Origin of the sequence: Aquimarina aggregata, assembly GCF_001632745.1 — a bacterium.
GTDB classification, from domain to species: domain Bacteria; phylum Bacteroidota; class Bacteroidia; order Flavobacteriales; family Flavobacteriaceae; genus Aquimarina; species Aquimarina aggregata.
Map to the genome: position 1 here is coordinate 230,685 of NZ_LQRT01000001.1, position 57,671 is coordinate 288,355.

At 31.8% G+C, this 57,671-nt stretch carries 48 protein-coding genes and 12 tRNA genes (2 of these 60 cut by a window edge); 10 read left to right on the forward strand and 50 right to left on the reverse strand.

The genetic code is table 11. The features are described from left to right. The 12 genes from AWE51_RS00915 to AWE51_RS00970 all read right to left on the reverse strand — a co-directional run. A protein-coding gene (locus tag AWE51_RS00915; protein ID WP_082832261.1) for an alkene reductase crosses the window boundary here: on the reverse strand, nucleotides 1–372 show its 5' end (the start). 696 nt of this gene lie to the left of the window's left edge; the window shows 372 of its 1,068 coding nt (coding positions 1–372); it begins with the start codon at nucleotides 370–372; its stop codon lies off the left edge, out of view. A 117-nt stretch (nucleotides 373–489) separates the two neighbouring features. Beyond that, nucleotides 490–714, reverse strand: a complete 225-nt coding sequence (locus AWE51_RS00920) for a tautomerase family protein (protein ID WP_066308180.1) — start codon at nucleotides 712–714, stop codon at nucleotides 490–492. 132 nt (nucleotides 715–846) lie between these two features. After that, nucleotides 847–1,611, reverse strand: a complete 765-nt coding sequence (locus tag AWE51_RS00925) for a DUF6503 family protein (protein ID WP_066308182.1) — start codon at nucleotides 1,609–1,611, stop codon at nucleotides 847–849. Between the two features lie 48 nt (nucleotides 1,612–1,659). Further along, the gene (locus AWE51_RS00930) at nucleotides 1,660–1,956 is read right to left on the reverse strand and encodes a putative quinol monooxygenase (protein ID WP_066308184.1); all 297 of its coding nucleotides are present in this window, start codon (nucleotides 1,954–1,956) and stop codon (nucleotides 1,660–1,662) included. 146 nt (nucleotides 1,957–2,102) lie between these two features. Next, the gene (locus AWE51_RS00935) at nucleotides 2,103–2,594 is read right to left on the reverse strand and encodes a YybH family protein (RefSeq protein ID WP_066308187.1); all 492 of its coding nucleotides are present in this window, start codon (nucleotides 2,592–2,594) and stop codon (nucleotides 2,103–2,105) included. Between the two features lie 77 nt (nucleotides 2,595–2,671). After that, nucleotides 2,672–3,205, reverse strand: coding sequence for an NAD(P)H-dependent oxidoreductase (locus AWE51_RS00940; protein WP_066308190.1), 534 nt, complete (start codon nucleotides 3,203–3,205; stop codon nucleotides 2,672–2,674). 133 nt (nucleotides 3,206–3,338) lie between these two features. Then, the gene (locus AWE51_RS00945) at nucleotides 3,339–4,181 is read right to left on the reverse strand and encodes a helix-turn-helix domain-containing protein (RefSeq protein ID WP_066308195.1); all 843 of its coding nucleotides are present in this window, start codon (nucleotides 4,179–4,181) and stop codon (nucleotides 3,339–3,341) included. Nucleotides 4,182–4,296: 115 nt separating this feature from the next. Further along, a complete protein-coding gene (locus AWE51_RS00950; protein ID WP_066308198.1) occupies nucleotides 4,297–4,926 on the reverse strand; it encodes an NAD(P)H-dependent oxidoreductase in 630 nt (209 codons plus the stop codon). Nucleotides 4,927–4,994: 68 nt separating this feature from the next. Then, nucleotides 4,995–5,420 carry a nuclear transport factor 2 family protein gene (locus AWE51_RS00955; protein ID WP_066308199.1) on the reverse strand — a complete coding sequence of 142 codons (426 nt, stop codon included), beginning with the start codon at nucleotides 5,418–5,420 and terminating at the stop codon, nucleotides 4,995–4,997. 22 nt (nucleotides 5,421–5,442) lie between these two features. Further along, nucleotides 5,443–6,474 (reverse strand): NADH:flavin oxidoreductase, encoded by a 1,032-nt coding sequence (locus tag AWE51_RS00960; protein WP_066308534.1) that lies wholly within the window; start codon nucleotides 6,472–6,474, stop codon nucleotides 5,443–5,445. 112 nt (nucleotides 6,475–6,586) lie between these two features. After that, nucleotides 6,587–7,141, reverse strand: coding sequence for a peroxiredoxin family protein (locus AWE51_RS00965; RefSeq protein WP_066308202.1), 555 nt, complete (start codon nucleotides 7,139–7,141; stop codon nucleotides 6,587–6,589). A 235-nt stretch (nucleotides 7,142–7,376) separates the two neighbouring features. After that, nucleotides 7,377–7,781, reverse strand: a complete 405-nt coding sequence (locus AWE51_RS00970; protein ID WP_066308203.1) for a nuclear transport factor 2 family protein — start codon at nucleotides 7,779–7,781, stop codon at nucleotides 7,377–7,379. A gap of 431 nt (nucleotides 7,782–8,212) precedes the next feature. Here AWE51_RS00970 and AWE51_RS00975 point away from each other — a divergent pair, with 431 nt between their 5' ends. Then, a complete protein-coding gene (locus AWE51_RS00975; protein WP_066308207.1) occupies nucleotides 8,213–8,965 on the forward strand; it encodes an SDR family oxidoreductase in 753 nt (250 codons plus the stop codon). Between the two features lie 287 nt (nucleotides 8,966–9,252). Here AWE51_RS00975 and AWE51_RS00980 read toward each other — a convergent pair whose 3' ends face one another. The 24 genes from AWE51_RS00980 to AWE51_RS01080 all read right to left on the reverse strand — a co-directional run bounded on the left by AWE51_RS00980 (nucleotide 9,253) and on the right by AWE51_RS01080 (nucleotide 26,534). Then, nucleotides 9,253–10,065 (reverse strand): hypothetical protein, encoded by an 813-nt coding sequence (locus tag AWE51_RS00980; protein ID WP_066308209.1) that lies wholly within the window; start codon nucleotides 10,063–10,065, stop codon nucleotides 9,253–9,255. 185 nt (nucleotides 10,066–10,250) lie between these two features. Next, nucleotides 10,251–10,718 (reverse strand): hypothetical protein, encoded by a 468-nt coding sequence (locus tag AWE51_RS00985; RefSeq protein ID WP_066308211.1) that lies wholly within the window; start codon nucleotides 10,716–10,718, stop codon nucleotides 10,251–10,253. Continuing rightward, on the reverse strand, nucleotides 10,715–11,221 hold the full coding sequence (locus AWE51_RS00990) for a hypothetical protein (RefSeq protein WP_066308214.1): 507 nt from the start codon (nucleotides 11,219–11,221) through the stop codon (nucleotides 10,715–10,717). Before AWE51_RS00990 ends, AWE51_RS00985 begins: the two co-directional genes overlap by 4 nt. A 417-nt stretch (nucleotides 11,222–11,638) precedes the next feature. Next, nucleotides 11,639–12,739 (reverse strand): slipin family protein, encoded by a 1,101-nt coding sequence (locus AWE51_RS00995; RefSeq protein ID WP_066308216.1) that lies wholly within the window; start codon nucleotides 12,737–12,739, stop codon nucleotides 11,639–11,641. A gap of 428 nt (nucleotides 12,740–13,167) precedes the next feature. Next, a tRNA-Lys gene (locus AWE51_RS26315) sits at nucleotides 13,168–13,267 on the reverse strand. Nucleotides 13,268–13,906: 639 nt separating this feature from the next. Next, entirely contained in the window at nucleotides 13,907–14,083 is a 177-nt protein-coding gene (locus AWE51_RS26930; RefSeq protein WP_158597748.1) for a hypothetical protein, read from the reverse strand. Nucleotides 14,084–14,177: 94 nt separating this feature from the next. Then, nucleotides 14,178–14,251, reverse strand: a tRNA-His gene (locus AWE51_RS01000). Between the two features lie 6 nt (nucleotides 14,252–14,257). After that, nucleotides 14,258–14,328, reverse strand: a tRNA-Gln gene (locus tag AWE51_RS01005). A 5-nt stretch (nucleotides 14,329–14,333) separates the two neighbouring features. Next, nucleotides 14,334–14,404: transfer RNA gene (locus tag AWE51_RS01010), tRNA-Arg, on the reverse strand. A gap of 85 nt (nucleotides 14,405–14,489) precedes the next feature. After that, nucleotides 14,490–14,563: transfer RNA gene (locus AWE51_RS01015), tRNA-Leu, on the reverse strand. Between the two features lie 135 nt (nucleotides 14,564–14,698). Next, a tRNA-Glu gene (locus tag AWE51_RS01020) sits at nucleotides 14,699–14,763 on the reverse strand. Nucleotides 14,764–14,769: 6 nt separating this feature from the next. Next, nucleotides 14,770–14,841: transfer RNA gene (locus AWE51_RS01025), tRNA-Pro, on the reverse strand. Nucleotides 14,842–14,851: 10 nt separating this feature from the next. Next, nucleotides 14,852–14,924, reverse strand: a tRNA-Asp gene (locus AWE51_RS01030). Between the two features lie 5 nt (nucleotides 14,925–14,929). Continuing rightward, nucleotides 14,930–15,012 (reverse strand) — tRNA-Tyr (locus AWE51_RS01035). 101 nt (nucleotides 15,013–15,113) lie between these two features. Then, nucleotides 15,114–15,186, reverse strand: a tRNA-Cys gene (locus AWE51_RS01040). 386 nt (nucleotides 15,187–15,572) lie between these two features. After that, nucleotides 15,573–15,646 (reverse strand) — tRNA-Lys (locus AWE51_RS01045). Between the two features lie 788 nt (nucleotides 15,647–16,434). Next, a complete protein-coding gene (locus AWE51_RS01050; RefSeq protein ID WP_066308219.1) occupies nucleotides 16,435–18,858 on the reverse strand; it encodes a DUF3160 domain-containing protein in 2,424 nt (807 codons plus the stop codon). 32 nt (nucleotides 18,859–18,890) lie between these two features. Then, nucleotides 18,891–20,291: a CapA family protein gene (locus AWE51_RS01055; protein WP_232517321.1), complete on the reverse strand. Its 1,401-nt coding sequence runs from the start codon at nucleotides 20,289–20,291 to the stop codon at nucleotides 18,891–18,893. A 365-nt stretch (nucleotides 20,292–20,656) separates the two neighbouring features. Next, entirely contained in the window at nucleotides 20,657–20,794 is a 138-nt protein-coding gene (locus AWE51_RS26320) for a hypothetical protein (protein WP_157765993.1), read from the reverse strand. Nucleotides 20,795–20,969: 175 nt separating this feature from the next. Continuing rightward, nucleotides 20,970–21,833 (reverse strand): helix-turn-helix domain-containing protein, encoded by an 864-nt coding sequence (locus AWE51_RS01060; RefSeq protein WP_066308224.1) that lies wholly within the window; start codon nucleotides 21,831–21,833, stop codon nucleotides 20,970–20,972. Nucleotides 21,834–21,906: 73 nt separating this feature from the next. Beyond that, on the reverse strand, nucleotides 21,907–22,626 hold the full coding sequence (locus tag AWE51_RS26825) for a putative quinol monooxygenase (protein WP_198403782.1): 720 nt from the start codon (nucleotides 22,624–22,626) through the stop codon (nucleotides 21,907–21,909). Between the two features lie 318 nt (nucleotides 22,627–22,944). Beyond that, on the reverse strand, nucleotides 22,945–24,786 hold the full coding sequence (locus AWE51_RS01070) for a tetratricopeptide repeat protein (protein WP_066308227.1): 1,842 nt from the start codon (nucleotides 24,784–24,786) through the stop codon (nucleotides 22,945–22,947). A gap of 161 nt (nucleotides 24,787–24,947) precedes the next feature. Next, nucleotides 24,948–25,838 carry a hypothetical protein gene (locus AWE51_RS26000; protein WP_082832263.1) on the reverse strand — a complete coding sequence of 297 codons (891 nt, stop codon included), beginning with the start codon at nucleotides 25,836–25,838 and terminating at the stop codon, nucleotides 24,948–24,950. An 81-nt stretch (nucleotides 25,839–25,919) separates the two neighbouring features. Continuing rightward, complete coding sequence (locus AWE51_RS01080) at nucleotides 25,920–26,534, reverse strand: Crp/Fnr family transcriptional regulator (RefSeq protein ID WP_198403783.1); 615 nt, start codon at nucleotides 26,532–26,534, stop codon at nucleotides 25,920–25,922. Between the two features lie 174 nt (nucleotides 26,535–26,708). On the opposite strand from AWE51_RS01080, the gene AWE51_RS27205 reads away from it, so the two are divergent. The 7 genes from AWE51_RS27205 to AWE51_RS01110 all read left to right on the forward strand — a co-directional run bounded on the left by AWE51_RS27205 (nucleotide 26,709) and on the right by AWE51_RS01110 (nucleotide 39,379). After that, entirely contained in the window at nucleotides 26,709–26,957 is a 249-nt protein-coding gene (locus AWE51_RS27205; RefSeq protein ID WP_394332225.1) for a transposase, read from the forward strand. 276 nt (nucleotides 26,958–27,233) lie between these two features. Continuing rightward, nucleotides 27,234–28,211 (forward strand): lipocalin-like domain-containing protein, encoded by a 978-nt coding sequence (locus AWE51_RS01085; RefSeq protein ID WP_066308232.1) that lies wholly within the window; start codon nucleotides 27,234–27,236, stop codon nucleotides 28,209–28,211. Between the two features lie 1,152 nt (nucleotides 28,212–29,363). Beyond that, nucleotides 29,364–30,314, forward strand: a complete 951-nt coding sequence (locus AWE51_RS01090; protein ID WP_066308234.1) for an AAA family ATPase — start codon at nucleotides 29,364–29,366, stop codon at nucleotides 30,312–30,314. Between the two features lie 8 nt (nucleotides 30,315–30,322). Then, entirely contained in the window at nucleotides 30,323–32,806 is a 2,484-nt protein-coding gene (locus AWE51_RS01095) for a S8 family peptidase (protein WP_066308236.1), read from the forward strand. A gap of 32 nt (nucleotides 32,807–32,838) precedes the next feature. Continuing rightward, nucleotides 32,839–35,598 (forward strand): response regulator, encoded by a 2,760-nt coding sequence (locus AWE51_RS01100; protein WP_066308238.1) that lies wholly within the window; start codon nucleotides 32,839–32,841, stop codon nucleotides 35,596–35,598. Nucleotides 35,599–35,778: 180 nt separating this feature from the next. Beyond that, nucleotides 35,779–38,571, forward strand: a complete 2,793-nt coding sequence (locus AWE51_RS01105) for a hypothetical protein (protein WP_066308240.1) — start codon at nucleotides 35,779–35,781, stop codon at nucleotides 38,569–38,571. 7 nt (nucleotides 38,572–38,578) lie between these two features. Further along, entirely contained in the window at nucleotides 38,579–39,379 is an 801-nt protein-coding gene (locus tag AWE51_RS01110; RefSeq protein ID WP_066308242.1) for a hypothetical protein, read from the forward strand. A gap of 537 nt (nucleotides 39,380–39,916) precedes the next feature. Here the strand turns inward: AWE51_RS01110 and AWE51_RS01115 are convergent. The 5 genes from AWE51_RS01115 to AWE51_RS01130 form a co-directional block, all read right to left on the reverse strand. After that, nucleotides 39,917–39,989, reverse strand: a tRNA-Met gene (locus tag AWE51_RS01115). A gap of 168 nt (nucleotides 39,990–40,157) precedes the next feature. Then, a complete protein-coding gene (locus AWE51_RS26010) occupies nucleotides 40,158–40,340 on the reverse strand; it encodes a CPXCG motif-containing cysteine-rich protein (protein WP_082832265.1) in 183 nt (60 codons plus the stop codon). Between the two features lie 71 nt (nucleotides 40,341–40,411). Continuing rightward, nucleotides 40,412–41,773, reverse strand: a complete 1,362-nt coding sequence (locus tag AWE51_RS01120; RefSeq protein WP_066308244.1) for a TolC family protein — start codon at nucleotides 41,771–41,773, stop codon at nucleotides 40,412–40,414. Beyond that, nucleotides 41,757–44,984, reverse strand: coding sequence for an efflux RND transporter permease subunit (locus tag AWE51_RS01125; RefSeq protein WP_066308246.1), 3,228 nt, complete (start codon nucleotides 44,982–44,984; stop codon nucleotides 41,757–41,759). Before AWE51_RS01125 ends, AWE51_RS01120 begins: the two co-directional genes overlap by 17 nt. Nucleotides 44,985–44,987: 3 nt before the next feature. Continuing rightward, complete coding sequence (locus AWE51_RS01130; RefSeq protein WP_066308248.1) at nucleotides 44,988–46,154, reverse strand: efflux RND transporter periplasmic adaptor subunit; 1,167 nt, start codon at nucleotides 46,152–46,154, stop codon at nucleotides 44,988–44,990. 499 nt (nucleotides 46,155–46,653) lie between these two features. Between AWE51_RS01130 and AWE51_RS26325 the strand changes: the two genes are divergently transcribed. After that, nucleotides 46,654–46,809: a hypothetical protein gene (locus tag AWE51_RS26325; protein WP_157765994.1), complete on the forward strand. Its 156-nt coding sequence runs from the start codon at nucleotides 46,654–46,656 to the stop codon at nucleotides 46,807–46,809. Between the two features lie 140 nt (nucleotides 46,810–46,949). Here AWE51_RS26325 and AWE51_RS01135 read toward each other — a convergent pair whose 3' ends face one another. Together AWE51_RS01135 and abc-f are read right to left on the reverse strand one after the other, a co-directional pair. After that, nucleotides 46,950–47,405: a MarR family winged helix-turn-helix transcriptional regulator gene (locus AWE51_RS01135; RefSeq protein ID WP_066308250.1), complete on the reverse strand. Its 456-nt coding sequence runs from the start codon at nucleotides 47,403–47,405 to the stop codon at nucleotides 46,950–46,952. 222 nt (nucleotides 47,406–47,627) lie between these two features. Next, entirely contained in the window at nucleotides 47,628–49,550 is a 1,923-nt protein-coding gene (gene abc-f, locus AWE51_RS01140) for a ribosomal protection-like ABC-F family protein (RefSeq protein WP_066308540.1), read from the reverse strand. Nucleotides 49,551–49,608: 58 nt separating this feature from the next. On the opposite strand from abc-f, the gene AWE51_RS01145 reads away from it, so the two are divergent. Further along, a complete protein-coding gene (locus AWE51_RS01145; RefSeq protein WP_066308253.1) occupies nucleotides 49,609–49,995 on the forward strand; it encodes a DUF983 domain-containing protein in 387 nt (128 codons plus the stop codon). Between the two features lie 31 nt (nucleotides 49,996–50,026). On the opposite strand, the gene AWE51_RS01150 is transcribed toward AWE51_RS01145, so the two are convergent. The 7 genes from AWE51_RS01150 to topA form a co-directional block, all read right to left on the reverse strand. After that, nucleotides 50,027–51,067: an NAD(P)/FAD-dependent oxidoreductase gene (locus AWE51_RS01150; protein WP_066308258.1), complete on the reverse strand. Its 1,041-nt coding sequence runs from the start codon at nucleotides 51,065–51,067 to the stop codon at nucleotides 50,027–50,029. A 69-nt stretch (nucleotides 51,068–51,136) separates the two neighbouring features. Further along, a complete protein-coding gene (gene porN / locus AWE51_RS01155; protein ID WP_066308261.1) occupies nucleotides 51,137–52,027 on the reverse strand; it encodes a type IX secretion system ring subunit PorN/GldN in 891 nt (296 codons plus the stop codon). 19 nt (nucleotides 52,028–52,046) lie between these two features. After that, on the reverse strand, nucleotides 52,047–53,594 hold the full coding sequence (porM, locus tag AWE51_RS01160; RefSeq protein WP_066308264.1) for a type IX secretion system motor protein PorM/GldM: 1,548 nt from the start codon (nucleotides 53,592–53,594) through the stop codon (nucleotides 52,047–52,049). Between the two features lie 50 nt (nucleotides 53,595–53,644). Continuing rightward, entirely contained in the window at nucleotides 53,645–54,271 is a 627-nt protein-coding gene (gene porL / locus AWE51_RS01165) for a type IX secretion system motor protein PorL/GldL (protein ID WP_066308267.1), read from the reverse strand. 78 nt (nucleotides 54,272–54,349) lie between these two features. Further along, entirely contained in the window at nucleotides 54,350–55,723 is a 1,374-nt protein-coding gene (porK, locus tag AWE51_RS01170; protein WP_066308270.1) for a T9SS ring complex lipoprotein PorK/GldK, read from the reverse strand. A 111-nt stretch (nucleotides 55,724–55,834) separates the two neighbouring features. Further along, entirely contained in the window at nucleotides 55,835–56,998 is a 1,164-nt protein-coding gene (locus tag AWE51_RS01175; RefSeq protein WP_066308273.1) for a formimidoylglutamase, read from the reverse strand. Nucleotides 56,999–57,001: 3 nt separating this feature from the next. Next, a protein-coding gene (gene topA / locus AWE51_RS01180; RefSeq protein ID WP_066308275.1) for a type I DNA topoisomerase crosses the window boundary here: on the reverse strand, nucleotides 57,002–57,671 show its final stretch. 1,838 nt of this gene lie beyond the right edge of the window; 670 of the gene's 2,508 nt are visible here — the last part of the coding sequence; the start codon falls outside the window, past its right edge — the gene reads right to left on this strand; its stop codon occupies nucleotides 57,002–57,004.

Genomic DNA, 57,671 nt, shown 5'->3' on the forward strand with positions numbered 1-57,671 from the left:
TTCTAGCATTATCGAAGATGGTGCAAATACCTGTGAGTTTTTGGGTAGGTTTAACAGCGATGATACCCGACCAGTATGCATAAGTTGCACAAAAATATTACCTCCATTTTCATGAACTCCTTCTGCAATGTTTTTCCATCCTTCAATCTGTACTTTAGAATATGCACCTGGTGTCCTAGCATATCCAAGACCATTGGGTGAGGGAGAAGTACCTTCTGAAATGATTAATCCAGCGGTAGCTCTTTGTGCGTAGTATTTGCGCATTAATTCATTTGGAACATTATTAATAGCTCGATTTCTTGTTAAAGGAGCCATAACAATTCTATTATTTAATTGTATATCCCCTAACTTGAATTTTTCAAACGTTTTCATATTTATTATTTTTTATATCATCGTCTTTATACTACTTCATGAATATGGGCATATCAATTTTGTTACTAAAACAAGTTCTTACCCGTATTAAACTAAAATGTCAACTATTATCTTTAGCTAAGCTGAAGCAAGATTTTCGACTATTTCGGAAGTAACTACATTACCTCCAATACTCCAATTAATTGGATCTTGTTCATCTATGATTACTGTTACAAATTTGGCAAAATCTTCATTGCCTCTTCCCTCTGTTTTGATCATCAATTCTGTTATCCCTTTATGGATTTCTTTTTTAATTTCTTCTGTAAGCATTCCTTTTGGCGTACTAATTTTTACTGTTGGCATTTTTTAAGTTATTAAAGGTTTATAATTTATTTACATTTTTTATGAGGAGTGATATAGGATTATTTAAATAGAAAATATCCTTCTTTAATCTCACCTTTTACTTTACTTTTATCCTCAGAATATTATTTCAAACTACTTTGCGTAGATGTCCATATCAATTTTAGTATTGAACTTGATATTTGTCCAATAGGTTGTCGCCCATTTTTTACCTACAATTTCGCCTTCCCAATTAGAAGAAATTTCTACGCGTTCTGTAGGTACTTTTATACCATCGATTGTCTCGTAATGAAGCTTTAACAATTCTGGTTCTGTGATTCCAAATGCTACAACTGTAAACAATAATTGATCAATTAACTTTGTTTTTTTGTTAACATATAATACATAAGTATCTTGAGAGTCTCCAATGTTATTACCAAATGTTACCTTTATCAGATCATAATCACGTCCTTCTACTTTTTTGTTACCAATATGTTGAAGATTTAATCCTTTATCCTGTAACTTAAAAAACATAGCGAACCAATAATAATTTGTCTTTCTCCAAAATCGTGCTATTTGATTTGCCTGCTTATCATTAGAAATTTTATCATCAAACTTTATCCAAACATTTTCTCCGTCATATGCTTCTGCTACTTTACCTTTTCCTTTTAACATAGAATGTTCAGAATATGTTGCAAAAGAGCGTTCTTTATCAAAAACATAGATTTCCTTACTCACAAGAGACATTGGCGTATTTGGGTCTTTATATTCTACATCATAAGTGACATTTTTCATATTGTAGAAAGCTTTCTTTCCTCCTAATTCATTAATCATGTCTGCAATTACTTTTTCAGCATTTTGAGCAGATACCGTAGGTAGTGTAAAGATTGTTATTAGTAGAGTTTTAATTGTGTTTCTCATTTTTTTATGTTTATCTATTATTTCTATTTTGTGAATTCATCTTTGTTTTTAGGCATCTGTCAATACTTCTAGAATTTGCAAGTCTATTTCGGTAAAAAGCATCGATCTCAGCACTTTAAAATCACCCGTTCTATTTCTCCATTCTCCATAATCAAGGTAATGTTGACTTGATTCCCAATGCTCTATAAGGACATATTTGTAGGGTTCCATTGGGGATCTTGATATTTTTGCACTTTCACATCCTTCATAGTTTCTTGTACCAGGAAGTATTCTTTTAAAAAAAAGGTAGACTTCTTCGGTATTTTCTGGTTGAGCAACTAGCTCTATTTTTACCATAATTTTCATAATATCTACTTTTTATTTCCTAGCGTATTATCATCATCTAATCCCCGTCGACTTTTTATATGTTATCAATCTAACATCATAATTGTTTGCTTGCCTTCTTCCTAGTATAGCCTACTTTTAACACATATGTTTGATAGCTAAAAGATTTAGTATTTGTAAATTGAGGTGATAGTAGGATCCACATTCCAAATATCAACAGCCATTTTCCATTCACCTTTATCATTCTTTTTCCAAATACTTACTCCTTTTTCAAATAGGTTTACAATGTTGCCGTCTTTACCATCAAAATTTACCAAAATTCTATCTACACAATAACCAAGGTCTCCGCTTTTAGATACAAAAGCTTCTTGTGGTTCCCATGCGATTTTGAAGCCTGGTAGTGATTGAAATTCTTGTAGCGTTTTAGCCATATCTTCGTGTCCTTTAATGACTGGTTTATCGGGTGGCATCATTAAGGCGTCTTCGACAATGAAACTAAAAAACTCCTCTGGGCTAACAGATTTTGCCCATTGGCGATTTGCTTCCATTAGATTTGCTTCTTCCTGCTTTTTTTGTTCTGCTGTTTGTGCTACTTTTTCTTTGTTTGCACAAGAGGCTACTAAAAAGCCTATTAATACTGTTAAAAAGAACTTTCTCATTTTTCTATATTAATTGTTATTATTAAAAATTCTTGGGGATATATTTAATTTATTAAGAATACTCTCGGTTCCTTGATTTACAAGTTTTCTATAAAGTTTATATAGCCTTTGGCATTCGCCTCGATATCCTCTTGAGTTGGATTATGTTCTTCGCCATAGAACGCATAGAGCGGTCTATAATCTGCGTTAACATACTTAAAAGTAGTTTCAAAAGGTCGGGTAAGTTCTTCGAGCGTATATTCGTATTGTCCTGATGCCCTATAATCGTCTTCTTTAATACCCGCAGTAACGGCTAATGCAAACTTTTTACCTGCAAGTTTATAACCACTATTTTTACCAAATGCCCATCCATGAGTCAAGACATCATCTATCCATTTCTTTAAAAAAGGTGGGCAATTGAACCAATAAAACGGGAATTGAAGCACAATTTTATTTACAGATTCTAGTAAAAGTTGTTCTTTTATGACATCTATTTCCAGAGTTGGATATGTAGAATGTAAATCATGGATAATATATTTATCCGGATATTTTTGAAGTTCTTGAATCCAACGTTTATTTATTTTAGAACTCCCTAATTTAGGATGCGTTACTATAATTAATGTTTTCTCCATACTCATTTGTTTTAGAACACATCTATTGAATCTTTTTATGTGTTATTTGTTTTATAAAATGTTTCTAAAACAAAGTTATTGAGATCAAATGGTCAACAAATGGAGGAAAAGTCCGCAGATATGGATTATAGGTTCAAGCCATATTTTTTTGACGATACTCTGTTGGAGAACCCCCAATTTTCTTTTTAAAAATTCGAGTGAAATATAAAGGATCATTAAATCCTACTCCGTAAGCAATTTCACTAACAGGCATTTCTGTAATACGAAGAAGTTCTTTGGCTCTTTTTAATTTTTGGTCAGTTATGTAATTATTAGGGGTGTCATTAAACACTTTTTTAAATTCTCGTTTAAAAGAAGACAGGCTCAGATTACATAATTTGGCCAACTCGTCTAACCCTAAATTTGAATAGCGGTGCAACTCGATTACATTTTTTACATGAACGCTCCTAGTTGAATATAAATCAGAGATTAATTCTTGTATAGAACAAACATTTTCGGATTGTATGAGCAATAACACCAGTTCTTTTATTTTTAATTCAAGTAGATCGTTATTTATCAAAATTGGATTCTGAAAATAGAACTCTAGAGATTCTATAAATCTTGAAATAACCTCTCTTGACACTACTACTTTACTTTGTATATTACAGTCTCCTTGTTCTATTATTTTAGGTAACTCGTTTGCATATATTTTCTTTAGTACTTCCGGATATAAATGCACGACCATAACTTCGACTTGTTCATCATCGGTTTTCTTCAACATATCCAAAAAATGATTGCCGCACTTTAACAAAACTGCTTCTTGACTATTTACTTGAACATTCTGTTCTGCAGATAATAACTTAGGTGCTCTATCTTTAAAATATATAAAACAACCACTGTTTTCAAAAATAGCCTCATATCTAAAAGGAGTCCCGATTTTCACCTTTTCGATAAGGATTTTATTGTCATATTCAAATGTAAGTCGCTCAAGAATCATTTAGTTATTTTTTGTAAGTCTATTTATATATAAGTATATCAATAAACAGAAATAGTATTTTATATAAATATACTATTTCTGTTCTTTTTTAAGGAAAACATAGTGTCTACAAATTTTATAGGGTTTCAAAAAGTGCTTTCAATGGTTTTCTAACTTTTTTTGCATGTTGTGTAGCATCGTCTTCGCTTCTATGTCCAATAGCCATTACTACACTAGCACTAAGACCTTTTTCTTTTAATTTTAAAATTTCGCTGTATGCTTCTGGATCAAACCCTTCAATAGGAGTACTATCTAATTTAAGTTCTGCACAAGCATTTAAAGCATTAGAGAGTGCAATATAGGTTTGTCTTGCTGTCCAAGAAATTTTCTCTTCTGCTGATTTTTCTTTCATTTTGGCTTTCATAAAATCAGCTGCCCCTCCCAAACTAGAAATTGGCAAATCTTGTACTTCTGCTTTTAGATTTATGTAAGTCTCTACATCGTCGTCTGTAACCTTATTATAATTACAAAAAACCATCAGATGGGACGCATCTGTTATTTGAGACTGTCCCCAAGATACTGGTTTTAGTTTTTCTCTTACGGTTTTATCATTAATGATAAGAACTTTGAACAACTGTAATCCATAAGAAGAAGCTGATAATTGGATTGCTTCTTTAATTTTTTGTAAATCTTCATCATTAACTTTCTTTGATGAATCATATTTTTTGGTAGCATATCGCCACTTTAGGTTTTCAATTAATTTCATGTGATATATTGTACAGCATAACCCGCTATCTGGCGGGTTACAGGTTACACCTTATTTTTAGGTATGTGCTATTTTGACTCTTGTCTAGTATAAAATATTTTACTTACTATTTTCCACTCTCCATCAACTTTTAACAAATGCATAAAATCTATGTATGTAAAGGTTGGGAACTGAATTTCTAACTGTGCACTCGCAGCGTCACCAGCAATGTTTACTGAAACGACACGAGTAGTTATCTTCTCCTTATGCGGAGTTCCATCCATACCTTCTGTTAAGCCTTCAATAGCATTAACTTCTTTATAGTCGTCGCCAATCCATTTCATAGTGGCAGTAGGATGAAATGCTTTGGTAAGTGTTTTAGCATCGTTATTTACAAGTCCTGTTAGATAATAATTTACTGTCTCCTCTATATGCTGTAAATCTGTTTGCTGCGCTTTAAGTTCTGTTGTTATAGCTGTCATTATTACAATTATTATTAATAAAATCTTTCTCATGTTTTTATAGTTTATGTGTTATTCAATTTTTAACAAAATTACTCCATGTTCTCATCAATTTAATGAATTTAGAACTAAGTCCCTCTTTTTTAAGATGTTCTGCCGAAACAGGAAGATTTAAAGGGATAAAATCTTTATTATTTAATACTTGTTTAGGAAAATCGTGATGTACAATGCCAGATTTTCCTATGGTTACAAAGTCTACCCCAGAATTAAGAACCTTATGTACTTCTGCACCACCAGTTATTTTACCGGCCACAGTAAGCTTAACACTTTTATAGTCTAATTCTAAAAAATGATCTAACAATGATTTATTAGTTTCTGTTTGTCCTTCAGGAATTTTAAAAACATCCCATAGTGAAAGATCTATAAAGTCAATTTTATCTGTATTAATCAACAGTTTAGTTATCAATTTTACTTCTTCTAAAATCATTCCGTAACGTTCTGGTGATAACCGAACACCGATAAGAAAATCGTTTCCACAAGCAAGTCGTATACCATCTACAATTTCGAGTAATAATCTGGATCTGTTTTCAAGGCTACCACCGTATTCATCTATACGATGGTTAATCTCACTACTCAAAAATTGCGCGATCAAGTATCCATGTGCGCTATGAATTTCTACTCCATCGTAGCCTGCTTCTTTTGCTCTGAATGCAGCCAATATGAAATTATTTCTTACCTCATGTACTTCTCTTAAAGATAACTCCCTTGCATCAAATTCTTTATTGATTGAAGGGCCTACTGGTTGCCCATCTATTAAATCTTTAGGAGAACGCATTCCACCATGAAAGATTTGTATAACAGCAAGACTACCATGAGATTTAATACTTTTTGTTAGTTTTTGATGCCCCGGTACATGTTCATCAGAATAAATACCTAACTCCCCTTCCCATACTTTTCCATTGGCCATTACATTTGAGGCGCATGTCATCACCAATCCAAATTGTCCCTTGGCTCTCATTGTTAACCAATGAAGTTCTAGATCCGATAATCTCCCATCATCATGACTTTGTTTATTGGTCAAAGGAGCCAACATAAACCTATTCTTCATGACTTTTTTGCTAGTAAACTTTAAAGTTTCATTAGCTTTATTCACTTTGTAATTGACTACGCTCATTTTGATGATTAATTTTTTTAAATATCTAAATCTGAAAAGTTATTTTTTAATTCATTTCTAAAGTAGAGACAGTATTCCATTCTAGAATCTTGGACACTGGTAAATGGTCATCATATGTATTTCCATAGTGTGCTTTTACCACGTTTTGTTCTTCATCAATCAAAAAGTCTGCAGGTAAAACAGGGTCTTGAAATGTCGTTTTCAAACTAAAAAAACCTCCGGTTATAGCTTTGGATACTTTACCCGGATTAAACATGGTTTTTAACATGCCATTGTACGAAATATCGATCCCATATTTTTTATAAATATTGTATTTCTCATCAGGAATGATCGGGAATGGTGCCTTTTGTTCTCCAGCGTACTTTAGAATCTCAGCTTTTGATGAAGCAAAAAGAGCAACCACCTTTATCCCTTTTTTTATAAATTCATCATGTCTTTTTATCAATTCTCTAACTCCCATATTACAAAAGGGACAAGCAGCTTTCCTAAAAAAAACCAGATATAATTTTTGCCCCATGTAATCAATTAGATTTATTGTCTCTCCATTGATATCTTCCGCCTTAAAAGGTATGAAAAGGTCATTCTCTATTATCTTTGCCATTGTTTTTAAAATTAGTTTCTTAGTAAAAAAGGTATATCTATTTTATTAATGACTACCTCATCTGCTCCCGTTTCTATTAAACCTATAATTCATTATTTTATCAGAGCTTCTTTCTTATACGTGATCAGTAATTTTCTTTATTAATCAACAAAGGCTGGATATCATTAAGTACACCATTCATATCAATCTATCATAATATACCCAGCCCTTGTGTATAGTTTTACACTAGGTTAAATTAATTTTTTGAATGAGAGTTATATACTTTCCCACTAATTTTCCATTGTCCATCTTTCTTATATAGCACAAAGAAATCTGTAAATCGAAAACCAAGCCAATCAATGAACTCAACCTTTGCTGCTGCTGCCGGACCTGAAATATCAATCCAAGCAATATGATGTTTTACATTTTCTGATGTTCCAAGAGAACCTACTGCTTCGGCAAACTGATCGGCAGTATGATTTAAATGATCTCCATTCATTGATCCTACTATATGTGCATGATCATAAAATGCAGTACGAATTACTTTTCCGTCTCCTGTTTTTGCGCTTTCGATATATGGTTGAAGTGCTTTTACTACTTCTTGATATTCACTAAAGTTTTGAATCTCGTCTTGTACTGTTTCTTTTGTTATTGTTTCCATTTTTATTTTAAATTTTATTGATAACTAAATTTTGATCTATCTGAATAATCTTAATAGCTCATTGTCATCACAAAGGTATTGTCGTTATGCAAACAAGAAATGGAGAAAAAGTTCTTTGATATGGACAATACGTTCACATTAGGTATTGTATATCATTTATTATATTCTATAACAAAATGAAATCTGATTATTAGTACACCTCTAAAAACAAAACAAGAATCAGAATTGTTTAGCGTATACTCACTAAAAAGGAAATAACACTTATTCCATTTTTTTAAGAAAGTAATCTAATTTGGCCTAAATGTCCATGTATAAGGCCCATTTATCCTACTAAATTTTACATATGGTATCTATTTTTGCCTTAGATAAATAATTAATTATTCTGGCATAGACAAAATGCTAAAAAATGTAAATTTTATAAAACAAATAATATGGATTTAACTGATAACATAACAGGAAAAGTAGTAGTAATTACAGGTGCAAGTAGTGGATTAGGAGAAACTACTGCGCGTTATTTGGCATCTAAAGGTGCAAACGTAGTTTTAGGCGCTAGACGAGAAGACCGTCTACAAACGATCACAAAAGAAATCAATACTAAAGGAAACGGTAAAGCGGTCTATGTTAAAACCGATGTTACTAAAAAAGAAGATGTACAAAATTTGGTTGACACGGCAATAAACGAATTTGGCAAATTAGATGTAATGGTTAATAATGCCGGGTTAATGTCTATCGCACCTATGAGTGAAGTTAAAGTTGATGAATGGGATCGCATGATCGACATTAATGTAAAAGGAGTTTTATATGGTGTAGCTTCTGCTTTACCTATTTTTCAGAAGCAAGATTCAGGGCATTTTATCAATATTTCTTCTGTTGCAGGAGTAAAAGTATTTAGTCCAGGAGGAACCGTTTACAGCGGAACAAAATTTGCGGTTCGCGCCATATCTGAAGGATTACGTCATGAGGTTGGCGGAAATATTAGAACGACTTCTATAGAACCAGGACTTATAGATTCTGAATTAAAACATGGTAGTTCACATAAAGAAAGTTCTGATTTTGTAAAAGATTTTTATGAGATTGCTATCCCGTCAAGTTCTATTGCCAGAACTATTGCTTTTGCTATAGAACAACCCGCAGATGTAGATGTTAATGAAATAGTTATTCGCCCAACAGTTCAGGATTTTTAATCAATTTTAAAGAGTTGATAAAATATAGATAAGGCGTAGCCTTCGTTAATTAAAATCACAAATTGATTAGGTAGATGAGAGTTATCAAAACTTGTATCTATCTAATCAATTTAGCATTTAAAAAGTTTATTACCATAAGCATCCTTATACAAAAGAAACAAGCTACAATCTTTAGGTAAGGTATTAGATTTTCAAGTATAAAACCATTTGTTCTCAATCGATTTTCTTTGTAGAAGGACCAGAACTTAAGACCTTCATTTTATGAATTTGAAAATCTAGTTTTTTTATTAAAAATCAATATCCGCATCACCCCAATCATCAAAAGATGTATTGTCATTAAAAAAATCATCTATGGATTCAAAAGTATCACTTATTGTATCAAATAGTTCATCAAAAGTATTATCCATATAGAATATATCATAAGCGTCATTATAACCTTCATCATTAGTTCTTGTAGCTCTTGAAAGTGGCTTAAGTTTTTCGAATAATTCAAATTTCACATTATTCAGTAGAAATATGTGTCCCTTTAATGAATTCACGATTTTCAATGCTTCTTCTGGGTTATTATCTATTAGATGTAAAATTTCTTTATCGATTTTATCTAAATAAGCTTCTATTTCCTTTCTAAAAAATTTCCCTTGACTATTAAGTAAAGTCAATCGAAATATTTGAGTAAGTAAATTAGAATTGAAGCTATTGCTTACCTTAGAGCTTTTGATTACATATTGATAACATTTGTAATTAGAAGGTAAATCTTTATAGACTTTTCTTAAATAACCTTTTAAATAGTCAAAACTGTTTTCATCAATAACATCAATAAAATATGATTCAAATTGATCTGGGTTATATTTTGAGAACTTTTCTCCTGTTTCTACAGTAATATATTCTCTTATAGTTGTATCCCTTGGGTGTGCCTTTTTATATTCTTTTTTGATCCTTAATATTTGTTTTAAGATTAAATCAAAAAAAGTTAATTTAATGACATCAACAACATCAATTTTAGACCCATCTAATATCAGTTTTGTTGCAGATGGTTTTATGTTTTCAAGAAGAGAATTTATTTCTATCTGTGTATTACGCTTTTTGGTTCTTATTTCCATGTATTATATTTTATCCTTTTTTAGGATCAAAATAAAACCAATCATTACAAGTATTGGTCCAGAAACAAGTAAATAATAGATCCCAGGCCAATGTAATATTTTAAATATCACACCGAAAAAAAATAGTAACATTCCTATCAACATTAGCACTATTGCAAAAATTTTCATCCTTTGATTGTTTTGTATTAATCTGCTTGATGAATCCAGTATAGTTCTCCTTCTTTATAGGTTATTATACCACCTCCAGCCTCTTTTTTTCCGATATAAATACTTGGTCTTTCTAAATTAAATAATGTGTCTTTATCAATATCTCCATCCTCTTTGAAAAGAACTTCTTTTACCTGTTTGTCAAATACTATACACCATTGATCCACCCACTCGACTTCACTTAACAAATCCAAACCATCCTTATTACCACAACCAAAAAAAATAGGTTTACTTCCTTCCTCCCTTATAAATAATTTCCTGCACTCAATCTCTTTAATGTATACCTTTTCCATGATATTGTTTCCATTCAGATCAATATATATAGTATCCTTTAAACTAAACGATTCAAACTTTTTGAAATCAAAATCCTCTTGCCCAAAGCTCAATAAACCTATTAAAATAAAGGCAATTAACACTAACAATTTATGAGCTCTATATATTTTCATAATAGTTTTTCAATATAAGGATTTTTGTGTTCTATCGTATCTAGATTCATCACTACAGAATATCCATTTTTCTGATAGAAATTCTTTAATTTATAAAATACTTCATCTTTTGACATATCTTTATAACGTATAGGATGATATATTAAATTTCCTGTAATTTTTTTTAATTTATTTTTATAAAAAAGACATATGTTTTTTTCAAAATACTTTAATCCCAATGTTCCCACACCTCTTCTTTCCTTACTTAGGGTTTCTAGATCATATATTTTACAACTACCCGCTATAAAGTAAGAATACACTACATAAAATATTTCTTGTAATGGATCTTTGTTATCATATTTACGAGGGAAATTAGAGTATATAGAAAATCTATCTGTTCTTGAATCTATAAAACAATAGAATATATAATCTATTGACTCAAAACTATCTACTAATTTTGTAGAATTCCCCAATTTAATTTGTAGTTCCTTAACAAATTCAACCGCATTATTCTTAGTGTACATAAATTATTAAACTTTAATCATCCTACAAACTAAACCTTTTTACCAGTATTAATTTTTTCTATTAACTCACCTATTTCGACAAAAGAATTGTAACACTAATTATTATTCTCACCTCTAATTTAATAAATTTTATTAACGAAAATATTCTCTGTAGACAACTAAGAACAAGTAGATTTTCGATCATTTATTTAGAATTTAATAACTTAAAAGTTCATACATAGCAATTTAATTACACTTCTATATTTTACTTAAATTAGATTTTAGTTTTTTCTATACTACAAGCATGGAAATGGTTTACTTTTATTTCTCTCAAATAAGAATTTAGGTAAAATAATGTGGTTTAAATATTTATTGAGTTACATATGAAGTTATATTAAAAATGCACCAGCTATAAAAACCAGTGCATTCTTTTCACACCTACCTATTCACAGAGAATATATCTTTCAATTGTTTTACCATACCACCGTCTCCAGAGACGCTAATCTCACCGATCTTATCGGCAATCTTCTCTACATACTCCATTTCTTTTAGTTTGTAGAGCATTTCGTTCTCTTCCATAAGTTTGGCTGTATTTAGCAAACTACGAGTTGAGGCTGTCTCTTCTCGACGTGTAATGATATTTGCCTGAGCTCTTTTTTGAGCGACCAACACCTGATTCATAATATCCTTCATTTCACCAGTTAAGATCACATCACGGATACCACAGTTTAGAAGTTGTACACCTAGCTTGGTAACTTTTGTTTTGGTATCTTCAAATACTGCATGTGCAATACTTTCTTTACGTTCCAAAAGTTCATCCAAAGTATAGGTACCTACATAAGCACGTAATACTAATTGCATTGCGATATATAATTGTTTTTCATAGTCTTTGTTATCCAATAAAGCTTTTTCAATATCAATAACTTTGTACTGTGTATAAAAATTGATACGAACGGCTGCTTTATCTTTGGTTAACAATTCCTGACCAGCAATTTCTAATTGCAATTGACGTAAATCAGCTTTGGCAATCTTGATAGAGGTATCGTTTCTCCAGAAACGGTATGTACCGCTTTCTAAAGTTTTGGTATACACATCATCAACTATTAGTACTGCTTTTTCATAGGCAGCTACCTCAAATACTCTGATATATTGAGTCAATGCATAATGACTAAATAATGATTTATCAATTTTTTCGGTGATGTAAATCTTACTTAAATCTGCAGTAACAAATTCATAGTCGATCAGTCCTTTCCAGTACACATAACGACCAGCGGGTAGTGTAGTTTTAAAATTACCATTCTCATACATTAATACAATTTCATTATCTTTTACTTCAATTACATGTAGCATGGCCCCCAACTCTTGATCTTGCAATAAGAGTTCCAATGCTACTGGTGCAGTAAAAGGTTTAGTAAGCTCATATTGTATAATGCTTTCATTAAATCTTAACCAATGGATTCCTTTGGTAATTACACGGTGGTAATCTCCTTTTTTGAAAACTAAACCTACTTTGCCCGCATTAATTCTTACTCTTTTCATTTTTTTACTTTTTAAACCTGTTTTTTAGACAGACGGGTTAAACATTTAATACATGGCAATTGCTGTAACGGAGACCTTGCCTATTTTAATCCAGAACCAAGTATATAGCTCTTTTCTCAAAATATATTTTTACCGATTTTTAGAATCAGAATATTGTTTTCTAAAAAAACGGTGAAAGCAAATCATCTTTCCTGTGCGGAAACACTGGTTTATTATATTTTCAATAACCAGTTTTAAGGAAGAGAGAAAAGAATCATAATATCTTAAAAAGATGTTACGATTCTAAAATCTAAATCCAAAAAAGTACTTATTTTGAATACTAACAATACCAATATTTCAAAGCACATTCGAGACTGTTGATATAGCAAGAATACTATAGCAACTGATCTGCAATCACAGTTCTTGTCATATTTAACAGCGTGACAGGCTGGCGATCAGTTTTAAAAGATGATCAACTTCTGAAAAATGGATTTTCAGTCCATACCCTACATTAAAAGTGTAGTGCTCTACCACTGAGCTACATAAACCATGAGTCTATGACGGGAGTCGAACCCGCGACACCTAATTGTCTGTTGTTCTAACCTCTGAACTATCTCAACTTAAGAGAGTGGGAGTCGAACCCACGACCTACAGATCCGGTGATTACTTTTTGGAAAATAATCGCAACCTTCAAGTCAAGTTGTATATGAAGTGATAATACAAATTTGCAATACCTCATACAATGGTGCTATACAGAAACACACAACAAGACTTGCTTGATATTTTAAAGAACTTATATTTTATCCCTCTTACCAGATTCGAGCTGCTACTTCCGTTATTGGCGGACAGGTTGGCTCTAAATGCACTTTCCTACTCTGATTCTTGTTCATTTTGGTGCTTGTGCAAATTCTATTCATTAGTAGGCAAGCCACTAACAATGTTAATCCAATCACTCTGTAGTTACGATCTTATCATCGCTTCATCTGGCCCATTACTGCACCATGTCTCTACTACAGTTTTTCCTTTTAAGCTAAAGAGGTGCTTATTTATGCCCTGCTACTTTCCCTATTTTGTAACAGGGCACTACTCCAAACCCTCATTTATACCCCATTAAAGATGAGGGTTTGTTTTAATTACACTACAAAGGTGACATTATACTACGCAGTCTTTTTGCGTAGATAAATTAGATCATTTATAAAAAATTCGATGTCTGTCATTTTTACTTTTTACTCCTTGTGTTTCAGAAGGGTATAAAGCTTTACTCATCGCCTTAATATAATTTGAAGCCCACTTTGATAACATTCTAGTGATCAAAAGCTTCAAACCTTTCTTTTTTCTTTTGGTAATAATAAAGTGAGTTTTCATAATACTTGAATGAATTGGTTAAACATTATTTTAAAAAATTAATGGAACAGATTTCAATCCTGCGTATTGACAAACTTTGTTACTGTTCCTTTTTGGGTGTACTCCGGGACTCGAACCCTGTTCCTCCCGTTCACAGCGGGGCGCTTTACCAGATAAGCTAGAGACACCATTTTGATGACCTGAAAGGATTCGAACCTTTACACCAAGAATCAAAATCTTGGATGCTGCCGTTACATCACAGGTCAGTTTGTAAGCTCAATAGGATTCGAACCTATACTCCAAGGTTCGTAGCCTTGGGTGCTTCCGTTACACCATGAGCCCATAGTTGTACTCCACCTCGGATTCGAACTAAGACTATACAGGGCTTAAACCCGATGCCTCTTCCAATTGGACTAGCAGAGCATTGTGCAGGGAGAGAGATTCGAACTCTCAAAATTCTGATTCTAAGTCAGACGCGTTTGCCAGTTTCGCCATCCCTGCATTTATTGAGGCATTGGGATTAGTTCATCAAATTATTATTTGATACAGCAGTATTCGTGAATGCTCTGTATTTCGAAGCCAAGATTTCTCTGATATCAGCACAGTACTCTACCGACTGAGTTATACCTCAATTTGTACTCCATAAGAGAATCGAACCCTTGTCTTCCGGTAGAAAACCGGATGCACTAAACTAATGGAGCAATTTGTCTGGGGAACAGGACTCGAACCTATAACCTCCCGCGTCCAAGGCGGGTAAACTACCATTGTTATATCCCCAGATGATTATTGCAGTACCGACGGGATTCGAACCCGCGACCTTCCGAGAGACAGTCGGGTGCATTAGCCATTGTGCTACGGTACTAATTGTGGAAGTAGTAGGACTCGAACCTACAAGCTCAGAAGAGAACAGATTTACAGTCTGGCGAGCCAACCAATTGCTCAATACTTCCATAGTTTTTTGAGACAAGGATGAGATTGCTATGCTTTCTCATCAAGTCGCAAAATGGATTGTCACAGTATTCAAACAAGTTTGATGCTGATCCAATCATTGAGACAAGGATGAGATTTGAACTCATAAAAAACAGATTTGCAGTCTGCTGCCTTAACCATTCAGCCACCTTGTCTTTGCGATACTGATAGGACTCGAATACCGGATCAAGTCCGGCACAGGCTCTACTATTTTTTATGAATAACAGCTGATCAGCGCTAACCATTAAGCTACAGTATCTTTATTGCGGAGAGCAAAGGATTATTCATGGTTTATTATAGTATTAAATAAGATTTCATGAATGCATAGCATTTTGAAACTTCATCATTCACTAGACGTGAAGTCGCTTAGCAGGCGGACATAACAAACCAATATTTACCCAATCTCTAATGGAAATCCAACTCACTCGAGTCATTAACCCCTAACAGTCTTCACTCCTGTTTTCTTTTACCTATAGGTCTTGTTAAATAGTGAACTTGTCAAGGCTGTGATCACCACCTATTGGCTTTCCTTTCCACTATGTTGACGTAGTAGGAATTGAACCTACATCACCTCGGTTAAAAGCCGAGTACTTTATCCTATTAAGCTACACGTCAATGTGTTTGGTTTTCAAAATATCAATGAACTATGGCAATAAAAAAAGACGCCTTGTTCGGGCGTCATTTTATATATATGATGTATGTATAAGCTATGTTCTTATAATCATCTTCTCTATAAAATAGACACCTCTTATGCTCTTATCAGAACAATATCCCCTCTGCTTGGTAAAGAGTCGATTTAAAATATGTTGAAAATTATTCGGTATCATTTTTATACGTTTTATCCTATTAACAATAGTGCGATCTTGATTATTATTTTTGTTTTGATTGCGATGCAAAGATGAAAACTTTTTTTAAATCTGCAAACATTTTTTAATATTATTTAATTGATAATCAGTGCTTTATGTTTAAAATTAGATATAAGAATCCCTGTCCGTTTTTCAACGGATATTGGATGTTTTGGCAATCGTCTGTCTCCCTGATGCTTACTTTCCAAATACTAATCTTTATGTGCTAATTAACCTTTGTTCATTATTTTAAAAAAAATTCATAAAAAAAGCGTCCAATTTCTTGGACGCTTGCTATTTATAGTAGTTTTCTAATTTATATCATCTCAAAAATGATTCAAATAGTTACATAACGTCCTGTTTCGAATGGATAATCTATTAATCCATCGATAGTCACACTGGTTAAACAGTGATTTCGGTGCGGTATGTATTCTATTTTGTGTCATTTTGTTATACAAATATTTGTTATTTATAATTTAACTTCCAAATTTATTTTTGAAATTGGAATCTTTTTTTGTTTTCATTATTAGATATTAAGCCTATTATTTCTAAGAAATGTTAACCTCCAACTCTAAACTCTAATTGTCCTTCTAACCCTTTTATATTATCATTGATAATAGGTTGAATCCATTTTGGTCGATCTGGAATGTTTCCTTTTTTTACTTTTGATTTCCATTGATCATCATCAAATATTTCTCCTATAAACTCATGATATGAAAATATAGAACCTCGAGAAATATAATATTCTCCATTTATGGGAACTATCACATATATATCATCTGCATGTCCAACCGCCACATTTAGATTGCTCCTTTTGTAAGAGTAGACATCGGCTATAAGTGCCATTGATTTCTCACGTTCGGAAAGATGATCTGTTTCTAACAGTCCAAAAAGAATATATTCTATAGTTCCGCCCACATGATGTAATTCATCATAGATTTCACTTGAAACAGTTTTTCCTTCTACTTGTTGATACGCTACTAATCTCAATTTCTCTCCTAGATCTTTTATTTCTTTTAATTCGGAAGCAAAGGTTGAATCAAACTTGGAAATATTTTCCAACCATTTAACTAGTTCTAATGCAGTATCCCAGAACCTTAAATTAGGTTCTACATAACTATAATGTTGTGGAGGTTCTGGTCCTCCTCCCTGTCCGGACTCTGCGGCAAATGGTTTTTCTTGATACAATATCAAATCATGTTTGATATGAGCCCAAGATGCTAATGCGGTTGACAACTCTTTTCTATTATAGGCATTGGTTTTCATATAATCCGGATAACGGTCATCTTCTGAAGTTGCCTGTAAAGCAGTTTGAACCCCTTTATAACCATAATTGTTGTCCCAATCTTCGAACTTATAAAATTGTTCTTGTAGACTAGATAATCTTTCATTAAACTCTGACCATTTATCGCCGTATTTGTATTCGTTGAAAAGTATTTCTTCAGCAGTTTTGTTATTAAATACAGCTGGAAGATCCAAACCATTAGGAAAAGGACGTTTAGAATTTAGATCATCTACATGCACTAATCTGGAAAAAATTTCTCCGGTGATAGAATATGTACTCGATAAGAAAAATAGTCTTTTAATTTCTTTTTCTTCATTTCTAAATTCTTTTCCAAATACTCTTTTTACTCGTTCTTTATCAAAGCCATCTAAATACGTTATAATTTTATTTACGTTAGTATCTGATAACGTTTCCTCCAAATTAGTATCTCCTAATGCTTGAATAAGGTTAGACATGGAGAGATTATCTTCTTGCCCTGCCAATTTTTCTATAATAGAAACATATTGTTGGTATTTCTCATACAGGTTTTGATCACTTTTTATAGCATACGCCATTGTTATTAGCCCTTTGAGTTCTTTTTTATTTTTAATGTTGATCCCATTTAAGCTAATCCATTTAAACCCTTTAAAATATTTTTTAAGCGTGTCACTTTTGGTATAATGTCCTCTTGGTTTTAGTTCTTTATAATTAACCAATATATTTGGGATAAAACTTGGTTTTCCCTGAATTAGGTTTATCGCTTCTTTTTCTGAATCAAACTCGAGAGCATAATCATCCGGAACAACATATTTTTTTTCTCCCATTGCATATTGGGCGGTAGCGGTATACATCTGCGCCCATTCTAAGGAAGATTTAAGGTTTTTATTGTCTTCACTCTTTGCTAGTGCTGAGAGTTTATAAGATGCTTCTTCTAGTATCGTTTTTAATTGCACATACATGAAATTTTCATCAAGTTTTTCTAAACTCGTGGAGAAATATTTATGTAGTATAAACAAGTACAAATCTGTAGTAATATAATGAGGAATGTATTCATAAGCATTTTCATCATAGGTATAAAAGGGCATAGATCTATTGGCTTCAAGAATGCTAAAATTTTGATTACTAAAATCATTCTGAACTTTTTGTGGAATTTCTTTGAACTGCTTTTTATTCACAATGAGATCGGCATTGTATAATTCTAATCTATTCTTATCCGTAATTGTTTTAAGTTCTTTTCTTTTCTCCTCTTCTTCTTTAATTTTACTAATCAATTCTTGTTCTTCTTCTGAAAGAATAACTTCAAAATCATCTACATCAAATATTGGCATGTACCATTTTGAGCGATTAAAATGACCTCTCAAAAAAGCATCATCAAACAAATGTCCATTTCGAGCATAGATTTCGTTACGTAATAAGCGCAACTCATCATATGATAAAACTGATAAATCTTCTGGGAATTTTTTAGGTTCCCATATCTGATATTTCATGTCTTGCCACTCATAAAACTCTTGGATATGAGGGATTTCATAGTACTTTTTTAAATATCCTTTAGCCCCATAATCGACTGAAACAAGCTCTGATGGTGGCTGATCCATTGAGGATTGATCTATTACTTCGACCTTTTTTTGTTCTTTTTCTTTTGGGGGTGCTGTCTTTTTTTTGCAATTAGTTATTATTGATACTGATGCCAGAAAAAAAATGATTTTATAAATTTTCATCTATTTAATTTTTATCATAAGGTTGGTTGATTTCATTTATTGGTTAAAGCAAATCCAAAGTCATCCCATTTATAGATTCTTTGATGTTTTTTACCTTTTTTATCTACTTCTATAGTTTGTAGGTAATTATATCGATTTTTGGTATACGGGCTAAAACTATCTACATCATCGATAAACTTTGTCCCCAACCATAATGGACTAAGACGCTTTTCTTTATAGCTATATATATTTAATCTCTTTTTTTCTTCTTGATCAAAGTGTACTTTCTTTTTTATTCCTAACAAAATATCTATTATCCCATTATTATCGATATCAGAAAAATGCATTTCTGATAGTTCTCCAAATAACCCAACAGTATTAGATCGAGAATTTGGTGTATGAACTGTTAAAACCTTCTGTCCTGATTGCATCTTTTTTATGGTTGAATATATAGTATCTTTTGTAGATACCCACAAGGTGGTTTCTTCTTTAAAATCTACCATTTTCAAAGGTTTCAATATCCAACTTTCTTTATTTTGTAATGCACAAACTCCATTTGAAAATGACAAGTATTTTTTGAGATAAGAAAGCTGTTGATCTTTATTGATATGAAAGGGGAAATATCGTTTCAATTCAATAGGAATCAAATTAACCTGATCTATTTGATCCGTAACTTTTAAACTTATAGTATATGATATATTGGTATTTGGTAAATAGGCATCTGCGATATAATTACCTAAGCTGTAAAATACTGGTACATCATTAATAAAATCAATGGTTTGAACAACATGTGGGTGATGTCCAATAATAGCATCTACACCCAAATTTACTAGATCAACAGCTAGTTCTTTTTGCCATTTTTCTGGAGTATACTGTAACTCAAGCCCCCAATGAATATACAACACCAAAGGTATTTCTGGATGATTTTTCTTGAAGTTAATAACACTACTTTTTAACTTCTTTATAGAAGAAATACATAAGTTTTCATTATACGTAGTAAGCGAAGCACCTAAAATAGCACAATTATACTCACCTTTACTAAGTATCTTAGGGTTACAAGTATTACCCAAAACATCAAGATTGTTTTGAGATAACGCCTCTACCGTATCTTTAAATCCTTCTTCATAATAATCATAACTGTGATTATTGGCTATTGATACGTGGGTAATGCCACTTTTAGCTAATAAGGAAGCATATTTGGCTTCTTGGCTAAAGTTAAATTCATCACGCTGGCTAGCTACTTGGTTAGTAAATGTTCCTTCATAATTAACAACAAGAAAATCTTCTGATTTTGCTTTGTAAAAAGCTTTAGTTAGTAATGAATCCCCATGAAGTGTTACTTGATCTTTTACTCCCCGATCTAAAATCACATCTCCCGTAAACATTATACCTAATGAAGAATGCTCATTTTGACAAGAAAAAAATAATGCTGTAACTATCAATAAAAACTTCACTTTTTTCAACCGAAATGTCTTTTTAAATTTTAGAAATAAAACCTATTCAATATAGCTAATATAAATTCTAAATATCATATTGTCCAGAGTATTTTTTTAAGAGAAAATATTTGCATTTAAGAATTGTAAAGTGATTTTATCCTTATTATATGTTCGGAAATTAGGTATTTCTCATTTATCGTATTTTTACAATACACACTATTTCTTTATTCTGCAAGGTGGATTCTTTTGCCAATCACCAGTCATGATACACCCCTAAGGTGATACTTCATTAATTTCGTTACTTCAACCATATTCATCTATTTGGTTTCTAACGGTTTTCAGCATTTTTATAGCACTTGGCAATTCGGTAACATCAATTTCATTTACAAAGAAATGAATACCCAAGCATTTTCTTTCAACATTTCTGGTGATAATTCCTTTATGAAACGTTCTTCAATTTTAATCCTCTTTGTATTCAAACTAGCCATAGATCCTCTGGATCCATAATGAATAACCATCATAGTATTTCCTATCTTTCTGGATTTTCCAATAAACAAAAAGTGATTCCTATCCCCTTGAATACCTAAATAAAATCTTAATTTTTGGTATAAAATTGACAGTTGTGCTCTTAGGGGAGGTAATTATAGAATTACCCTCTTTTAAGGTTTTTGGTGCAGACAAAATACTACAAATCAATCATAGTTTTTCTAGCTTAGCAAAACCTACTGTCTTTCTATAATTATCGGGAGAAACACCTACTTTCTTTTTGAAAAACCTACTAAAATAAAATTCATCATCATAACCAAGACTAGCAGCGATTTGCTTCAAAGGTTTTGAGGTTAAATATAATTCACGTTTAGCCTCTATAACAATTTTATTAGAAATTAATGTGCTAGGTGTTTGCTTCAAATATTTTTTCACAATTCCTGCCAATGTTTTAGTACTAACACTCAAAATATCTGCATAATCTTTAGGAGAGTGCAACTCACAATAATTATTCTCAATAGAATCTACTAAATTTTGTAAGATTTCAGATTGACCATCAGAAAATTTTGGTACTATATCTTTATCAAATTGTTTTTTCTGTCTCACTGCTTCTATTAAAAATACTTTTAAAAAAGCCACAAGAACTTCATGTTGAGCTATAGAATCTCTATCCATCTCTTTTGAAATTTGGTCTATGAGATTACAAAATAACCCTTCTTCATAAATTTTAAAATGCGGTAATCCATGATAATTGTTAAAAAGAATGCCTTCTGTTTCAATTTCATTTTGATGTCTATATGTACAAAAAAAATCTGGATGAAAATTTAATAACCATCCTGAACAAAATTCATCAGAAGTAATCATAAAAGGTTGATAAGGCGACAAGCAAATCATCTGGTCGCCTTGCAATTGATAATTAGAAAGGTCTACACTTAATTTGTAATTGTTTCCTTTTAGTAAAATGATAGAATAATAATTTTTTCTCTGCAAATGGTCAAATTGATTAAGATCTTCAAATCTTTCTAGTCTAAATGCTAGTTCACCATTTTGATTATCAACAATAATTTGAGCCATAAGAATTTCTTTATTTAACCATATTTATTAAAAAGAAAGGAGTGTAGCAAGCACTCCTTTCTAAAAATAACAATTATTTCGAAGCTATAATGTCTATTTCTTGAATTGCTGATGCTTCAAAACCTTCCAAAAGAAACGGTGCATTTTTCATAAGTGCTGCTGCAACTTTCCCTGATAAATGAGCATTTCTACCAGAATCATCTGCAAAGGTGTCAAAGATTGCATAAGTAGTTGCATCTATTTTTACTGCATACCAAGATAAAGTCTTTGACTCATCACTTACTAATTGTTTGCCAACATTAAGGAAGTTTTCTACATCTGTTGTCTTTGTGTCTTTAGATCTCATAATAACAAGGAAACCTTTGTTTTGTAATCCAGACTTATGATTAGTCGCTAGCACATCTATTGTTTGAATATCTGTACTAGGATTAAAATTCTCTAATAAATCACTTGCATTTGCTAATAATGCTTTGGCAACTTCACCTGTTAAATGTGCTTGCCTTCCTTCTTCTATTTCAAAAGTATCAAAGATTCCAAAGGTATTATTATCTATTTGAAAGGCAAACCAGGATACCGTTAGCGGCTCTTGGTTTACTAATCCTAATCCGCCAAGTAAAAAATCTTTTACATCTTTTTCTTTTCCTGGTTTAGCTTTCATCGTTACTAGTAATCCGATTGTTTCTTTTTTTTGGTCGCTCATGTTAGTATTCTTTTTAATGTTAGAAAATGTTTGAAGTGTACATCCTAGTAAAAAAACTAGGAGTGCTAATTTTAATGGGACTTTAGTTTTCATCTTTTCTTGTTTTTTGTTACGGTGCAAATTTGAGGCGAAACAAAGGACTATAGAATGGATGTTCTTTACTAATGCATGGATAATTTTCAAAAAAATACTATTAAATCCAGTAAAAGATCTGTGGTAATATAATTTTCTAACTAGCTAATGTAGGTCAATACCAATAAACAATTTAGTATACTGCTTTCACATAATTGTTATGATATACACCAGTCTCTGAGTATTAACCCCTCCTAGAATAAAACATATTTAATAGTTTAACTATGCCTCAAAATTTCACCATGTTAGTAGCCAAAATATTTAAGGTTTAAGTTTGTATTAAATATTTATAATATAATCTTCAAGTGATTCTTTTGTAGTAAGGTTCATTTTTTTTCTTAGTCTGTAGCGAGCTTTTTTAACTCCCTCTGGAGATATATTAAGAAACTTACTTATCTCTTTTGAAGAAAGGTTAAGTCTTAACAAGCAAATAAGTCTTAGCTCTTTTGAAGTAATAGAAGGAAACCTATCGTTTATTTTTTTGTAAAAACCATGATGGGTTTCTTCAAAAAGTTCTCTAAAAAGTTCCCAATTCTGATCTTCTTTTTCATCAAAATTTATAACCTGTAGCACCTTGCGATACGGATATACATTTTCACCTGGTGTGTTGCATAAGTTTGTTAATTTTTCTTTGACGTTATTAAGGGTGTTATTTTTTCTTAGCAAATGAAGTGTATTGGCGGTTAACTCTTTATTTTTTCGTTTCACCATTTCCTCTAATTTTCGTTTTTGCTTATTTTTTTTTCTTAATTTTTTCCCACCTACAAGCAAAAAAGCAATACAAACTAACCCCAAAATTATTAATGCCCCAATTTGTTTTTGTTTCGTTTTAGTACTTTTTTCGAATTGCTTAATCTTTAAGTCTTTTTCGTTGGATTCATATTGAGCACTCAGTTCATAAACCAGCGTTTTATTTTCTAACTCTTGTATAGAATCTTTCAATATTGCCAATTTTTTAAAATATTCAAGAGCAACAATGTTATTGTTTTTTTCTTCCGCAGCAAGCGCCAATAGATGATAGGTATCCATTTTTGCTCGTAAAAAACCATTTTTATGTGTATATTTTAATGCCTTTTGTGCATAAAAGACTGCTGAGTCCGTTTTTTTTTGCTTTAGAAAAAGTGTGCCCATAGAAATATAGGTGTACGCTTTTCCTAGCTTGTACATTTTTTTATTGGAATTCAATTCCTGTACGGCTTTTTTTTGATAGTAGGTAGCTTTATCCGGCTGATTTAACTCGTAATAGATCTCACTTAACATGGATAATGCATAAGAACTATTAGATATTGGATATTTGTTTTTATAAATTTCTAATGCTTTTTCATAGTGTTTAATGGCATTGTCATACTCTTTTAATTCTTTGTAACACCATCCTAAATTTTGATGAATAATTAATATGAATTTAAAATTACCTGTTTCTTGAAAGACTGATAAAGACGATTTAAAATAGGGTAAAGCTTTTCTATATTCTTTTTTTATAGATAGAATATCCCCTAATTGAAAGTTTGAATGTGCTATTCCTGTTGTAATGTTAAGTTGTTGATAGATTTTTATGGAGGCTAAGGATTTCTTAGTTGCTACGCTTAGCTGTCCCAATCCTTTATAAGCAACTGCCATAGTTTGGAGGGATTTTGCATAAGAGAGGGAATCATTCTTTTTCAAAAACAACGCTCCAGATTCCTCAAGTACAGTGATTCCTTCAAGATAATTTCCTGAATAAACGTGGGTAGCAGCAATTTGATGCAGTGCAGAAGCCTGTCCCCAAATATGATTTGATTTTTTATTAATCTCTAACGCTTTCTCAAAATATTTTAGAGCAGTATCATACTCATCCTGATAAAGGTAAACCTTACCCAAAGAATTGTATGAACCAGCTATTTCTCTAGGATTATTATTTTGTTCTGAAATAGCTAATGCCTTCATTATATATTTCTTTGCCAATAAGGGTTTTGATATAGCATATTGGACTCCTAAATCATTAAATGCCTTTACCAGGGTTGTATCAGCTACTGATTTACGGTGTATAACTTGTAAAAGGCTATCCACAACTTTATCATTTTGTGCGTTTGCAAGAACACAAATAAAAAAAAGCCAAAAGAATATGAAGGTTCTAAGAAACATTTTTAGATTTTTTAAATCAAGTTAAATTTTGTTTATACATTAGATAATTATAGTTAACATTCTCCCAGACTTAGAATCAGTTTAAAAGTAGAAAATCCGTGTTGTTTTCAAGGGAAATAGAGTAACGAACTAACTTGGTCTCTTATTATATTGCATTTTTTTTAATATTGTTTTAATACTTGAAATTCATCATAGGTTAAAAGCCATTTGCCATTTATTTGTTCCCATTTTTCTTGATAGATTTTGCCTTCACCTATATTCATGCTCCATTGTGATGATAACGTTGCACTTTTATCCGTTTTAACTTTAAATGTTGGATTATGATATGTTAAGTTTTTAGTACCATCATTAATCAATTTCGTCCAAAAATCTTCAATTACTTCTTTTCCTTGAATAGAAGTAAATGGTACAGCATTCATAAAAGCATTTTTAGCATATCCATTTCCACAAGCCTTATTATCTCCTGAGTTAAATGAATTGGTCCACTTAATAGAAGCTTGTATAACTTCTTCTAAAATTATATGATTTGCGACAGGATTTGTATCATTTTTAATTGGTGTTTCAAATTTCTCTAAAACCTCAAAATCATCATAAGTTAAAAGCCATTTACCATTTATTCGCTCCCATTTTTCTTGATAAATAATGCCTTTTCCTAAATTCATACTCCAGTTTGCAGATAAAAATGCAGTCGTTTTATTAACTACTTCGATGCTTACATTTGTATAAATTAAATTCGTGGCCCCAGAAGAGATGAAAGGCTTCCAAAATCCAGAAATTTCTGATACCCCTTTTTTGATTCCAAATGGCATAGCTCTCATTATTGCTTTTGTATCATATCCTTTTATACAAGCTGCAGCATTTCCTGAATTAAAATTCATAATCCAATTTTTACTGGCATTTAACACTTCTAATGCTACTTCGTGATGTGATGTAGGTGTATGTGCTACAAAAGATTGTTTAATTTGGTTTTTTTCAGTATCCGACTGTTGCCCGCAAGAAATTAAGTTTGTCATTAATACTGCGACTGTAATTACTGTTTTAATACTTTTCATTTTCTTTATATTTTAATTTAATACAAAGGAAGAAGTATTTAAGAATAATTATTTGTGACTTTTGGCACAACAATAAAAAAATTATTTTAAAATTTGAATTTCTTTTTGTCTTAGGTTTAGTTTTCCGTTAGATTCTAATTTTTTTAGCAACCTAGAAATAACTTCTCTAGTTGTTCCTAATTCTTTTGCTAATTCTTGATGTGTTTTTTTAACAACCGTATCATTTGCTTTGGAGACTAAGTAATCAAATAGTCTATCTTTAAGCGGTTGAAATGCTAAATTTGAGTATTGATTAATAAGATGATTATAACTTTCTCTATACGTATTCGTGGTAAAAGAGTTCCAAGACTTGTATTTAAAATTCCAATCTCTAACAAATCTCACAGGTATATTTAGGATAGTACAGTCTTCTTCTACCACTGCATTTACCGTACTCTTACAATCTTCAAAACAAGCTGAAAGCGACAAAGTGCAAGCTTCTATAGGATTTAAATAATAAATAAGAATTTCACGTTCTCCATTTTCTTGATATACCCTTACTTTTCCTTTTAAAACAATTTTTAAAACTTTAATGTATTGATTGTTCTTTATTATAATATCATCTTTTTTATGTATTGTTATAGATGATTTTTCTTGAAGTTCGTCTTGAAGTTCTAATTCTGTAATTCGTAGCTGATTTATGAAGTTATTTAGCATTATCTTAGATGATTCAAAATGCTCATAAAGATACATAGTTTACAAAAGTTAACCCGAAAAATTCACGGTATTTGTTTGACTTAAGGCATAAAGTGCTAACTTTAAATAACAAACCAAAGAATTAACACTTTTGATCACACCCAAAAGGGAGTATTAAAATACAGTGTTTTATGTATTTCTGTTGATTTCTCTTCGGAAGAAATACATTCTGATAGTGCTATTGTTTTATTAGAAAAACTGGAACATAGTCATAAGGTCATCAATTATTTCAGTAATCTGATTCTAGATAAGCATCATTCTCTTTTGATCACTCATAGTATCCATAAGCTAGTGAAATATCAAGTAGTTATACTGATACGGGGTTATGACGATTACTATGATGTATTGCATCTACAACGCGATCCTTTGTATAAAATATTCTGAAAGGTGATTTAGCCTATCAGCCTACTTTGTCTAGGTATGAGAATAATATAATTTAGCATACTACTTTTTCATTATGTTCTGATTTTTTTCTCGTTATAACCAATTGTAGCGGATTCTAGGAGCATATATCTAGGCTGTCCCCCCTTTGTCCACCCTCTATTTTTGTGAAAGATCAACCTGATAAATATGTTTGTAGCAAAACTTTAATACACTGGAAAAATAAAAAGTTTTCTAAAAAAAGATAAAAATTAAAATCGAACATTAAAAAAAACAAAAATGATCCGTATTAAAACCCACAAATCAATTTTATGTATTCTGTTTTCTCTAACTCTTTTTTCTTGTGATTCTGATTCTAATCCAGAAAACAATGAACAAGTTTCTCAAGAAGTACTAGTTACCAAAGAAAAATTAGTTGGAAACTGGAAATTGGTAAGCAGCACTATTGACAATAAAAATGTTTCACCATCTGAATTCGAATGCTTAAAAAATTCAACAGCTACTTTCAATCAAGACGACACCTATGAAGTAACTTTTTTAAAACTAGGGAGTAATTCTACAACTCTTTGTTCTCGAACAGTTACACAATCTGGAACCTACACCGTTGTTGGTTTGAACAGAGTCACTTTTTTTAACTTTGATTCTGAAATCGAGCTGATTGACGATACTTTACAGATTACTTCCAAAGTTGCCAATGGTAATGAACAACAAGATCAAATAGACATTTTTATTAGAAGTGACAATTCCGAATTAGGAGAAAATCAGGAAGAAACAGATAATGTGGAAACAGATAACCAGACAGATGAGGATAATAATGACGACACTTTTGATGGAACCGAGGTAATTCAAAATATATTAGGAAAGTGGAAAATCGACTCTGATAAAGATTGCCTTCAAAAAAATACAATAGAGTTTAAACCTCAAAGTATTTTTGAATTTATTCAACATAAAAAAACCTTTAATCGTAGAGATTTGTTAGACTATAATGTAAGTGTGAGTTATCCTTTACCAGAAAGTATTAACGCAACAATTATCAAAGGAAATAGCACGGTTGTTTTTGATACCAGTGCAGAATGTCAATTTATTAAAACGAGTACTCTAGAGTATATTGTAAAAGATGAAAAGACCATAGCACTTAAAAATATTTCAGGAGTCAAACTTTTGCTAGAAAACAACAATACCATTAAGCTTATATACACATTCATAGATAGTAATGCCAATGAACAGGTAAGAGAATTTGTTTATAGAAAGCTATAAAATTAGTTCGTTTATACATCAGTTATAGGAAGAAAATGGAGGGTTTACCTCCATTTTTTTAATATCCTTAATAACATCACGTACTCCTAAAAGAATCAGGTATAACAAAATGCACCGCAACCTCTATCTTAATACTAAAATAATTAGTTCCTTATAAGGAACTTAACACATAAAAACATAACTTATTTGTATCGTTCATTAATGATACTTTTATTGCCATTTTTAAATAAGCTATGCAAGGAAATACTCCCCAAGAATCCTTTGAAGGTCTATCTATTGATATTTCTAGGTATACTAACAATTTCAAAAAACAAAAAAATAGTAGAATCCAACAAAACAAAAAAAGTGCCTGTAAAGTATATTTCTAAAATTAATCAACTACTATAAAAATGAAAAACAACATTGATAAAATAATGTTGCTTTTAATATACCTTCCCGTTTTCAAAGACTACCCATAACTATCTCATTTTCTGATAAATCCCATATATAGGAACCATAATCGTAAAATAACCATAGAGATAGCAGTGGAACCCCATGACTCACGACTAACTTGTTTTTAGCATAGTACCTTATAAGCAATGCTTTTTTATAAAATAAACGTAAAAATTGCACCCCACCAATATCCCCTGCCAGTACTTAAATAGCTATACAATGAAATTGATATTTACACTTGCAAACGAAAATAACCTATTAAAAATCAATAATTTATTCTTAGCAGCGGGAACAGGATTAACTCCCTATGGTCGTTGGCCCTTTTAAGGAACCTTGCACAAAGAAAACCAATGATGCACTGCATCATATACCTTTTTTATACCCGAAAACCTGATGCTATGCTTCAGATTTTCGGGTATAAAAAAACCAGTTGCTTTCACAACTGGTTTTCTTCGTAGCGGGAACAGGACTCGAACCTGTGACCTTCGGGTTATTAGGCTAGATCAACCTGAAGTTAAAGCACTGTTTATAAGCATTTTGATTTTTCACCATCTTCCAAATGGCTACAAATGAATACAAATCGGTACTTACAAACGGTACTTTTTAGTGAAGTACCGTTTTTTAAATTTTTATCATAGTCTCAACTAATTACTAAAAGTCAATTTAAACTCTTTCAAATGAGTTTTTAAATTTAGATTCATTATTCACTATATTTGAACCATGGCAACCGCTGAACAAATAAAATCTTTACTTCAATCTCACTACAAGAATGATAATGAGAGATTTACCTCTATTGCATTACAAGTTGCTGCTCACGAAGCAAGGAAAGGAAATATGTCAATAGCTAAAGATATTAAGTCTTTAGTTGACAAATCTAAGTCAGGTGGATTTAAAGTTATTAAGCTAAATAAAGATATTAGTGATTTAGTCTTAGTTTATCATCCTGAAAATCGACTGAATGAATTAATTCTTTCAAATGAAGTGAGTAATAAACTTCAAAGAATACTTGAAGAATATAAACAAAGAGATAAAATTCAAAAGTTTGGTTTAGACAATAGAAGAAAAGTTTTATTATCGGGTTTACCCGGAACAGGAAAGACTATTACAGCCTCTGCTATTGCTGGTGAATTGAAACTTCCATTATACGTCATAATGATGGATAAGTTAATGACTAAATATATGGGGGAAACTGCATTGAAACTTCGTCAAATTTTCGATATGATGGTTTCAAATAGGGGTGTTTATTTATTTGATGAATTTGATGCAATTGGTGCTGAAAGAGCAAGAGATAATGAAGTTGGTGAAATGCGAAGAGTTCTAAATGCTTTCTTGCAATTTATTGAACAAGATACTTCAGATAGCATCATATTTGGTGCTACAAATAATATTAAGATATTAGATTCAGCATTATTTAGGAGGTTTGATGACATAATACACTACTCAATTCCTAACAAAGAAGAAATTAAAGAGCTTATTCTTCTAAAGTTGTCTAATTTTTTAGGTAAATTTAATTTTGATAAGGTCATTACGGTAGCTAAAGGTTTGAGTCATGCTGAAATTACAAATGCTTGTAATGATTCCTTAAAAGAAATTATATTAACCAACAAGAAAGTAATTAGCCAACAATTGTTAATCCAAATGTTGCAAGATCGAAAGGCTAATTATTCGTAAGAATATTTATGGCTGAAGATTTTAAACCACATCTTTTTGTAAAACAAATACATACTTCACAAGAATATAAAGTTCCTCCTAGAGCAATAAAAAGTCAAAATAAAATTCCGGAAAGGAATAGACAGAATCACGGAGCTAAGATTTTCAATGATTTGACTAGTGCTTGGAATGGATACGACCAAGAGTTAAATAATAGAAGGCAGCAAAATCTTCCAGTTAAAGATGGAGAATATTTAACTTTTAAAAGTGCGAGTGAATATAATCTCAATGTGAAATCACTAGATTCTAGTGGAGCTCAATTACTTAATGTAAAATACGATCAAAATTCTAAACAAGAATTAGCAACTATTTACATTCCATCTGAAAAGAAAGATAAATTAATAGGTAAAGTTCAAAGGTATTCCAATGTAGGAATTGAAAGAAGATTTAATGAAGACTTAGTATCAAAGATTGATAGTGTTTCAAGATCCACTATAGAAAACCTTTGGAGTAGTCCTTTAGAGTACATGCCAAAAGAAGATGCTATATGGTGCGAACTATGGCTAAGTACAGACTCTAAATCATTTGATGAAATAAAAGGAGAGTTTGTCAATTTATGCGATCTTTTTAATGTAGAAATTGTTGATGACTATATTTTCTTTCCTGAAAGAACAATTTCTATTATCAAAGCTAACTTTGATCAACTCAATGAACTAATAAAATCATTTAAATATGTTGCTGAATTAAGAAAACCGCAAGAGTTGAATTCTTTCTGGTTGAATCAAAAATTAATTGAAAGAGAAGATTGGTTAAAAAGTGCTATTAATAATGTCACATTTAATAATTCGGATAATTATATCTCGATTCTAGATACTGGTGTTAATAATGGACATATACTAATTGCTCCTGTTCTTGATGATAATGATAAATTAACTGTCGATCAAAATTGGGGCACAAGTGACACAGGACAACATGGAACTAGGATGGCCGGAGTTGCCATTTATGGAGACCTAAATGATACATTAGAAAATTATGATGAAATTATTATAAATCACAAAATTGAATCAGTAAAAGTTATTCCTCAAAATAATGAGAATGAAACTGGGAAATTACCCATAATTACTAAAAATGCAGTTAGCATTGCTATAATTAACAATCCAAATATCAAAAGAATATTTTGCTTTGCAATTACGGGCAAATTTCTTTTTGATTTTGGTAAGCCATCTACTTGGTCAGCTACTATCGATAGTTTAACCTTCGGTGAAGATGAAGAAGATAAAAAAATCTTTATTATTAGTGGAGGCAATGTGAGACAAGAGGATGGCTATACTGATTATCCTGAGAATAATTTTAATCTGCAAATTGAAAGTCCTGCTCAATCTTGGAATGCTATTTCAGTAGGTGCTTACACAGAGAAAACCCTTCCTGATTCAAGTACATTGGCAAACATTAATGAATTATCTCCTTTTAGTAGAACATCAAATTCTTGGGAGAATAATTGGCCCATAAAACCAGATGTGGTTTTTGAAGGAGGTAACCTAATCAGACTTGATAATGAAAATATTAATTTTGATGACAACTTGGAAATTTTAACCACTTCAAGTAATGCTGTAATTAACCAACTTACCACAATAAATGCCACAAGTGCTGCAACTGCTTTTGCTTCAAATTTCATGGCAAAATTGAGACATGCTTACTCAGATGCTTGGGAAGAAACATTAAGAGGGTTGATGATTCATTCAGCCTCTTGGACAGAGGCTATGGAAAATCAGTTAAATTTCAATGGCTCTCAGGCTTCAATAATTAAAATGCTAAGAACATTTGGTTATGGGGTTCCAAATCTAGAAAAAGCAATCTCTTGTAAAACTAATTATTTGACTTTTGTATCAGAACAAATTATTCAACCGTATATTAAAAAAGACGGAGAGAGTTCCAGAACTAATGAGGTACATTTTTATGAATTCCCATGGCCAGAGAAAACCCTTCAAGCATTAGGTAATCTTGATGTAACAATAAGAGTAACTCTTTCCTATTTTATAGAGCCAAATCCTGGTGAAAAAGGATATACTAATAATTACTCATATCAATCTGTAGGTTTACGATTTGCATTGATGCCTCCAAACGACACCCCTGAGAACTTTATGCTCCGCATTAACAATGCCGCAAGAGAACAACTAAAAGAAGATTTAGGCATAGGAAAGAAAGAAAGGTTACCGGAAGGTGAAATCGAAAGCGTTAACAATATCAAATGGGCTTTAGGAGCGGATAATGTTTTTAAAGGATCTATTCACAGTAATTTCTGGAAGACTTCTGCAGCTGAAGCTTCCGCAAGTAAATATATTGCTATTTACCCCATTGCCTCAGGCTGGTGGAAAAACTTGAATAAACAAGAAAAATTTAACGAAAGACTCAGATATTCCCTTATTGTCTCTATCGAGACCCCTGAAAATACTCAGGACATCTATACTGAAATTGCTCAGAGAGTTAAGGTTGAAAATCTTGTTAAAGTTTAATAGCTAAAAAATATTAAATATGTAAAACTGTTTTGAAAGTTCCTAATATACTCTTAACCTTTCTCATCCTCTCCTCTATTATTATCTGTAATAGTCAAAGCATTGTTATTGATTCAATTAATGTTCCTAAAAGTTTCGAAAATCATTATTACTCGACTAATAAAGAAATAAGTGTAGATGATGTTCTAAAAATTAATCTCCAAGATTTCTCCGATAAGGATATTAAAAATATTAAAATAGGAACTTCCTATTGGAATACCTTCACATTTATTGTTGATCTAGATATTCAACCTGACTATATTGAATTTAACTTCGCTGTTACAGATAAGATTACATTGTATGTTCCTCAAAAGAATGGCATATACAAACATTTTATATCAGGACTTTCCTATCCAACTAAAAAAATAGTATCATTACAAGAATCCTCTAAAGCACTTATCAAAACGGAGAATATTGATTTTTCAAAACCTTTTTTTACCCATAATAAACCCATGACCATTTATGGGCTACAATCCATAAATAGTCAAAATAATGTGATAGCCTATAATGAAAAACCTCTATCTGAAAATTCAGAATTTCGCAAGAACCTTCTGGATAATGTAACTTATGATTTTCTGTTTTTCTTGTTGATTGGAATGATAATGATATCATTCATTTTTATGCTTTTGCATTATTTAATTATGCGAAAGGTATATTTTCTGTCTTACGCATTGTATCTTTTTTTTCTAGTATTTAATTATGGTTATAGAACTCCATTTTTTTATAATTTTTATTCAGAAATACACCCAAATCTATATTTCTATTTGAACCAAAATTGCCAAATGCTCGCAAATTTGAGTTATATGTTTTTTGCCAAACAATTTATTGATATTAAACAGTATTATCCTAAACTAAATCCACTTTATAATTTTGCGATTTATCTCTTCATTACATTCATAGTTATTTATAATATAATAATTATCAGTAACCCATTTTACGCCTATCATGAGGATATAATGAAAACCTCGGTGTATATTTTATCTCTGATAAGCTTAGCATTTGTAGTATATATGTTTGTGAAAAGAAAACTAACATATACAGCTATTATTTTCATTGGTAGTATGATGTTATTAATTGGTTATGTACTATGCATTATTTTAAATAATTTTTTTATACTAGTTCCTCTCGTTGTGATAGAAACCACACTTTTTATGAGTGTAATATCCTATTTAGATCTTAGGAACTTTAAGAAAGCGTTGGAGAATGACAAACTTAGGCAGATTAATGAATTTAAAAGTAAATTCTTCTCCAATATATCTCATGAGTTTAGAACCCCTCTTACTCTTATTTCAGTTCCCATTCAAGAAAAGCTTGAAGAAACCAAGCTTTCAAAAAAAGACCGTACAAATTTCGAAATGATACATCGAAATAATGTTCGATTATTAAATTTAGTAGATCAATTACTGGATTTATCAAAAATTGAAGCACGAAATCTAAAACTCAAAGTAAAAGAAGGTAACATATTTGAATTGTTGAGTTCTATAGCCTATTCATTTACTAACCTAGCTTCTAAAAAAGAACTCATTTATAAAATAAATATAGATAGAAAAGAAAATACAGCTTGGTTTGACGGAGATGTAGTAGAAAAAATCACAATTAACCTTCTATCCAATGCATTTAAAAACACTCCAAAAAATGGTACAATACTAATCATTGCTTTTATTGAAGAAGATTTATTGAATCTTGAAATAAAGAATACAGGCAAAGGTATTCCTAAAGAACAACAAGTTAAGGTTTTTGAACGATTCCATCAGGTAAATGAAAATCAAGAAGGATCTGGAATTGGATTATCTTTAGTAAAGGAGCTAGTAAACTTAAACAAAGGTTCAATTTCTTTGGATAGCAAACCTGATGAATGGACAAGTTTTAACATACAACTTCCTACTAATAAAGGTTCTTTTGCTAATTCAGAAATAAACACTAAACCACAAAACAAAAACAAAAATCATAATTTAATCAATAGTTTTCCTGCTAAAGAAAAGGCAAAAAACGAAATCATAAAAGAACTACCTATATTACTTATAGTTGAAGATAATCTAGAGCTTAGTAACCTTCTTAAAAGTACATTTGAAACGAATCATAATGTTATTATTGCAGAAAATGGGCAAAAAGGTATTGAATTAGCATTAGAACAAATACCTGATATTATCATCTCGGATATTATGATGCCAATTAAAAATGGTATCGCTCTAGTCAATGAATTAAAAAACGATGAGTGTACTAGTCATATACCTATAATACTTCTAACCGCAAAAGTTGGTGAAGAAAACGAACTTACAGGTATTGAAACTGGAGCTGATGACTATATTTATAAACCTTTTAGTAAAAAGATCTTAATAGCAAAAGTCAAAAACTTACTTGAATCTAGGCAAAAGCTACAAGAAAAATATAGTGGAGTATCTATTTTTAAAGTTAACCCATTAGACATTTCTCCAATTGATAATGAGTTTTTGAAAAAAATTGAAGTTGTTTTTAATGAAAAACTAACTGATTCATCTTTTAATGTAAAGGAACTTAGTAAACACCTTAGTCCTAGTTTAAGAACCATAGAACGTAAGCTAAAAGCCCTTACTGGATTAACTCCTGTTGAGTTTATTGAATCGCATAGACTAGAATTGGCAGCACAACTACTAAAAAGAGATCCGAAAATTAGAATCCAAGAAGTAGCTTATGATGCTGGTTTCAACAGTCCATCATATTTTTCTGAAAGATTCAAAGAAAAGTATGGGTGTAGTCCTACCGATTTTAAGTAAGCCTTCTTACTATTTTATCAGGCAATCCAACATTAAAAACTCTTCCTAACTACTATTATCATTGACTTGTCGTATTTCTGATAGTTTCTGTCGTATTTGTGATGGTATTCTTTTTGAGTCAGTAGTAAATTCGATTCTCCACTTCTTATAATCATTATTAATTCTCAAGTTCAGAAAATTATGAAATTAAATTTAGAAAAGTTCAAAGGAACATTACCCTATGCAAGTGAAATTTTTGGAGTTTATACTCCTCTTCTTGGGTGGAAATCAACAAGAATTGAAGAGAGATTTAAAAAGACTCCAGATCATCTGAAACAATTTGAATCTGTTCTTCAAGGATTTCCAGAGTTGGCTGATTTAAAATTTAATGAGGATCTCAATTCATGTCAATTAAAAGTCAGTTTAGGTTCAACTGATTCAATAAACGAAACATTAGTGAATCTACTTTATGATTTTGACATAATGAATTTAAGCTTGGTATTTTGGACCCTTAACAGTTTGATAGACTTTAGTGCTCCAGACTTTTTTGAAAAAACAGTAGAACTTGTATCAAAAGATGTAAACGCTAATATTGATAATTTACAAAAATTTAAAAACAAAGTTGAAGAACAAATTGAGTTCCACTATAACAAAGAATGCAATGCCCTACATAAAAAACACTTTGTAAAAAATAATGATCATAAAAATAATATATATATTAAAGAATTAAAACACATAAAAGCGAAATATAAAGTAAAAACTCAAACTGAATCAAAATTTTTAAGCTACTTGTTGATTCTCCTATCCTCAAAGGATGTCGAAAGTATTGAAGAATCTAAAAAAATAATTCAAAACATTGTAAAATCTCAAAAAGAACATTTCACGAAAGTTCTTAGTGATAGAAGGAAGAGACTATTAGATTTTAACAAATCAATTCTTGAAGCTGTATTTGATGCTCCTAAGGACATGAAAAACATAGTTCTAACACCAATAGGTATAGTACATCTCTTTAGACAATATTTTTTTGAATTTGACACTTTCTTAGGAACTCCTGTTGATCATGTATGGCTTAGTCCTGGTAGTAGTGTTACACTTATTGAAGAAGTTTCAAAAAAGAAAACAATAACAAAATCTGTAGAGCAATCCTACGAAACTACGACTGAGGCACAAAAGGAAGAAACTATTAGTGATGAAATTTCTGATGCTGTTCGAGAGGAAAATAATCAAGATTTATCCTTAGGAGCCTCAGTTGATGTAGAACAATCATGGGGAACTGGAAGTATGAATGCTTCAACAAGTTTGGATTACAATCAAGTTAGAAATAAATCCAAAGAAAAGACCCACAAAAGATTAAGAGAACAATCTTCAAAAATTTCATCAAAAATTAGAAAAAGTTTTAAAACTAATTTCAAAAGTGTTGATGAATTTTCCGAGGTAAAAACAAAAAAGTATACGTTAAAAAATGATACAGATAAACTTATAAACTATGAATTAAGAAGGAAAATGCGGCAAGTAGGCGTCCAAGTACAAGATATTGGCACTTACTTAAGCTGGCAAACTTTTGTTGATAATCCTGGCGAAGAATTAGGGTTAGCTAACCTCTTGCATGTAGCTAAACCAGCTGATTTAGATAATATCCCCAGAGAAGACGAAGTCAGAACACCAAGCTTAAAACATTTAGATTATCCTATTAATTTACCTTTTGTACCTATTGATGACCCAAATAATTGGGATCCTAGACCCGACAGAACGTATAAAGGAGGAAGAGAGACTGACCAAGGAGGAGATATGTATGTGGGTAATCATATTATTGAGCATGTTCATGAATTTGAGTTATTTCCTCCAGAATCAGGTTTTGAGTTAAAAAATGCCGTCTTAACAAGCAAAAATCAAAATTTATGTGATTTAAGAATAGAAACGATTCCCAATTCAAATAAAATTAAAGTCACATACGAATTAATTAATTTTAATAATAAATGGGACATGCAAGTGAATCTAAAATCAACATGGAAGCCTTCAAAAGAAAAAATAGATAAGATTAATGAGATGAACAAAGAATTAAAAGATTCATATCAACTTAAAGTAGATAAAGCTACAAAAGAATCATATTTTGACACAGTAAAAGAAAGAATCAATCAGGCCAGCAATATACAAAGTCGAAAATTTGAAGAACTTAGAGAAGAAGAAAGAATAATCGTATATAGAAACTTGATTAAATCATTAACGGATTCAGCAATGAGTGAAACATATTATGTGGATCCAAATGAACAGCACATAATTTCCGAGGTTATAAATTCGATATTCGATATTCAAAAAATGCTTTATTTCGTAGCTCCAGATTACTGGAAACCTCAAAGGAATTCACCTAGTAAGCAAAATTTCAATTCACATAGTAGTCAATTTAAAAAAAGTGATGGATCTAGTTATACTTTGAGCGAAGCAAATGTAAATTGGGGCGGATCTAATAGGGATAATAACTATTATATAACAGATGAATCACAACCAGCAAAGTTAGGGAGCTCATTAGGCTGGTTAATGCAACTAGATGGGGATAATATGCGAAATGCATTTCTTAACGCACCTTGGGTTAAGGCTATAGTACCTATAAGACCGGGGAAAGAAGAGGAAGCTTTAAATTGGTTAAAAAAGGTAGAAAAAGGTTTTGATGAAAATGCAATTTACAAGGGTAATGAGCCAGAGTTTCTAAATAAAACTATAGGACATGTACTAGAAAGTTTAGCAAAGAAAGTTACCTCAAAACACGAAAAAAGTAACGAGGTAGATAAATATCCCGAAATAGACGATGATAATCAAGTTAGAGCCACCCCTCTTAATAAAGTGTATGAATATGGTTTTTACCCATTAGACGGAGGTTTTAAAGCACAAACAACCAAGGATTTTGAGATATTTGACCAATGGATTGAAGTTCTACCAACAGATCAAGTAGCTCCTATTGAAGTCGAATATGACCCTATTACTGGGATGCAAATTTAGTATAAATATGAATATAATTGATGAGCATATATGGCACGTTATATATCTTGATAAAAAATATGGTATAAGACTCTTTTCATCTATTCCTAAATTGACCAAGAAATTAAACATTAATATTAAAGAGATGACTTGGAGAGAGATAGAAGAAGCAAAAAGTTTGGATGCATTAGCATTAACTTTGAATGGAGAAGTATTTTTGTTTCATCATAATCTTAAGCTTCTTGAGGAATTTAACCCCGATAGACTTGCCGAAGAAAATATATTGAAGGATGATTCAATAGTGTTAATAAATGAAATTGCATCCATAGTTCTGCTTTATCATGAACTTACACATGCAATAATATATCAATTGGTTAAAAAAGATAAAAAATTTAAAGAAATATTTCTTAAATCGAAAAAATATTATGAAAGTAAATATGTTTATGTCAAATCAGAAAATAAACGAATTAAATCAGAAAATCCTTATCAGCTTGCTAATGAAGCTATAGCTAACTATGTTGAGTCGAGAGTGAGTAAATTCCTGTATTCTGTCTTTTTTTCAATTTATTATAAACGTCTATTTGTCAAAAAAATATTGAATAGAGACGAGTACACTAAAAAACTAAGAGGTCTTGCTAATGATTACAATAATAATCTTAAAAAGTTCACATTTGGATATGAAATATACAAAAATGAAACTGCAGACACAGCTGCTAAAATGCCAATTTTTTTGATTAATTATATTAATAATAGATTTCTATCACAAGAACTTACATTTGAATTTAAACGTGTTGTAACCTTTCAAAATATTCTAAGACCAGATAGGTGATTTAAAAAACATAAAATAAAAAGTAATACTGTCTGCTTAATAATATTTTTAACATTTTTTGTAACCCTATTTGTATAATGATGTTTGATTTTAAATTTTTATTAAAATTTAGGTTGTAATACGATTTTTAAAAAAAGTTGCCCTATTCGTTGCTCTTAAAAAATCAAAATCCTGACAAACAATTGTTTATCAGAGCTTCTTGTACTCAAGGTAATATTTAAAACATTGATTATTCTTAAATTTTTAACGAAAATCAAAATATCTCGGGTAAACACCCTAGACGACTCAAAAAAACAAATTATTTAACAACAATAACTTCTTGCAAAAAAATCAAAATAATACAGAGTATATTAGACATTTACTCCATAATCAAACAATAAAACTCAACTTGATTAAGGGTGGTCAAAATTGCTCTCAGCGATAAAAAAATGAAAAAACGGTACTTTTTTAAGAAAAGTACCGTTTTTCACTCTTTTGGGAAGAAGAAAAAACATCCATAAACAAAATAACCACCTCGTAATGAGGTGGTTATCGTAGTAGCGGGAACAGGACTCGAACCTGTGACCTTCGGGTTATGAGCCCGACGAGCTGCCTACTGCTCTATCCCGCGATATATGATCATAACTTACTTGTCTTTAAAACTTCGGGTCATAATTCCGACAAGCTATGTATCATTCCTTACGGACGGCAAATATACAACCCTTTTTGAACTTAACAAGGCTATTTTGAATAAAAAAAGTAAAAATATTGCAACACCTTAAAAATAAGATATTTAATTTTACTGTTCTATGCTAATTGATTCAAAAGATATTAATTCTTGATCCTCAAACCTGGGATGTAGCTCTATAGGGTTGCAACAAACCTCACAATCTTCGACATACGCTTGATACCCAACAGATGGATCCAAAAGCATCGAAATCTCCTCCCAACAATATGGACATTGAAAAAAATGTTCGAACATTATCTATTATTTATTAGTTTGTAAAAACACGAAGACAAGATTAATATGACATTCGAAACACAAAAAGAGAACTAAAACGCTATATTTAATAATTGACCTGTTAATTGCAATAGTTGTAGTTCTGCTATTTTTGCGTCGTACTTTGCTGCATTTTTATTTGTTCTAGCCAAAATCAAATTAATCTGTGCCTGTCTAAACTCTATAGAAGTAATCTGCCCTAATTTAAAGCGCTCTTGGGAGCGTTCAAAATTATTTTGATTGGTAACTACATTTTGTTGTTGAATCTTATATACGTTTAAACGGTTTTTATAATTTCCTAAGGCATTAGCTATATCCCTTTCTACTTCTTTAACTACCTGTCTTTTTAGAATTTCTTGATTATCTAGTGCTATTTTAGCATTTTTTACTCGCGTTATAGTACCTCCCCCATCAAAAAGATTCCACGTAAGATTCACTCCAGCTGCTAAAGTATAGGTATCTCCAACATTACCAGGAAAAAAGGCCGAAGGTGGATTTCTATTTTCGTTCCACCCATAAGATCCCGACAATCCAATTGTAGGCAAATATCCGGATTTACTTACTTTTATATCATAGTCACTAATCTTAAGCGAGCTTTGGTTTTGTAATAATGTTACATTATTTTCTGAAGATTGTTCTAAATACTCGTCTAGTGTTATTTTAGGAATGAATTTTACGATAGTATCTACCTCGAATCCTTTTTCTAAATCATTATCCAAAATGACATTAAGATCTCTTTTAGTATTTACTAATTGTTGACGCGTGTTTAGCAAATTAATGCTATCATTAGCCACATCTACTTGAGCATTAAGCACATTTAACTTGGTATTTTGACCATATTCAAATTGATAACCTGATCTCGTAACGCGCTCTCTAGAAATTTGCAATGTTTCTTTGAGAATTTCTTCGTTTTCTGATAATCTGGCAACCTCATAATATACAGAAAATAATTGAAGCATTGTGTTTTCTATTGTTTCTCTAGCTTGTAACTCGCTAAGATTATATTGTTCTTTTAATCTTTTATAATTGTAGTATCGTCCTAACCCATCAAAAAGTGTATAATTAAGATCTAGTCCCGCGTTGTACCGTTGTGTTTCGGCATCATTTATTTCTATATCTTCTCTGGGCTGTCCTGTATTAGGATTAATCGCTCCTTGAAAAGAGGTATTGCTAGAAGCAGATTGATAATTAGCACCCCCACTGGCTACCAATGATGGCAGATATCCGGAGTTAAGCACTCCTTTGTTGTTTTTAGCAACCTCAATAGTATTCGTTGCAATAAGAATTCCGAAATTATTCTCTAATGTTAATCGAATAGCTTCTTCTTTTGTTAGTTGTTGGGCCGTTAAACTTCCGGAAACTAAAAACAGTAGGAAAACTAGTCTTATGCTATAAATATTATGCTTGCAATTCATGATGTTCTTCGTGTTCCTCTTTTTGTTCTATAATTGCTCTTTCTACTTCTTCTTTTGTAATTTTATTACCCGTAATCAACCACTTAGTTCCTACTTTTATATTGTTATTAAAAGATAAAAATAATGGTAGTACTAACAAGGTAAGCACAGTCGCAAAACCTATCCCATAGGCTATAGAAATAGCCATTGGTATTAAGAATTTTGCCTGCCTGCTTTCTTCAAAAATAAGTGGTGCTAATCCTGCTATCGTTGTTAATGAAGTCAGAAATATAGCTCTAAAACGAGATCTTCCTGCCTCATAAATTGCCTGATCAAAAGTAAGTCCTTCACGCAAATTGCTATTAAATTTACCTATCAATACCAATCCATCATTTACCATAATACCTATAAGTGCAATAATCCCTAACAATGATAGTAGATTGATCGAAAAACCATGAGCCCAATGTCCTAACGCTACAGCAGGTAAACTTAACGGAATTAGCAACAATAGTAACAATGGTTGACTATAACTTCTAAAGGTAAAAGCGATTGTAATATAGATCAAGGCTAAAACAGTAAGTCCAACAGGGCCTAGTGATCCTAAAAATTTACCAGCTTCTCGGTTTTGACCTTCATAAGAGGGAGTTACTGTTGGATATTTAGATAAAATCTCCGGCATAGTAACCGTTCTAATTTCGGTTAATATATCTGTAGAACTTGTTGTCTCAGGATTTTTAATATCTGCAGAAATTTGTATTTCTCGTCGCCCATCCAAATGATTAACCGCTACATCTCCACGTTCGATACTATAATTGGCAATTTCGGTAAGCGGTATTTTTTCTCCTGTGAGCGTACTAATTCTCATATCTTCTAAATCAGAAATAGAAGATCGATTCTCACGATCGTATCGTACCCAAACCCGTATCTCATCCTGACCTCGTTGAAATCGTTGTGCCTGTACTCCAAAAAAACCTGCCCTTACTTGGCGCATCACATCATTTAAGTTTAAGCCTAGTAAGTATGCATTTTCTTTTAACTCTAATTTGATTTCCTTTATCCCTGCTGGATCATTATCAGTAACATCTTTTAATAAAGCATTTGCAACTAAGGTTTCTTTCAGTTCTTTTTTGGCTGCTTTGAGCTCAGCAATATTATTACCTAAAAGAGAAACCGAAACTGGTCTTCCTCCAAAATTACCACCACTACCATACACCAAGCTTTCTACTCCGGCAACCTCTCCCATCTTTTGTCTAATCAGATTAGTAACCATCGATGATGATACAGCATCTGGTCGTTCTTCTCCTGGTAATAAATTAATAGCCAATGCTGCTGAAGAAGATCCAGGACCTCTATTACTAATTATATTTTTAAATAGCTCTTTGCCTTCATAAATAGGATCTTTCAAATATTTTTCGGTCAGCTCTTTGTTAACTTCTACCGCTCTTACTTCTATTAAAGAAATAATACTATCTGTTGTTTTTTCATTTGTACCATTTGGCATATTCAGGGTGATCCTTACTTGATCACTTGCTACCTGAGGAAAAATTGAGGTACGCACGATCCCACCGCCTATGCTTCCTATCGCTAAAACAAGGAAAACAACAAATACAGAAAATGTAAAAAATTTGTTCTGCAGGGTAAAACGCAGTAACGGGCTATATAAGTTATCACGTAACCATTTCATGATATGATCCCCAAATGTATTAATATAGCGAAGCTTTGCAAAAACAGCTCCCATACCATTTTTAGGCTCTTTACTTTGCTTTTTAAGTGCTTTTGAATGTGCCAAATGAGCAGGAAGAATAATAAGTGCTTCAACCAGCGAGACGGTTAAGGTTAAAATTACAATTACGGATACTTCTCCAAAAAACTCCCCTATTCGGCCGTCTAAAAACAGAAAAATGCTAAATGCTAAGATTGTTGTTATAATTGCAGAAATAATAGGAGGAATCACTTCCATAGTACCATCAATTGCTGCCTGTACAGGGTTTTTACCTCGTTCATAATGCTGATATATATTTTCGGCAATAACAATCCCGTCGTCTACTAATATCCCGATAACGATGATCATCCCAAATAAAGAAAGCACATTGATCGTTACATCAAACTGTCCCGCAAAAATAAACATCCCCATAAACGCCACTGGTAGCCCAAATGCCACCCAAAATGCCAATCTCGTATTTAAAAAAAGAGATAAAAAGATAAGCACCAGAAGCATTCCTATAATCGCATTTTCTGTTAGCAATGCTGTTCTTTGTACCAATGTAATTGATCGATCACTAATTACATTGAGCTGCACATTATTATATTTTTGATTAAAATCTTCTATATATAATTTTACTTTCTCGGCTGAAGAAATCAAGTCTTCGGTATTTGTACTTGTTATCTGTACATCTACTGCAAGATCCCCATTAAAATATGTCGCATTAGGGGTTTCAGAAAAGCGATCTCGCAGTGTTGCAACATCTTTTAATCGTATTGTACGCCCAGAGAGATCGGTTCTTACAATAAGATTTGATAATTCACTACCATAATAAGATCGATTATTTGCACGTATCAGATACTCCTCTGCTTCTGTTTTTATCGTTCCTCCGGTAGTAAGAATATTTGCTTGGCTTACAGCCTGTGCAACTTGATTAAAACTAAGGTTATAAGCAAGTAAACTATTTTCATCTACTGCTATTTCAATTTCTTCTGCTGGATAGCCTGAAATATTAATCTGAGAAATACCATCGATTCCTCTAAGGTCATTCTCTATTTGTCTGGCGATCTGTTTTAATGTTGAAAGGGGTATCTCATTACCACTTACCGCAAAATTGATCGTTGGTCGTATTGCTTCTTGCTTTGCAACCACCAAGGGCTCCATACCTGTTGGAAAAGAAGGAACACGATCTACAGCATTCTTTACTTCTAACAACATAAAATCAATATCTTTTCCCTTTTCGATTTCAACGTTAATGGTTCCACTATTTTCTCTAGAGGTAGATGTTACTCGATCTACCCCATCTAATCCTTTTAAATTATCTTCAATTTTAAGTACTATCCCTTCTTCTACTTCTTGTGGTGACGCTCCTGGATAAGTAATCGTAACCGCTATATTTTTAGAGTCACTTAAAGGAAAAAATGAAGATTTTAACGAGAGGGCTCCCGCAATACCAAAAGCAAAAAATGCAATCACGACAACATTTACCGCAACATGGTATTTGATAAAATAAGCAATAATCTTACGCATGAGTTATTGTTTTATATTTCTGCTTGCATTAGCGTTTGAAGCTCTCGATTCTGAAGAGTTTTTCTTTTGGTATATTTTCACCAACATACCTGCATAAGCTCCTGGGACTGGTTTATTAACAATAACATCACCATCTGAGACTCCTTTAAGCACTACTTTTTTATCTGAAAAATAAACAGGATTTACATTAATAACATCCAAAATACTATCTCTTACTATAAAAATCTTATCTCCTTCTTGCAACAAACTTCTATCAATTTGTATCGCATTTTCTTCTTTTTTAGCGTCTAAGTACGCCTCAAGATACATTCCTTCTTTAAGCAAAGGATCTTTGATTTCTATAAAAGCCGTAATTGTTTGAGTGGCTTGATCGATACTCCCATTAATCCTAGTCACTGTTCCTTTAAAGCTCTTGGTTTTATTTAAATTTGAAAGAGCTACCGATTTACCTATTCGCAAAAGATCAGCATATTCTTTTCCTATAGCTACTTGCATTTCATATACACTAGTGTCGATATACTCTCCTAATTTTTGTCCTTGCCTTATCAACGTACCTTCTGTAACTAAAGATTCGGTAAGCACACCACTAAACGGAGCCCTAATCGAATATTTTGATAAGCGCTGTTCTAGGTTTTTTACATTATAATATGATGTATAAATGTTACGGCCTGTTATAAAATATTTCTCTTTTTCTGAAGTTGTCTCTGGTAGTTGAGGAGTTGCTTTATCCATATCAAAACTTCCTAAATAAGCTTGCCATTTTTGATAAATTTCTGGATAATCTAATCTTAGATCCGGCATTATCGCAGTAACTTGATTGTACAAATTACTTTTGGCAGATTGTACGGTAGCATAATATTCTGAAGCATCAATCCTAATTAATGATTGTCCTTTTTGATATTTCTGCCCTGTTTTAAAAAGCTTAGCTCCTCCTTTAAAAACACCTTGCACTTCAGCATATAACTCTAATCTACGTTTGGCAGTAAGATTACCATTTGCAGCGATTTGAATTGGAATTGTTGTATTCTGAACAGTATCCACAAAGACTGTTTTAACTACTTTAGAAGATCTTGGTTTGGGCCTTTTTTTACTATCTACTATTTTTTTGGCTCCAAAAAGGGCTCCAATAATAATCACTACCCCAAGGATAGAAAGTATAATATTTCTCATAGCTTGTATTTGTATTCAAAGTATCGTATGAAATACCGCACAAAACTATCAACCCTATTACTGTAATGCCGTTAAAAAACTCATAAAAGTTAAAATAGTCAATTTTAACACAAAAAGTATCTGTTCTCACAGATGCTTTTTTTGGTCTTTAATACACGTATTACACGTACTTATTCTGTTATTTCTACTATCTTATTTTTAACTTTTTTTAAGATTACAATTAGGCTTTCTATTTTTTTTGGGTTAAGACACTATCATAAACATTCGACACCCAAAAAGTATCTTTTAATACATTAGTTTTTTGATGTGGAGCAACACAGGTTTTCCTAAAGTTTTGTAATCAATATGAAGAAAGTACCGAAAAATCGGTAACATTTTACCTTGCTACAACATAAATAAATATACGCTTGACAAAAAGTATGTATTTATTCCACAAGTGACACAAACCTTGGGTGTCATTAAATGTTCAAGGAAATTATTATTTTTTAAATTTTAGATCATGAAAAAAAAGAAATTATCAGGTTTACTTTTTGACAAAAAAACCATTTCTAAGTTAGAAAGTATGCAAATCAAAGGAGGAAGAAACACCGCAATATCTTATTGTCGTCATTGTGGGCAAGCACCATCTCAGAGGCCTTCGTGTAATGACGAATAAATCTCATAAGGCTGCTAAAAAGCAGCCTTTTTTTGAATGATTTTGTATGATCACTTGAACTATCGAAAAAATTCAAGTGATATCTAATTTTAAAAACAAAAGACACTTTCAATAGATATCCTTATATTTTTAAGTCTAGCTTACTCAGCTATGTCAGCAATTTTAGCTTTCACTTTTTTGAGTGTAGCAATTAAGGTTTCTATTTCTTCTTCTGTAAGACTTTCTTGAACTGCAGGGATAAGATCAAACATTATAGGTCTTACTTTTTCAATGACTTCTTTACCATAATCAGTAAGAAAAATACGATTTACCCTTCTATCGTTTTCATCACTTTTTCTAACTACTAGGTTTTTACTTTCCATAGTATTCACTAACCTAGTCATAGAAGTTTTATCTCTATGAGTTATAAAAGCAAGATCGTTTTGAGGTTGTCCATCATTTACACGTAAGCGCTTAAGAACGCTCCATTGTTCTTTAGATAAATCTAATCCGTTTTCTTGAAATGCTTTTTGAACCAAAAACCCAAAATCATAGTGAATCTTACCAACCCAAGATAAGGCATGGGTATTTAAATCAATGACTTTTGTATTACTCATAAATACTATTGTTTAATTTTTCCAGATACAAAAATATCTATAAAAATTTAGTTGTACCTGCAACTAACGCTAAAAATGTCACAAAAGTATATCCTATTTTTTCACTTAACCTTTAGCTAACAAACTCTTATTTATCAAATGTTTAAAATAAAATGCTTTCGGTAAAAATATCATAATTTAGAAGTGTTTTTTTGATTAAATCTTTAAAAAAACATTTGTATTTTATACATTTATTAATGAATCAATTTCTTCTTGTATTTCTTCCCATTGTTCCATTAAAACTTCTAACTCATCTTTTTTAGCCTGATAACTATCAAAAAAATTCGGTTTTGCGATAGTTTCATCATAATTTACCGCCAATTCTACGTCAATTTCTTTGATTTGCTTTTCTAATTTATTGATTTTGGATTCTGTATTACTTAGTCTATTATTGAGTGATTTTATCTTTTTTTGATCTTCATAAGATTGTTTAGCAGTTTCTTTTGAAGTAGAAACAGATTTGGTCTGCTTATCTTTTTTCTCGATCTCTCTTAAATCATTAACTCTTCGTTCTTCGAGGTAAAAATTAATATCTCCTAAATACTCTTTAATCTTTTTATTCTTAAACTCATAAACAGTGTTACTAAGTCCCTGCAAAAAATCCCTATCGTGTGAAACCAAGATCAACGTACCTTCAAAATTCTTTAATGCTTCTTTTAATACATTTTTAGACTTTATATCTAAGTGATTGGTAGGCTCATCCATCACTAGTACATTAAACGGTTCTAATAACATTTTACATAATGCTAATCTGTTTCGCTCTCCTCCAGATAAAACTTTTACTTTCTTATCCACTTCATCTCCTCTAAACAAAAATGCCCCCAACATATCACGAACTTTGCTTCTTGTTTTTTCATTGGCTGCATGTATCATAGTATCATGGACTGTTAGCTCGCCATCAAGGTATTCGGATTGGTTTTGAGCAAAATATCCTATTTGTACATTATGTCCTAATTTAAAATCACCATCATAGGATATTTCATTGATTATGATTTTTGCCAAAGTAGATTTTCCCTGACCATTTTGCCCAACAAATGCTATTTTTGACCCTCGCTCTACTAATAAATCAATATCACTCAGGATTTCTTTCTCACCATAACTCTTACCAACACTCTCTGCTTCAATGACAACTTTGCCAGGCTGTATACTAACGGGAAAACTAATATTCATAACAGCATTATCATCCTCATCAACTTCAATTCTGTCAATCTTATCTAACTTTTTGATTAATGATTGTGCCATAGAAGCTTTAGATGCTTTTGCTCTAAATTTTTCTATTAATTTTTCGGTTTGCTCAATCTGTTTTGATTGATTTTTTTGTGTTGCTAATTGTTGCTCTCTAATCTCCTTACGTAACACTAAGTATTTAGAATATGGTTTATTGTAATCATAAATACGACCTAAAGAGATTTCGATTGTTCTATTAGTCACATTATCCAAAAACATTTTATCATGCGAAACGATAACAACAACTCCCGTATAGTTTTTCAAGAAACTCTCTAACCAAATAATAGATTCTATATCTAGGTGGTTTGTTGGCTCATCAAGAAGAAGTATATCATTATTTTGTAGTAAGAGTTTTGCCAATTCGATACGCATTCTCCAACCACCTGAAAAGGTATCGGTAAGACGATTAAAATCTTCTCGCATAAACCCTAAACCTTGTAAGACTCTTTCGGTTTCACCTTGATAATTATATCCACCTAAAATCTCATAGTGATGCGTATGATCACTTAAATCCGTAATGAGTTGATTGTATCCTTCGCTCTCATAATCCGTGCGTTCGGCGAGTTGTGCATTTATAGCATCTATCTCTCGTTCAATCTTCTTAATTTCAATAAAAGCTTCATACGCTTCTTCTAATACGGTACGACCTTCTATAAAATCAATATCTTGTTTTAGAAATCCAATTTTTACTTCTTTATCCATAGCAATTTGACCAGAATCCGGTTCTTGCTCTTTAGATAAGATTTTAAGCATTGTAGATTTACCTGCTCCATTTTTACCTACTAGTCCTACGCGATCTCCTGCACTTAGCATAAAGCTTATTTCCTCAAAAAGATACTCTCCTCCAAATGAAATTGATAAGTTGTGTATGTTTAACATCAGCTTTTGAATATTTTGTGCAAAGATGATTAATTTTGTGCTACCAAAAAAGCCACTTATGAACTTCTTAAAAGGCACTAAAATTTATAGTATTTTTACTGGTAACTGCCCTGTTTGCCAAAATGAAAGCATGTATACAGAATCAAATCCCTATAAACTTAGCCACACCCTAAAGATGCAAGACCGATGTAGTCATTGCAATACAAAGTATAAAATAGAGCCCTCTTTTTTCTACGGGGCTATGTATGTTAGTTATCCTGTTGGCATTGCTTTTGCAGTTGCTGCCTTTGTAATTAGTTTTTTGTTATTTAAGCTTAACTTAGTAGTTACCTTCTTTATTATTGCAATTACAATGATTGTTTTTTTGCCTGTTATTTTAAGATTGTCGCGAAATATCTGGATTAATTTCTTTATGCATTATAATAAAGAAAAAGCGGTCTCTTAACCTAGTTAAACCCATATCTAAAGCTTTTTAATTACGTCATAAAGCGTTTTACATCTATTTCTTTATTTAAGGGAACATCTTTTTCTATGTATGCGAATAGATTTTGCGCCATCGAAGGAGCAATTAAAATCCCTCTGCTTCCCATGCCATTTAGGATATGTAAATTTGCAAATTTAGGATGTGTCCCGAGTATTGGCTTTCTATCTTTAACTGTTGGTCGTATTCCGGCAACTTGATCTATAATTTGATATGGTACTTTTAAAAAGCGTTCTAATTTTTCTATTAATTCTTCTTTAGCCCTTTCTGTTACTTCAACAGATTTATCGTGGTTATTATAGGTCGCTCCAACTTTATAGATGTCATTTCCTAAAGGAATTATAAAAACCGAAGATTTGATAGCTTCTGTAACTTTTAAAGCCTTAGACTCGATAATTATATACTCTCCTTTATTGCCTACTATTGGTAAATCCTTAAAAAATGGATTTTTTTGTACTCCAAACCCTTCTGTAAATATCACATGTCTTGCTTTTACTCCTTTATATTCAACATAATTCGGAGTAGTACTTAAGGCGGCATAATCAAAAGATTCTTTAAACAAACTTTTCTTTTGATCAATCACACCTAAGTATAATTCAAGTAGTTTTTTAATTGCTATTCTTCCTGTATGCTTTACTTTTCCGTACTGGTAAGGAATATCCAACGCGTTATTTGTGTTTTCGTACAATTCTGCTGAAAGAAATCGCTCTAAAATAGGTTTGTCACAAGCCTCAAACCAAACATTTTGTTCTTCTACAGAATTAAATCTTCGTAATATAGGAAGCTCAAAAACCAGCGGTTGGTTAAGTTTTTTCTCAATATTTTTATAAAATGCTCCAGCTGTTTCAACTTGCTCGATTGCTTGCCATGCAGGAGTAAATCTTTTTAAAATAACAGGATTATATAATCCACCAGCCACACGAGAAGATTTTTGAGAACTATCCTCAAAAACAACATATGACTTATTGTTTTTTTCTAATTGCTCTACAAAAGCCAATCCTGATAAACCAAACCCAACAATTATATAATCTAACATACTTCAAAAATAACAAAACGCCTAACTATTATGTTAGGCGTTTTATCTATATTTTAGATAAGAAGGAATTTAGTAACTCCACATATCCATTTCGAAATTTCGAATACTCTCTTTAATTCTTTCACTCTCTAAAAGCTGCATCAAGGCATTGTCAACGATATAATCATCTATCGACCTATCCCCCTGTTCATTATCCTCTTTATAAATTACAGAGTTAAATCGTCTTGCATTAAGAATATGATCCAAAGTAAAAGGCATTGATGTATTTCTTCTGTTAAAAGCCGATGTGTTATGTAAGATTTCTCTAGCATCTGGATACCAAACCCAGAACAATTCTACTAAATCCGGCTCATCATCATCGATAAAGTTAACATCAGGAGCAACTGGTGCTAAACCAAGCATTCTGTATCTTAACTCTCCTTGTCTTTTATCAAAATACCAATACCCTCTAATTCTATACTCTGCAATATCAGCCGAATTTAAATCTCTCTGATTAATATACTGAGGATCTACGGTCTCACCTGCATTGTACTGCTCATATCCTAAATCGGTAGTATCAATTTTAGACATTGTACTTTTAAGATCATCGAATGTACGAGTTTCGGTAAAATATGAATCTGAATAAATATTTTTGATTTTTCCGCTTCTGATATTGGATATTAAAACGTCGTATAATGATCTACGATTAACACCAATATTAAAAGTATCTATAGGGTAATACAATGGGAAATTAATACGTTCATCAAGATCAATAGTCTCCCAAGTAGTTTTTGCCCATAATACATCACGTTTATCAACGTAACCATATTCTAAAGGATGATCATTATCATTTAAAATCTGTTCAGCCGTTTTCTTTCCTATATCATCTGGCGTATCCGCGTTTAAAACGTTTGTTTGACCATATGAAATAAGGGAAACAAATACACCTAAGACGGTTAATACAAAATTTCTCAAATTCATAACTAATTAGTTTGTTTTTTTAATTTGTTAACTCAACAATAACTGGAGATATTTTCTTCAGTTTATAACTTGCATTGTTAGATAACTGTGCTTTTATATCAAAGATTTGCACTGCAGATCCTCTTTTAGCTTTACGTAATGCTGATTTTGCTTTAGCATCTAATCTTCCACCACGTACACTAGCTGTAGGCTGTCCTTCTACCTTAAACTTAAATCCAGTAACTTTAATTTTGATATCAAATTCAAAATCAGGTAAAATTGCTCCGATAGAAGAAATTTGTAATGCGTTTCTTGCCATTTTTACAGAACCGTCTTCACCTCTTACAGTTCCCACAGGTCTAGGAATATCTTTAATTCTAAACTTCTTACTATCACTCACACTTGTACCGTTTGCAAGTTTACCACTTACTTTGATACTTACTTCACGTGCTTTAACAGTAGTAACATTCATCATATATTTACCAGCACCACCAGTTTTTCTTAAACCAGGTGCATTAGCATTTACATTAGGTACACCAGGAATAGAAATAGTCATAGGGTTATTTACACCTCTATATACCACATTCATTTTATCTGCTGAAATCACTGCAGAATTTGGTCTTGGTATTACAGTATACGAACTCTTAATAGGAATCTTAACTATAGAATCTCCTTCTTTAAATTCAAGTTCACCTGCCACATCTCTTTCTCCAACATTACCTGCTGGGAAATCTAACATAATTTGCCCGTTCTGAACTTCTGTTTGCTCTTTTCCATTAACCATTACTTTGGTTGGTTTCAAAGTAGCATCAAAACGTCCAAGAACGATTCTTCCTTTAAACTTCTCTCCACTAAAGAAAGCAGTTTTATCAGCTACAACAATTGCCTCATAATTACTAAACGAAAGTTCAGAAGCTTGTTGACCTGCTAATAATGCAGAAAGAACTTTACTCTCTGTAGTTTTAACATCAGCTTGCATCTGAGTAAGCTTTGTAATAGAAGCAACTAATGGAAATCCTTCAAAATTATACTTTAACCATTCTACTGGTCTATTATCTCTATTTCTAACTTCTTCAGTTGAAAACGTTTTTTCAACATCATTTGCAACAGATTCATCTACTTCTTTTACTGTTCTTATAGTAGAGGCAACTCCAGTTCTATATGCATCGATTTTACTTACGAAATCTTTAGCTGAGGCAGTTAACTTACCACCTTCAAAAAATTTACTATCAAGTGCATCAGGCTTATCCATTGTTTCATAATCCGTTGGATCATCTGCCGTTTCTTGAATTTCCTTTTTTAACTGCTCTACGTAATCATTAAATTCATTTGAGAACTTGCTGATTTCATCTGCTTTAGCCTTTAATGGTCCATATTTTTCAGCCTGTTCAGTTACTTTGTCTGCAAGACCAGTCATAAACGCAGTATTACGTTGTGTTGCTAACGTATTAGACTCAGTAAGTCTTTCGTTCATCAAACCGAATGCTGATAATACTTCTTTTGACATATTTAATGCCATCATCGCGATGAAAACCAAGTACATCAGGTTAATCATCTTCTGCCTTGGGGATAATTTTCCTCCTGCCATATTCTTCTTAGATTTTGGTAGTTATTATAAAAATATTTTATTCAAAAATGTTAACTTCTGTTCATTGCAGTTAACATACCACCATATACTCCATTAAGAGAAGCAAGGTTACCAGATAGACTTTTCATCTGTTCTTGCAATTGACTAGCAAACTCTGCAGTTTGTGCGTTTGCTTCAGCTTGTTTTGAAGCAGCATCTAACTGTACTCTGTACAAACCATTTAATGATTCCATTGAAGCAGCAGCTTTTGCCATTTCTTCACTATATTTTTGTTGTCCAGCGATAGAATCTGCAGTTGGCTTAATACCTTTTGCAGCTCCTTCAAAATTACGGATACTATCACCAAGACTACCAATAAGATTAGAGTCAACTCTAGCCTCTTTTAGCATTTCATCTAATTTTTTAGATAATAATCCTTCTGGAGTCTCTTTTTCTTTTTTATCTCTTTTTGATCCTCCAGCTAATTCTGGGTATACTAAAGACCAATCTAATTCATCATCAACTGATTCGAATGCCGAAACAGTAAATACAAGTGCTTCTGTAACAAGACCAATGATAAGCATTTCGTTACCAAAAGGCCAGTGCATAATTTTAAAAAGTGCACCTAATATTACAACGGCCGCTCCCAGACCGTATACCATATTCATTAATTTTTTACTTGCTTTTGAATTTGCCATAATAAATTTGTTTTGTTTTTTTTAATCTAATTGTTAAAAAAGGTTAGTAATTAAGTAGTTGATAGAAAATTTTGGGACTTACTTTTGATTCTGAGTATTATCTTCTCCAGTTACATCAGTACCCATGTAATCTTGTACTGTTCTGAATCCAATATAACTTCTTGCAGAATCCGCATATTCATAATCTCTGGTACTTACCTGTAGGAAATAAGCAACATCTTTCCATGATCCACCTCGCACAACTTTACGCTTGTTTTCATCATCATTAACGTTAGGGTTCATAGATGAAACGTATTCATATGCTGAAGGGTCATAAGACGACTGTACCCACTCAGAAACATTACCTGCCATATTATATAAGTTATAATCATTGGCTTCAAATGTTTTGGCTTCTACAGTATATAAGAAATTATCTGCTGCGTAGTTTCCTCGAAGAGGTTTAAAGTTTGCTAAGAAACACCCTCTGTCATTTAAGGCATAAGGTCCTCCCCATGGGTATGTAGCTGATTCTAAACCACCTCTAGCTGCATACTCCCATTCTGCTTCTGTTGGTAATCTAAAATAGTTTACAAACTCTTTATTTCTTTTTCTTTGAAATGTATTTTTCTCGATAGTTCTCCATCGGCAGAAAGCTTTAGCTTGTTCCCAAGAAACTCCTACTACTGGATAATCATCATATGCACTATGCCAGAAATAGTCATTATGCATAGGTTCGTTATAAGAATAACTAAAATCCTTAATCCAAACAGTTGTATCTGGATAAACTGGTATTACTTCTTCTTTAATAAAATCTTTTCTTCCACCTTTTCTTGCACGTGCTGCAGCTTGAATATCCATCCAAGTAAACCTAAATTCGAACTTACTTACATCTAATGTACGTCTTCCATTATAAGATTCTTCTAATGGAATATACATCGTATCCATAACTTCAGCATAAAACTCATCTGGATAATCATCAATATCCCACTCGATATCAATATCCTTATTAAGTCTTCTACCTTCATAACCAGTTTCTCCTGTACCACTATAATTGTCGTACATATACTTTTCGTATACGGTCATGTTTTCGGTATCTGCATCAAGAAAAGCAAACTCTCCGATACCATCGTCACCGGGAGTTTTTCCTAATTCATCAGCCATTATCGCTAATCGTACTCGGATTGTTGAATCTCGAACCCAATTAACAAACTGTCGATACTCACTATTAGTGATTTCTGTCTCGTCCATATAAAAAGAACGTACAGTAACCATTTTCGTAGGGGCGTTTGCTAATGCGGCTTTATCATCGTCAGATTTACCCATAATGAACGATCCTCCGGGGATGAGCGCCATTCCATATGGTTTCTGCGGGTGCCATTTTTTTCCTTGTGCTCCGGTCAGTTCTCCTCGACTTCCGCCACCACAACTGTAGAGCATTGCTAAAATAGCAAAGAGTGATACAAATTTCTTCATAACGTGTTTTAGGTTAAGATCTTCTTAGATTTAAGGACGTAAACCTATTTATTTATTTTCAGAAAAACAATTTTTTTCTAAAAAAAACCTTAAATCTACCTAATAATAATGTTAAACTTCATTTTTTCGTTTTGCCTTATACCATCTTTCAGGTATTTCTTGATTACAAGCTCGCTCATAATCGTTGTACGTGCAAGGTAATAACGTATGTCTTTTCAATTTATTATTGCCAGATGAAATAAAAGGTATTTCTATCCACCATCTTCCTGTTTTTGGGCTCTTATAAAAAGACAAAATCTCATCATCTATTGGCACATTGTAATGTAGTGTGCTTTTTAGATTTTTGATATCCAATTCGTTAGAACGATAATTAACCCCTTCAATAAAATACCAGATGATTTGGGAAATGAGTACCGCAGCAGTTTCTTCATTTTTGAAATTTTTAAATTCATAAACCCCAAAACTCTTCACCTTATCACTAATCCCGGCATATCTAGAGATTGCACATATCTCTCTACCATCAAATCCGTTAGGTGACGTCGTTATACCATTCAAACTATTTGCATTCATCACTCCTAAATCGATAGAAACAATATCTGCATCTCGCATGATAGGTTCTACAACGGTTACATCTGCAATAACTTCACCTAAACGATAAGAATCAAAATATAGTTTTTCTATAAGATCAATTTCTTCTTGTGCATTAAAATAAGTTTGATATCCTATATTACTATAATTAAATAAATTATATGGTTGTTCAACAATAATCTTCCCCACAAAAGAAGTATTCGTTATATCCTCTGCAGAGTTCCCTAGATCGAATCTACTATCTACATTTGCTAAATTCACCATTCTTTCTAAAATATCGAAAGATCTGTACTGAGCGTAAACCAAATCTTGACTCCCCCCTATAATAATAGGTATAATATTTTTCTGCAATAATGTAGACAGCACATCTTGAACCAAATAATAGGTATCACTAACCTGATTCCCCGAAATAACATCTCCCAGATCAACTATACTGGTATTCCAATTTCCAGGAAAAAGTTCATATAACGATTTACGGATAGCATCAAAATTTAATTGCTCACCTAAAAAATTAATATCATTCCTATTTTCTTGCACACCAAGAATAGCAATATCAACTTTATTTAAATCAGGAACTCCATCTGAAGTTGTATGAATTTTAATTTGTTTCCCTAATGTTTGATCTGAAAGCAATTTAGTATGCGCTGCTACTAAATCACTTACTGGGGCAAGAAATTCGAAAGACATTTATTATTTCTTTTTGGTAGTGGTTTTCTTTTTAGCAGTAGTTTTCTTTTTAGTTGTTTTTTTCTTAGGAGCATTTTTCTCGATAATACCCTTTACTTCTTCAAGTGTTAATTTTGTAGCGTCAACTGTTTTAGGTAATTCTATTTTTGTTTTACCCTTTATAACATTACTTCTACCCCATCTTGCTTTTTCTACACGAATACCTTCTTCTTCCCAGTTATGAATAACTTTATCAATTTCTTTTTGTTTCTTATCTTCAATTAAAGTAATTATATCGTTATCTGAAAGGTTATCAAAATCATACTTCTTGTTTACATTAATAAACATATTATTCCATTTGATAAAAGGACCAAACCTACCTGTTCCTTTTTGAACCGGAAGATCTTCATACGTATATATAGGAGCATCAGCTTTTTCTTTAGCATCGATCAACTCAATAGCTCTATCCAATGAAGTATTTAGCGGATCTTCGCCTTTATCAAGAGAAACAAACTTTGCTCCGAATTTAACATAAGGACCAAAACGACCATTATTCACAACTATAGTTTCTCCTTTATACTCACCTAATTCTTTGGGCAACTGAAACAAATCCATCGCCTCTTCAAATGTAATACCTCCTAATGTAAGACCTGGTGGCAAGCTTGCAAATTTTGGCTTATCTTCATCTTCTGCC

Excerpts from the sequence above, each read along its gene's own strand:
- AWE51_RS26325 (WP_157765994.1), top strand. The coding sequence starts at position 46,654 with ATGAAAAAAAAGAAATTATCAGGTTTACTTTTTGACAAAAAAACCATT.
- AWE51_RS26010 (WP_082832265.1), bottom strand. The coding sequence starts at position 40,340 with ATGTTCGAACATTTTTTTCAATGTCCATATTGTTGGGAGGAGATTTCG.
- AWE51_RS00990 (WP_066308214.1), bottom strand. The coding sequence starts at position 11,221 with ATGTACACTAAGAATAATGCGGTTGAATTTGTTAAGGAACTACAAATT.
- AWE51_RS01110 (WP_066308242.1), top strand. The coding sequence starts at position 38,579 with ATGAATATAATTGATGAGCATATATGGCACGTTATATATCTTGATAAA.
- AWE51_RS01085 (WP_066308232.1), top strand. The coding sequence starts at position 27,234 with ATGATCCGTATTAAAACCCACAAATCAATTTTATGTATTCTGTTTTCT.
- AWE51_RS26320 (WP_157765993.1), bottom strand. The coding sequence starts at position 20,794 with ATGATGGTTATTCATTATGGATCCAGAGGATCTATGGCTAGTTTGAAT.
- AWE51_RS00985 (WP_066308211.1), bottom strand. The coding sequence starts at position 10,718 with ATGAAAATATATAGAGCTCATAAATTGTTAGTGTTAATTGCCTTTATT.
- AWE51_RS00945 (WP_066308195.1), bottom strand. The coding sequence starts at position 4,181 with ATGATTCTTGAGCGACTTACATTTGAATATGACAATAAAATCCTTATC.
- AWE51_RS00925 (WP_066308182.1), bottom strand. The coding sequence starts at position 1,611 with ATGAGAAACACAATTAAAACTCTACTAATAACAATCTTTACACTACCT.
- AWE51_RS01150 (WP_066308258.1), bottom strand. The coding sequence starts at position 51,067 with ATGTTAGATTATATAATTGTTGGGTTTGGTTTATCAGGATTGGCTTTT.
- AWE51_RS01060 (WP_066308224.1), bottom strand. The coding sequence starts at position 21,833 with ATGGCTCAAATTATTGTTGATAATCAAAATGGTGAACTAGCATTTAGA.
- AWE51_RS01175 (WP_066308273.1), bottom strand. The coding sequence starts at position 56,998 with ATGTCTTTCGAATTTCTTGCCCCAGTAAGTGATTTAGTAGCAGCGCAT.
- AWE51_RS00980 (WP_066308209.1), bottom strand. The coding sequence starts at position 10,065 with ATGGAAATAAGAACCAAAAAGCGTAATACACAGATAGAAATAAATTCT.
- AWE51_RS01130 (WP_066308248.1), bottom strand. The coding sequence starts at position 46,154 with ATGAGAAATATTATACTTTCTATCCTTGGGGTAGTGATTATTATTGGA.
- AWE51_RS00950 (WP_066308198.1), bottom strand. The coding sequence starts at position 4,926 with ATGAAATTAATTGAAAACCTAAAGTGGCGATATGCTACCAAAAAATAT.
- AWE51_RS00970 (WP_066308203.1), bottom strand. The coding sequence starts at position 7,781 with ATGGAAACAATAACAAAAGAAACAGTACAAGACGAGATTCAAAACTTT.
- AWE51_RS00995 (WP_066308216.1), bottom strand. The coding sequence starts at position 12,739 with ATGAAAAGAGTAAGAATTAATGCGGGCAAAGTAGGTTTAGTTTTCAAA.
- AWE51_RS26000 (WP_082832263.1), bottom strand. The coding sequence starts at position 25,838 with ATGAAAAGTATTAAAACAGTAATTACAGTCGCAGTATTAATGACAAAC.
- porN (WP_066308261.1), bottom strand. The coding sequence starts at position 52,027 with ATGAATTTGAGAAATTTTGTATTAACCGTCTTAGGTGTATTTGTTTCC.
- AWE51_RS01145 (WP_066308253.1), top strand. The coding sequence starts at position 49,609 with ATGAACTTCTTAAAAGGCACTAAAATTTATAGTATTTTTACTGGTAAC.
- AWE51_RS00975 (WP_066308207.1), top strand. The coding sequence starts at position 8,213 with ATGGATTTAACTGATAACATAACAGGAAAAGTAGTAGTAATTACAGGT.
- AWE51_RS01120 (WP_066308244.1), bottom strand. The coding sequence starts at position 41,773 with ATGAATTGCAAGCATAATATTTATAGCATAAGACTAGTTTTCCTACTG.
- AWE51_RS01070 (WP_066308227.1), bottom strand. The coding sequence starts at position 24,786 with ATGTTTCTTAGAACCTTCATATTCTTTTGGCTTTTTTTTATTTGTGTT.
- AWE51_RS01050 (WP_066308219.1), bottom strand. The coding sequence starts at position 18,858 with ATGAAAATTTATAAAATCATTTTTTTTCTGGCATCAGTATCAATAATA.
- AWE51_RS01080 (WP_198403783.1), bottom strand. The coding sequence starts at position 26,534 with ATGCTAAATAACTTCATAAATCAGCTACGAATTACAGAATTAGAACTT.
- AWE51_RS01105 (WP_066308240.1), top strand. The coding sequence starts at position 35,779 with ATGAAATTAAATTTAGAAAAGTTCAAAGGAACATTACCCTATGCAAGT.
- AWE51_RS26930 (WP_158597748.1), bottom strand. The coding sequence starts at position 14,083 with ATGAAAACTCACTTTATTATTACCAAAAGAAAAAAGAAAGGTTTGAAG.
- AWE51_RS26825 (WP_198403782.1), bottom strand. The coding sequence starts at position 22,626 with ATGAAAACTAAAGTCCCATTAAAATTAGCACTCCTAGTTTTTTTACTA.
- porM (WP_066308264.1), bottom strand. The coding sequence starts at position 53,594 with ATGGCAGGAGGAAAATTATCCCCAAGGCAGAAGATGATTAACCTGATG.
- AWE51_RS00960 (WP_066308534.1), bottom strand. The coding sequence starts at position 6,474 with ATGAAGAATAGGTTTATGTTGGCTCCTTTGACCAATAAACAAAGTCAT.
- AWE51_RS00920 (WP_066308180.1), bottom strand. The coding sequence starts at position 714 with ATGCCAACAGTAAAAATTAGTACGCCAAAAGGAATGCTTACAGAAGAA.
- abc-f (WP_066308540.1), bottom strand. The coding sequence starts at position 49,550 with ATGTTAAACATACACAACTTATCAATTTCATTTGGAGGAGAGTATCTT.
- AWE51_RS01095 (WP_066308236.1), top strand. The coding sequence starts at position 30,323 with ATGGCTGAAGATTTTAAACCACATCTTTTTGTAAAACAAATACATACT.
- porK (WP_066308270.1), bottom strand. The coding sequence starts at position 55,723 with ATGAAGAAATTTGTATCACTCTTTGCTATTTTAGCAATGCTCTACAGT.
- AWE51_RS00940 (WP_066308190.1), bottom strand. The coding sequence starts at position 3,205 with ATGGAGAAAACATTAATTATAGTAACGCATCCTAAATTAGGGAGTTCT.
- AWE51_RS00935 (WP_066308187.1), bottom strand. The coding sequence starts at position 2,594 with ATGAGAAAGTTCTTTTTAACAGTATTAATAGGCTTTTTAGTAGCCTCT.
- AWE51_RS00965 (WP_066308202.1), bottom strand. The coding sequence starts at position 7,141 with ATGGCAAAGATAATAGAGAATGACCTTTTCATACCTTTTAAGGCGGAA.
- AWE51_RS01125 (WP_066308246.1), bottom strand. The coding sequence starts at position 44,984 with ATGCGTAAGATTATTGCTTATTTTATCAAATACCATGTTGCGGTAAAT.
- porL (WP_066308267.1), bottom strand. The coding sequence starts at position 54,271 with ATGGCAAATTCAAAAGCAAGTAAAAAATTAATGAATATGGTATACGGT.
- AWE51_RS00930 (WP_066308184.1), bottom strand. The coding sequence starts at position 1,956 with ATGAAAATTATGGTAAAAATAGAGCTAGTTGCTCAACCAGAAAATACC.
- AWE51_RS00955 (WP_066308199.1), bottom strand. The coding sequence starts at position 5,420 with ATGAGAAAGATTTTATTAATAATAATTGTAATAATGACAGCTATAACA.
- AWE51_RS01090 (WP_066308234.1), top strand. The coding sequence starts at position 29,364 with ATGGCAACCGCTGAACAAATAAAATCTTTACTTCAATCTCACTACAAG.
- AWE51_RS01135 (WP_066308250.1), bottom strand. The coding sequence starts at position 47,405 with ATGAGTAATACAAAAGTCATTGATTTAAATACCCATGCCTTATCTTGG.